At 59.8% G+C, this 57,671-nt stretch carries 47 protein-coding genes and 4 pseudogenes (1 of these 51 running past the window's edge); 21 read left to right on the top strand and 30 right to left on the bottom strand.

The annotated features are described in order from the left end of the window. From ABY44_RS40590 to ABY44_RS40575, 4 genes are all read right to left on the bottom strand, one after another. Positions 1-378: part of an FAD-dependent oxidoreductase coding region (locus ABY44_RS40590; protein ID WP_431643557.1), annotated on the bottom strand (this coding region is incomplete at its 3' end). 623 nt of the annotated region lie to the left of the window's left edge; the window shows 378 of its 1,001 annotated nt. Positions 379-652: 274 nt separating this feature from the next. Further along, positions 653-1,987, bottom strand: a complete 1,335-nt coding sequence (gene aceF, locus ABY44_RS40585) for a dihydrolipoyllysine-residue acetyltransferase (RefSeq protein ID WP_431643645.1) — start codon at positions 1,985-1,987, stop codon at positions 653-655. A 160-nt stretch (positions 1,988-2,147) separates the two neighbouring features. Then, entirely contained in the window at positions 2,148-4,862 is a 2,715-nt protein-coding gene (gene mdeB / locus ABY44_RS40580; RefSeq protein ID WP_431643644.1) for an alpha-ketoglutarate dehydrogenase, read from the bottom strand. Between the two features lie 215 nt (positions 4,863-5,077). Then, entirely contained in the window at positions 5,078-6,055 is a 978-nt protein-coding gene (locus tag ABY44_RS40575; protein ID WP_011548540.1) for an AraC family transcriptional regulator, read from the bottom strand. Positions 6,056-6,758: 703 nt separating this feature from the next. On the opposite strand from ABY44_RS40575, the gene ABY44_RS40570 reads away from it, so the two are divergent. Together ABY44_RS40570 and ABY44_RS40565 are read left to right on the top strand one after the other, a co-directional pair. Continuing rightward, the gene (locus ABY44_RS40570; RefSeq protein WP_011694456.1) at positions 6,759-8,108 is read left to right on the top strand and encodes an MFS transporter; all 1,350 of its coding nucleotides are present in this window, start codon (positions 6,759-6,761) and stop codon (positions 8,106-8,108) included. A 74-nt stretch (positions 8,109-8,182) separates the two neighbouring features. Continuing rightward, a complete protein-coding gene (locus tag ABY44_RS40565; protein WP_011548543.1) occupies positions 8,183-9,355 on the top strand; it encodes a porin in 1,173 nt (390 codons plus the stop codon). Positions 9,356-9,430: 75 nt separating this feature from the next. Here the strand turns inward: ABY44_RS40565 and ABY44_RS40560 are convergent, their stop codons facing one another. Further along, positions 9,431-9,721 (bottom strand): DUF4148 domain-containing protein, encoded by a 291-nt coding sequence (locus ABY44_RS40560; protein ID WP_011548544.1) that lies wholly within the window; start codon positions 9,719-9,721, stop codon positions 9,431-9,433. Between the two features lie 376 nt (positions 9,722-10,097). Continuing rightward, positions 10,098-10,277 (bottom strand): hypothetical protein, encoded by a 180-nt coding sequence (locus ABY44_RS40555; protein WP_124675975.1) that lies wholly within the window; start codon positions 10,275-10,277, stop codon positions 10,098-10,100. 239 nt (positions 10,278-10,516) lie between these two features. Between ABY44_RS40555 and ABY44_RS40550 the strand changes: the two genes are divergently transcribed. The 3 genes from ABY44_RS40550 (at position 10,517) to ABY44_RS40540 (ending at position 12,329) form a co-directional block, all read left to right on the top strand. Beyond that, positions 10,517-10,744, top strand: a complete 228-nt coding sequence (locus tag ABY44_RS40550; protein WP_011548546.1) for a DUF2945 domain-containing protein — start codon at positions 10,517-10,519, stop codon at positions 10,742-10,744. Next, positions 10,741-11,316, top strand: a complete 576-nt coding sequence (locus ABY44_RS40545; RefSeq protein ID WP_011548547.1) for a DUF488 domain-containing protein — start codon at positions 10,741-10,743, stop codon at positions 11,314-11,316. The genes ABY44_RS40550 and ABY44_RS40545 overlap by 4 nt, the downstream gene beginning before the upstream one ends. Positions 11,317-11,591: 275 nt before the next feature. Then, a complete protein-coding gene (locus tag ABY44_RS40540) occupies positions 11,592-12,329 on the top strand; it encodes a sulfite exporter TauE/SafE family protein (protein ID WP_011548548.1) in 738 nt (245 codons plus the stop codon). Between the two features lie 206 nt (positions 12,330-12,535). Here the strand turns inward: ABY44_RS40540 and ABY44_RS40535 are convergent. Beyond that, positions 12,536-12,634: pseudogene (locus ABY44_RS40535) on the bottom strand (NnrU family protein); the annotation flags it as partial. A gap of 65 nt (positions 12,635-12,699) precedes the next feature. Here ABY44_RS40535 and ABY44_RS40530 point away from each other — a divergent pair. Next, positions 12,700-13,867 (top strand): annotated as a pseudogene (locus tag ABY44_RS40530) (IS3 family transposase). Next, positions 13,864-14,025: a helix-turn-helix domain-containing protein gene (locus ABY44_RS40525; RefSeq protein WP_200094992.1), complete on the top strand. Its 162-nt coding sequence runs from the start codon at positions 13,864-13,866 to the stop codon at positions 14,023-14,025. Before ABY44_RS40530 ends, ABY44_RS40525 begins: the two are co-directional and overlap by 4 nt. A gap of 231 nt (positions 14,026-14,256) precedes the next feature. Here ABY44_RS40525 and ABY44_RS40520 read toward each other — a convergent pair whose 3' ends face one another. The 3 genes from ABY44_RS40520 to ABY44_RS40510 form a co-directional block, all read right to left on the bottom strand. Then, positions 14,257-15,330: a porin gene (locus ABY44_RS40520; protein ID WP_011548551.1), complete on the bottom strand. Its 1,074-nt coding sequence runs from the start codon at positions 15,328-15,330 to the stop codon at positions 14,257-14,259. Between the two features lie 190 nt (positions 15,331-15,520). Continuing rightward, entirely contained in the window at positions 15,521-16,963 is a 1,443-nt protein-coding gene (locus tag ABY44_RS40515; protein ID WP_011548552.1) for an MFS transporter, read from the bottom strand. 236 nt (positions 16,964-17,199) lie between these two features. Continuing rightward, positions 17,200-18,123 carry a dihydrodipicolinate synthase family protein gene (locus ABY44_RS40510; RefSeq protein WP_011548553.1) on the bottom strand — a complete coding sequence of 308 codons (924 nt, stop codon included), beginning with the start codon at positions 18,121-18,123 and terminating at the stop codon, positions 17,200-17,202. Between the two features lie 181 nt (positions 18,124-18,304). Here ABY44_RS40510 and ABY44_RS40505 point away from each other — a divergent pair, with 181 nt between their 5' ends. Both ABY44_RS40505 and ABY44_RS40500 read left to right on the top strand, forming a co-directional pair. Beyond that, complete coding sequence (locus ABY44_RS40505) at positions 18,305-19,249, top strand: LysR family transcriptional regulator (RefSeq protein ID WP_011548554.1); 945 nt, start codon at positions 18,305-18,307, stop codon at positions 19,247-19,249. Positions 19,250-19,386: 137 nt separating this feature from the next. Continuing rightward, a complete protein-coding gene (locus ABY44_RS40500; protein WP_011548555.1) occupies positions 19,387-19,644 on the top strand; it encodes a DUF4148 domain-containing protein in 258 nt (85 codons plus the stop codon). A 367-nt stretch (positions 19,645-20,011) separates the two neighbouring features. Here the strand turns inward: ABY44_RS40500 and ABY44_RS40495 are convergent, their stop codons facing one another. Both ABY44_RS40495 and ABY44_RS40490 read right to left on the bottom strand, forming a co-directional pair. Then, on the bottom strand, positions 20,012-20,719 hold the full coding sequence (locus ABY44_RS40495) for a pirin family protein (protein ID WP_011548556.1): 708 nt from the start codon (positions 20,717-20,719) through the stop codon (positions 20,012-20,014). Between the two features lie 83 nt (positions 20,720-20,802). Beyond that, entirely contained in the window at positions 20,803-21,567 is a 765-nt protein-coding gene (locus ABY44_RS40490) for an SDR family NAD(P)-dependent oxidoreductase (RefSeq protein WP_011548557.1), read from the bottom strand. Between the two features lie 137 nt (positions 21,568-21,704). Here ABY44_RS40490 and ABY44_RS40485 point away from each other — a divergent pair, with 137 nt between their 5' ends. The 3 genes from ABY44_RS40485 (at position 21,705) to ABY44_RS40475 (ending at position 24,188) form a co-directional block, all read left to right on the top strand. Further along, positions 21,705-22,622 (top strand): LysR family transcriptional regulator, encoded by a 918-nt coding sequence (locus tag ABY44_RS40485; protein ID WP_011548558.1) that lies wholly within the window; start codon positions 21,705-21,707, stop codon positions 22,620-22,622. 162 nt (positions 22,623-22,784) lie between these two features. Further along, positions 22,785-23,750 (top strand): alpha/beta hydrolase, encoded by a 966-nt coding sequence (locus tag ABY44_RS40480; protein WP_011548559.1) that lies wholly within the window; start codon positions 22,785-22,787, stop codon positions 23,748-23,750. Positions 23,751-23,783: 33 nt separating this feature from the next. Then, on the top strand, positions 23,784-24,188 hold the full coding sequence (locus tag ABY44_RS40475) for a nuclear transport factor 2 family protein (protein ID WP_011548560.1): 405 nt from the start codon (positions 23,784-23,786) through the stop codon (positions 24,186-24,188). Positions 24,189-24,471: 283 nt separating this feature from the next. Here the strand turns inward: ABY44_RS40475 and ABY44_RS40470 are convergent, their stop codons facing one another. Continuing rightward, positions 24,472-25,566: an AraC family transcriptional regulator gene (locus ABY44_RS40470; RefSeq protein WP_011548561.1), complete on the bottom strand. Its 1,095-nt coding sequence runs from the start codon at positions 25,564-25,566 to the stop codon at positions 24,472-24,474. Positions 25,567-25,698: 132 nt separating this feature from the next. Here ABY44_RS40470 and ABY44_RS40465 point away from each other — a divergent pair, with 132 nt between their 5' ends. The 4 genes from ABY44_RS40465 to ABY44_RS40450 all read left to right on the top strand — a co-directional run bounded on the left by ABY44_RS40465 (position 25,699) and on the right by ABY44_RS40450 (position 27,819). Further along, on the top strand, positions 25,699-25,908 hold the full coding sequence (locus ABY44_RS40465) for a hypothetical protein (protein WP_124920132.1): 210 nt from the start codon (positions 25,699-25,701) through the stop codon (positions 25,906-25,908). Beyond that, positions 25,905-26,711 carry an SDR family NAD(P)-dependent oxidoreductase gene (locus ABY44_RS40460; RefSeq protein ID WP_011548562.1) on the top strand — a complete coding sequence of 269 codons (807 nt, stop codon included), beginning with the start codon at positions 25,905-25,907 and terminating at the stop codon, positions 26,709-26,711. The genes ABY44_RS40465 and ABY44_RS40460 overlap by 4 nt, the downstream gene beginning before the upstream one ends. A gap of 79 nt (positions 26,712-26,790) precedes the next feature. Continuing rightward, positions 26,791-27,087 (top strand): YciI family protein, encoded by a 297-nt coding sequence (locus ABY44_RS40455; RefSeq protein WP_011548563.1) that lies wholly within the window; start codon positions 26,791-26,793, stop codon positions 27,085-27,087. Between the two features lie 24 nt (positions 27,088-27,111). Continuing rightward, positions 27,112-27,819: an SDR family oxidoreductase gene (locus ABY44_RS40450; RefSeq protein ID WP_011548564.1), complete on the top strand. Its 708-nt coding sequence runs from the start codon at positions 27,112-27,114 to the stop codon at positions 27,817-27,819. 143 nt (positions 27,820-27,962) lie between these two features. On the opposite strand, the gene ABY44_RS40445 is transcribed toward ABY44_RS40450, so the two are convergent. Together ABY44_RS40445 and ABY44_RS40440 are read right to left on the bottom strand one after the other, a co-directional pair. Beyond that, positions 27,963-29,249 (bottom strand): MFS transporter, encoded by a 1,287-nt coding sequence (locus ABY44_RS40445; RefSeq protein ID WP_041489432.1) that lies wholly within the window; start codon positions 29,247-29,249, stop codon positions 27,963-27,965. A gap of 118 nt (positions 29,250-29,367) precedes the next feature. Then, positions 29,368-30,513: a mandelate racemase/muconate lactonizing enzyme family protein gene (locus tag ABY44_RS40440; protein WP_011548566.1), complete on the bottom strand. Its 1,146-nt coding sequence runs from the start codon at positions 30,511-30,513 to the stop codon at positions 29,368-29,370. Positions 30,514-30,876: 363 nt separating this feature from the next. Between ABY44_RS40440 and ABY44_RS40435 the strand changes: the two are divergent. Then, positions 30,877-30,987, top strand: a pseudogene (locus ABY44_RS40435) (carboxymuconolactone decarboxylase family protein); the annotation flags it as partial. A gap of 70 nt (positions 30,988-31,057) precedes the next feature. Here the strand turns inward: ABY44_RS40435 and ABY44_RS40430 are convergent. Then, entirely contained in the window at positions 31,058-32,020 is a 963-nt protein-coding gene (locus ABY44_RS40430) for a 2-hydroxyacid dehydrogenase (RefSeq protein WP_011548567.1), read from the bottom strand. Between the two features lie 313 nt (positions 32,021-32,333). On the opposite strand from ABY44_RS40430, the gene ABY44_RS40425 reads away from it, so the two are divergent. From ABY44_RS40425 to ABY44_RS40410, 4 genes are all read left to right on the top strand, one after another. Beyond that, a complete protein-coding gene (locus ABY44_RS40425) occupies positions 32,334-33,092 on the top strand; it encodes an SDR family oxidoreductase (RefSeq protein ID WP_011548568.1) in 759 nt (252 codons plus the stop codon). A gap of 94 nt (positions 33,093-33,186) precedes the next feature. After that, a complete protein-coding gene (locus ABY44_RS40420; protein ID WP_011548569.1) occupies positions 33,187-34,473 on the top strand; it encodes an MFS transporter in 1,287 nt (428 codons plus the stop codon). Between the two features lie 47 nt (positions 34,474-34,520). Further along, the gene (locus ABY44_RS40415; RefSeq protein ID WP_011548570.1) at positions 34,521-34,913 is read left to right on the top strand and encodes a VOC family protein; all 393 of its coding nucleotides are present in this window, start codon (positions 34,521-34,523) and stop codon (positions 34,911-34,913) included. Positions 34,914-34,973: 60 nt separating this feature from the next. Then, the gene (locus ABY44_RS40410) at positions 34,974-36,221 is read left to right on the top strand and encodes a citrate synthase family protein (protein ID WP_011548571.1); all 1,248 of its coding nucleotides are present in this window, start codon (positions 34,974-34,976) and stop codon (positions 36,219-36,221) included. 573 nt (positions 36,222-36,794) lie between these two features. Here the strand turns inward: ABY44_RS40410 and ABY44_RS40405 are convergent. The 14 genes and pseudogenes from ABY44_RS40405 to ABY44_RS40340 all read right to left on the bottom strand — a co-directional run bounded on the left by ABY44_RS40405 (position 36,795) and on the right by ABY44_RS40340 (position 57,329). Beyond that, positions 36,795-38,045: a patatin-like phospholipase family protein gene (locus ABY44_RS40405; RefSeq protein WP_080982014.1), complete on the bottom strand. Its 1,251-nt coding sequence runs from the start codon at positions 38,043-38,045 to the stop codon at positions 36,795-36,797. A gap of 394 nt (positions 38,046-38,439) precedes the next feature. Next, a complete protein-coding gene (locus ABY44_RS40400; RefSeq protein ID WP_175804056.1) occupies positions 38,440-39,840 on the bottom strand; it encodes a hypothetical protein in 1,401 nt (466 codons plus the stop codon). 4 nt (positions 39,841-39,844) lie between these two features. Next, a complete protein-coding gene (locus ABY44_RS40395; protein ID WP_054928399.1) occupies positions 39,845-40,333 on the bottom strand; it encodes a Mov34/MPN/PAD-1 family protein in 489 nt (162 codons plus the stop codon). A gap of 186 nt (positions 40,334-40,519) precedes the next feature. Next, a pseudogene (locus ABY44_RS40390) lies at positions 40,520-40,834 on the bottom strand (hypothetical protein); the annotation flags it as partial. Continuing rightward, a complete protein-coding gene (locus ABY44_RS40385) occupies positions 40,831-41,463 on the bottom strand; it encodes a hypothetical protein (protein WP_054928400.1) in 633 nt (210 codons plus the stop codon). The pseudogene ABY44_RS40390 and the gene ABY44_RS40385, both read right to left, overlap by 4 nt. Positions 41,464-41,652: 189 nt before the next feature. Continuing rightward, positions 41,653-43,065, bottom strand: a complete 1,413-nt coding sequence (locus ABY44_RS40380) for an alpha/beta hydrolase family protein (RefSeq protein WP_124919383.1) — start codon at positions 43,063-43,065, stop codon at positions 41,653-41,655. Positions 43,066-43,067: 2 nt separating this feature from the next. Beyond that, the gene (locus ABY44_RS40375; RefSeq protein WP_226129878.1) at positions 43,068-44,522 is read right to left on the bottom strand and encodes a TolC family protein; all 1,455 of its coding nucleotides are present in this window, start codon (positions 44,520-44,522) and stop codon (positions 43,068-43,070) included. Beyond that, positions 44,512-45,930: an HlyD family type I secretion periplasmic adaptor subunit gene (locus tag ABY44_RS40370; protein WP_124919392.1), complete on the bottom strand. Its 1,419-nt coding sequence runs from the start codon at positions 45,928-45,930 to the stop codon at positions 44,512-44,514. Before ABY44_RS40370 ends, ABY44_RS40375 begins: the two co-directional genes overlap by 11 nt. A 5-nt stretch (positions 45,931-45,935) precedes the next feature. Then, positions 45,936-48,074: a type I secretion system permease/ATPase gene (locus ABY44_RS40365; RefSeq protein ID WP_279607991.1), complete on the bottom strand. Its 2,139-nt coding sequence runs from the start codon at positions 48,072-48,074 to the stop codon at positions 45,936-45,938. 35 nt (positions 48,075-48,109) lie between these two features. After that, the gene (gene cysC / locus ABY44_RS40360; protein WP_200094990.1) at positions 48,110-48,724 is read right to left on the bottom strand and encodes an adenylyl-sulfate kinase; all 615 of its coding nucleotides are present in this window, start codon (positions 48,722-48,724) and stop codon (positions 48,110-48,112) included. Between the two features lie 29 nt (positions 48,725-48,753). Further along, positions 48,754-49,569, bottom strand: coding sequence for a sulfotransferase family protein (locus tag ABY44_RS40355; RefSeq protein ID WP_124919381.1), 816 nt, complete (start codon positions 49,567-49,569; stop codon positions 48,754-48,756). An 87-nt stretch (positions 49,570-49,656) separates the two neighbouring features. Further along, complete coding sequence (locus ABY44_RS40350; RefSeq protein ID WP_124919380.1) at positions 49,657-52,584, bottom strand: matrixin family metalloprotease; 2,928 nt, start codon at positions 52,582-52,584, stop codon at positions 49,657-49,659. Positions 52,585-52,595: 11 nt separating this feature from the next. Further along, on the bottom strand, positions 52,596-53,201 hold the full coding sequence (locus ABY44_RS40345; protein ID WP_124919379.1) for a hypothetical protein: 606 nt from the start codon (positions 53,199-53,201) through the stop codon (positions 52,596-52,598). A gap of 1,839 nt (positions 53,202-55,040) precedes the next feature. Next, positions 55,041-57,329, bottom strand: a complete 2,289-nt coding sequence (locus ABY44_RS40340; protein ID WP_431643643.1) for a hypothetical protein — start codon at positions 57,327-57,329, stop codon at positions 55,041-55,043. Between the last annotated feature and the right edge of the window lie 342 nt (positions 57,330-57,671).

Below are 57,671 nucleotides of genomic sequence, written 5' to 3'. Positions count from 1 at the left end.
GATGTCGGCTGAGCCGCCGTAGCTGCCGGCTTGCGGCGCCGGAGCGGCAGCGGCTGCGGCCTGTGCCGGAGCCGCTGCCGGTGCCGCGGCCGCGACGGGCTTGGCGGGCTCTGGTGCTTTCGCCGGTGCGGTGGCGTTTGCGGACGCTTCGACGAGTGCGATCACGGTGCCTTGGGAGACTTTGTCGCCGGCTTTGACTTTGATTTCCTTGATGGTGCCTGCGATGTGGCTGGGCACTTCCATGGATGCCTTATCGGATTCGAGCGTGAGGAGCGTTTGCTCTTTTTCGATCACATCGCCGGGTTTGATGTTGACTTCGATGACATCGATGCCGTTGAAATCGCCGATATCTGGAACTTTGACTTCGATGAGACTCATGTACGTCCCCTTCTTGTTGGCTACGGAGAGAGGGAATGGAAACTCGCACGATGAACCGGCCACGGCCTGACAAGAGAACGCGAACCTGGGCAGAACCACCTTTGCTGTCCGCCCAAGGACGCGCCTTTCTTTTGGTTACTTTTCTTTGGAAGACAAAGAAAAGTAACCGCCGCCCCGCGCAGGGGCGACGCTAGCAGACCGTATGCAAAACAGGTTCAACGACAGTACGGGGCGCACCGACAAAAACGCACGCCCCCGCGAGCCCCTCTTCTCATCAAAGAATGATGCGACGGAAATCCGCGAGCAACGCGCCAAGATAAGCATTGAACCGCGCGGCTTCGGCGCCATCGATCACGCGATGATCGAACGCCAGGGAAAGCGGCATCGTCAACCGCGGCACGAACTGCTTGCCGTCCCACACCGGCTTCATCTGCCCGCGCGACAACCCGAGGATCGCCACTTCCGGCGCGTTGATGATCGGCGTGAAGTGCGTGCCGCCGATCCCGCCGAGCGACGAGATCGAGAAGCAGCCACCCTGCATCTGATCGGGCTTGAGCTTGCCGTCGCGCGCGGCCTTCGACAGCTCGGCCATTTCCTTCGCGATGTCGACGAGGCCCTTCTTGTCCGCATCGCGGATCACCGGCACGACCAGACCGTTCGGCGTGTCGGCCGCGAACCCGATGTGGTAGTACTGCTTGAACACCAGGTTGTCGCCGTCGAGGCTCGCGTTGAAGGTCGGGAATTTCTTCAGCGCGGCCACCACCGCCTTGATCACGAACGCGAGCATCGTGAACTTCACGCCCGCCTTTTCGTGCTCCTTGTTCAGCTGCACGCGCAGCGCTTCGAGCTCGGTGATGTCCGCTTCGTCGTTGTTCGTGACGTGCGGGATCATCACCCAGTTGCGATGCAGGTTCGCGCCCGAGATCTTCTTGATGCGCGACAGCGGCTTCGGCTCGAACGGGCCGAACTTCGCGAAGTCGACCTTCGGCCACGGCAGCAGGTTCAGCTCGCCGCCGCCTGCCGGCGCGGCTGCCGCGCCCGGCGCCGCGCGCTGGCCCGACATCACGCCCTTCACGAAGCCCGTGATGTCGTCCTTGGTGATGCGGCCCTTCGGGCCGCTGCCCGACACGCGCGCGACGTCGACGCCGAGCTCGCGCGCGAACTTGCGCACCGACGGCGATGCGTGGCTGGCGCGAGACGGCTCGCCTTCGCGCGCCGGCGCGCGATGCAATGGCGCGGATGCGGAGTTCAGTTCGGGCGCCGGCGCAAGCGCCGGCACCAGCCCTGTCGCGACATTCGCCGACGGACACGCGAGATCGCGCGCAGCCGAGGCGGCCGCAGGCACAGGCGCCGCGTCGTCCTGCCGCTCGCCGTCGCTGTCGAGCAGCGCGATCAACGTGCCTTGCGACACCGTCTCGCCGACGGCGACCTTCATCTCCTTGATCACGCCAGCGGTGGGACTGGGCACATCCATCGTCGCCTTGTCCGACTCGAGCACGACGAGCGACTGCTCCCGTTCGACGCGTTGTCCGACTCCCACCAGAACTTCGGTCACGGGGATGTTCTTGTAATCGCCGATATCCGGCACTTCTATTCGTGTCACCCGCACATTCGTCTCCAACAGCAAGCATTTCAACAGTCAACGCCCCCTCTTCATCAGGTCGGACGCACTTGATTCGATCGGATTTCCCGCGATGGACCGATGGACGCGCAAGGCCTTCGAGCAGCCACTTCGCGCGCCGCTCGCACGACGCTCACCGGTCAACGGGCTAGACCAGCCAGGGTTCGGTCAGCCCGGTTCCGCTTCGCCCGTATCGGTCGATCGCCTGACGCACGACGTCAGGGTCCTGCCGGCCCTCGTCGACGAGTGCTTTCAGCGCGGCGATAACGATCGACGCACGGTCCACTTCGAAGAACGCACGCAACGCCGCACGTGTATCGCTGCGCCCGAAGCCGTCGGTGCCGAGCACGACGTAGCGGGACGGTACATACGCGCGGATCAGCTCGGGCACGGCGCGCACATAGTCGGTCGCGGCGATCACCGGTCCACGTGCGGCGCCCAGGGCGGCCGTCACGTAGGCCACCGCAGGCTCGCCGTGATCCAGTAGCCGCTGCGCACGCTCCGCGGACACGCCGTCGCGATGCAATTCGGTAAAGCTCGTCACGCTCCAGACGGCCGCGTCGATATTCCAGTCGTCTTTCAACATCCGTGCCGCGGCCTGGACCTCACCGAGAATCGCGCCCGAGCCGAGCAACTGCACCTGCGCGATCTCGATCTGTGCGGGCTCCAGCACGTACATCCCCTTGAGCACGCCGCTACGGACGCGATCGAGATCCGCTTCAGTCAACGAACGTTGTGCGTAGTTTTCGTTGGTGACCGTCATGTAGTAAAAGACGTCGCGCTGACGCGCGATCATCTCCTGCATGCCCTCGTCGACGATCATCGCCACTTCGTACGCGAAGGCCGGATCGTACGCGCGGCAGTTCGGTATCGTCGAGGCCGCGAGGTGGCTCGTGCCGTCTTGATGCTGCAGACCTTCACCGCCGAGCGTCGTCTTGCCGGCCGTCGCGCCGATCAGGAAACCGCGCGCGCGCTGATCGGCAGCCGCCCAGATCAGGTCGCCGATGCGCTGGAAACCGAACATCGAGTAGTAGATATAGAACGGCAGCATCGTCAGATCGTGCACGCTGTATGACGTCGCCGCGGCAATCCACGACGACACCGCGCCCGCCTCGGAGATGCCCTCTTCCAGAATCTGGCCGCCGGTATCCTCACGGTAATAAAGCATCGAACCCATGTCTTCCGGCTCGTACAGTTGACCGAGCGGAGAATAGATGCCGATTTGCCGGAACAGATTCGCCATGCCGAAGGTGCGCGCCTCGTCGGCGACGACGGGCACCACACGCGGCCCCAGCTCGGCGTCCTTCAACAGGTTGCCGAGCATGCGCACGAACGCCATCGTGGTCGACATTTCCTTGTCGTTGGTATCGAGCGCGAATCGTCCCCACGACGACATCGCGGGCACGGCCGGCGCGTGCGACGCCGCTGTGCGCCTGCGCGGAAGGTAGCCGCCCAGCGCCGCACGGCGCGCGTGCAGATACTGCATGACGGCACTGCTTTCGTCCGGCTTGTAGAACTTGAGTTGTTCGACATCGTCGTCGGAGAGCGGCAGGCGAAAGCGGTCGCGAAACGCCTTCAACTGTTCGATGTCGAGCTTCTTCTGCTGATGTGTGGTCATGCGCCCCTGGCCGATCGAGCCCATGCCGAAGCCCTTCATCGTCTTCGCGAGAATCACCGTAGGTTGCCCGCTGTGTTTCGACGCCTTGTCGTAGGCAGCGTGCAATTTGCGCACATCGTGGCCGCCGCGCCGCAGGCGGTCGATATCGTCGTTGCTCAGATGCGCGGCGAGTGCGGCCAGTTCGGCGTTCTGACCGAAAAAGCGGTCACGATTGTAGGCACCGTCGTTGGCGGAAAAAGTCTGGAACTGGCCGTCCACGGTGTGCGCGAACGCGCGCAACAGCGCCCCACTGCGATCGCGTGCGAACAGGGGATCCCAGTCCGAACCCCACAACACCTTGATGACGTTCCAGCCCGCCCCCGTAAACTGCGCCTCGAGTTCGTCGATGATGCGGCCATTGCTGCGCACCGGTCCGTCGAGCCGCTGCAAATTGCAGTTGATCACGAACACGAGATTGTCGAGCCGCTCGCGCGCGGCCAGCGACAGCGCGCCGATCGCCTCGGGTTCGTCCATTTCGCCATCGCCGAAATAGCCCCACACCTTGCGGCCTTCCGTGCGTTGCAGTCCGCGGTTCTGCAGATAGCGCATGAAGCGCGCCTGGTAGATCGAGTTGATCGGCCCAATGCCCATCGAGCCGGTCGGGAACTGCCAGAAGTCCGGCATCAGCCACGGATGCGGGTAGGAACACAGGCCCGCACCGGTGATTTCCTGTCGGTAATGCTCGAGATGCGCTTCGTCGAGAAAACCTTCGAGGTAAGCCCGCGCGTAAACGCCCGGCGCGGAATGGGGTTGAAAATAGACGAGATCGCCACCGTTGGCATCGTTCGCGCCGCGAAAGAAATGATTGAAGCCCACTTCGAACAGGTCGGCCGCCGACGCATAGCTGGCAATATGCCCGCCGAGTTCACCGTAGGCGCGATTGGCCCGCACGACCATGGCCAGCGCATTCCAGCGCAGCGCGGCGGCAAGCTTTTCTTCGATATCGAAGTCTCCCGGATACGGCGGCTGCTGAGCGACGGCGATCGTATTCACGTAGGGCGTGACATTGAGGCGCGCCGTTGCGATACCGTTGGACGACGCGTGGGCCGCGAGCCGATCGAACAGGTACTGAGCCCGTTCGGCACCGGCATGCCGAACCACGCCATCGAGCGCATCGAGCCATTCGGCGGTTTCGAGTGGGTCGTCGTCGACTTTCGTCTGGCCCAGGGAAAGGATCGAGGGTGTCCCCGTCGATAAGTCGGTCATCTTGCAACTCCGTAAAAGCAATGCGAGTTCAGTGGCGAGTGCGCAAAGATTACGGGGGATGCCGCAGAATGTGTGGTCGTATTGAAGGCCGCCAAAGCGGTATCGGCTGCAGTGTCTTCTGCGGAATGCGCGATCTACAGCATTTCTATTCGATGCGCGCGGTCTCGCATGGAGAACCCGGCGTCACGGGCGGGAAAATGGGCGAAGGCGCGGCTTCATGCATCGCCCACAACGTCCGCTGCGCCATCCGCTCGGTCGTCCATCTCGGTCGCAGCCGCCGGCGCGAGCCCGGCCTCCGATTGCGTGCGAGCCAGCGCGGCGAAATAGCGGCCTGGCGAATGCCCGAGCGCTTTCTTGAACATGGTGATGAAGGCGGTTACCGACTCATAGCCGAGCTCGTCCGACACGCGTTGCACGGAAGCGCCGCCGGCAAGCTCGCGCACCGCAACGAGCAGTTGCAACTGCTGCCGCCAGCGGCCGAAGGTCAGTCCCGTTTCACTGACGACGAGTCTTGCCAGCGAACGCTCGCTCATGGCGAGACGCTTCGCCCATTGCGCGACGGTGCTGCGATCGCCGGGATTGGCGTTCAATGCGTCCGCCATCTGCCGGATGCGCGGATGATCCGTAACCGGCAGATAGAGGCGCTCGACCGGCATCAACGTCAGCTCATGCAACAGCACGCGCGCAAGCCGGTCGGTATGGCCGCCCTGCTCGTAGTCGAGCGGCGCACCGGCCAGATGCAGAATCATTTCGCGCAGCATCGGCGAAATGGACAGCGTGCAGCACTCCGTCGGCAAGTCGACGACACCGGGCTCGGCGAACAGATAGCAAAGCCGGGCATTGGGTGTCGCATGGTTACTGTGCGGCATCTCGCCGGGAATCCAGACGCCGCATTGCGGCGGGACGATCCAGAACGCGCCCGCGACCCGGCAGGTCACGGCGCCGTGCAACGCCAGCACCAGCTGCCCCTTCTGATGCTTGTGAACCGGAATTTCGGCAGCATGCTCGTCGACGTGCATGCACATCGCTACCGCCGGCCGATCGATCGCGTCCGGATCCGCAAAATCAGGAAGGCTAACGTAACGGTTCATATCGGGCATTCTAGCGACATGTTGAAATTGTGGCGAACGATGCGAAGCATAAGCAGGCACAGCCGCATCACGTGCCACGCTGGAATGGCGCCACGACTTCATTGCGCGAGACCGCCCCTTCCCGGACGCCCGACGTCCGGGCTCGCGCGTGAGCGGTTCGACGGTGTCGATGCCCATGCAGTCCGGTTCGGCCCCGATTGTGCTTCGTACATGGGCTGTGGCGCGTCACGTGCACGCTCGACGAGCCGGGCGAACCCCACGATGGCGTCGAGCAGATCGGCGTGGACGGCACCGCGAAGTTCAGCGGGCCACCGACCGCGAATTACGCTTCGATCGACCGCTCTCACCGCACAATCTGCCGAACGGAGCACCGCCGCGGCAACACAAGAATAATAAATACTGCCTGGACTGCGGCAATATTTCTCCGTGCAATCAAGATGACTTCACGATCCCGGCGCCCCGGATTTCTTCAAACGCAATGAAATACGGAGCGACGGAATAATAAATCAAGCGAGACAGTTTTTTCACACCAATACCGAACGGACGATGGCGCCGCACCATTGTGCATGGCGCTCGCCCCGTTCGGGACGGGACGGCACGGTCGTCGATCGAATCCGCCGGGCCGCCGCATTTGCATCAACAATCAGCTTCGTAAATTTATCAAGTATTCGTCGCATTAATCGTCGATTCTTCAATCCCATTTTAATGGCACCGAATGCTCGCCCATTCGCGCCACCACCTTTAACCCGGCAAGAAAATGCAATACCCGAAGTAAAACCTTTTCTTTTAACGCGAGGAGAACGATGTGGAAATACGGAAAATCAACGTCTACGACATCATCGACAGTCGCAGAATCGGCAGGAGGCAGTATTTCATCGTCGCCTTCTGCGCGCTGCTGATGCTTTTCGACGGCTTCGACACCCAGGTCATCAGCTTCATCGTGCCCGTTCTCGCGAAAGAATGGCAACTGCCCAAGGCGGTATTCGGCGCGATTTTTTCAGCGGTGTTCTTCGGGTTGCTGATCGGCAATTTCGGCATTCCGTTCGCGACCCGACGCTTCAGCACGAAGAAGATCGCTTTCGTGGCAACCGCTGCTTTCGGCCTGTTCACCGTCCTGACCGTCTTTGCCACCAGCGTGCCGCAGCTGATCGCCTTGAGGTTCCTCACCGGCATCGGGCTCGGAGCGGCCACGCCTTGCGCGGTGGGCCTCGTTTCGGAATTCAGCCCGAAGAGAACCCGCGCGACTTTCGTCATTCTCGTCTACATGGGATATGCGCTGGGGTTCATCTTCGCGGGCATCTGCAGCAGCGCGTTGATCCCGCGGTTCGGCTGGGAAGGCCCACTGTGGCTGGGCGGGCTCGCGGCAGTCGGCTTGACGGTGTTGCTCGTCCCGCTGCTGCCGGAATCCGTGGCCTACCTGTCGGCGAACGCGCAGCCCGGTGAATTGCTTCGTGCAACCAAGCGCCTCTTTCCCGATTTCACGCTGCAAGCGGACAGCGAACTGGTCACTCACGAAGAGAAGCCGGCAGACGCAAGTGTGCTCGGGTTGTTCTCCGCACAATTCCGCGTGGGGACATTCCTGCTGTGGGCCGTATTCGCCATCAACCTGGCCGCGTTCTATTTTCTGCAGAGCTGGCTGCCGACCGTTCTCGCGTCCATCTCGTTCCCACCCGCGCTCGTGGTCTGGGCGACCATCACCGTGATCATCGGCGGCATGGTGGCCAGTCTGCTGATGGGACCCATCATGGATCGCACGAGCCCTTACAGAATTCTGTCCGCGGTCTACGTCGGCGGCGCCGTGTCGATGTACGCAATCTCCATCGCGATCGGCTCATCGCATCTCGCTTTACTCACGACGATCTTCTTTTGCGGCTTTTGCATCAGCGGCGGACAAACCTGCGCGATCGCGTTGTGCACGCTGTTCTATAGCCCGGAATTGCGCGCCCCGGGCGTCGCGTGGGCCTACGGATTCGGTCGGCTCGGCGCCGCGGGCGGCACTTACCTCGCGGGCGTCCTGTACGCGAACAACTGGAGCGTCGACGCGATGTTTCGCGTGGCAGCCGCGCCAATCCTCATTGCAGCGGCTTGCGTGGCGCTGATGGGCGCTTGCTATGGCCTGACGAAGAACGGCCTGAAGAAATCCTTTTCGGCCTGACCGGTACCGCTCGCTGAATCGATGAACGTCAAGTGAACCGTTCTTTTGTATGGCCTTTTGATTGCGGAGATCTCATGAAAACCAAAAAAATCGAAATCATTGTCGGCTCGCTCGTGGGGCTGGCCAGTTCCGTCGCGCATAGCCAGAGCAGCGTCACACTCTATGGCGAGATCGACAACGGCATTCATTACCAGACCAACGTAGGCGGCGGCAAAGCCGTCTACATGGACTCGCTGGACGGCATCGACGGCAGCCGCTGGGGGCTGACCGGCAAGGAAGACCTGGGTGGCGGTCTCAAGGCGATTTTTACGCTCGAGTCCGGCATCAACGTGAACAACGGACAGTTTGCCCAGGGCGGCACGGCGTTCGGCCGGCAGGCTTTCGTCGGACTGAGCAGCGACACTTACGGCTCTCTCACCGCCGGCCGTCAATACGACATGGTGTGGTATTTCCCCGAGTTTCTTGCCGGATCCGCGGCGGTTGGCGACCTGCCGAGCGCGCATCCGGGAGATTTCGACAACACCAGCAACAGCGTGCGATTCAACAACTCCGTGCGCTACATGAGCCCGGACTTCCGCGGCTTCTCCTTTGGCGTCGAATATAGCCTTGGCGGCGTACCCGGCGACTTCACGTCGATGTCGGGCTATTCGCTTGGAGTCGGTTACACACACGGTCCGCTTCAGATCGGCGCGGCGTTCGATTACTTCAAACACCCGACCTCGACGCCAGGCAACGGATGGTTCACCAACTATGCAAGCGGCTTCAATCTGCTGGCCTCCTCTCTGAACTCGGCCTATCAGGTCGCGCAGGCCTATCAGGACGCCGTCATCGCGGCGGCCTACACGATCGGAAACGCGACGATCAGCGCATCGTATTCGAACGTTCAATACGCCAATCTCGGTGCGGGGTTCATGAACGGTACCGCCGTCTTCAACAACTACGACATCGGGTTGAACTACCGTGTCACGCCGGTCTTTTTCGTCGGCGTCGCGTACGACTACATGAACGCGCGGAGCGTCACGACGGCACAAGGCAATGCCGTCGGCAACCAGCACTACAATCAGGTGGCGTTCACGCTGGATTATCTGCTGTCGAAGCGTACCGACGTGTACTTCTCCGGCGGCTGGCAGCGCGCTTCGGGCACATCGTCGACGGGCGCGCCAGCCGTCGCCAACATCGGCGGCTCCGGAGATTCGTCGAATAACCACCAGATGGTTTATCGGCTCGCTATACGACATAAGTTCTGAGCGTGGCTCGCCCTGGAGCCTACATGACGATGCAGCGATATTGCAGCGCCAGCATGCGGACGCCAGGGTCATTGTTCAAGGCTGCTGGTTCGACGCCTGCAAGGATGGCGTCGCCACCGCGCCTGCATCGCGGACATCCCGATTCCGGCGAGCCTGCGCCATATCGGGCGGATAGGTCCGCTGCCTGGGCGAGTGAGTCGAAATCCAGCCGTCGCGTTCTGCCTGAACGAGTTCGGCCCGCACTTCGGCGCGCGTCTTTCCGCTCGTGACCACGGCCGCGGCGCAGCCCGCATCGACTACACCGGCGCTCGCGGCAAACGGGATGCACGTGACGAACCAGAGTATCGCTGCAATTGTCGTGCGCATGAGAATCTCCTTCCTTGTGAGGCCGTGGCGCCGCGCTCAGACGAAGCCATACATGGTGAACAACATGACGTACGGGATCTGCTGTCCCGCCGAATTGCAGACCATGACGTCGGCCCTCTGAATGGCGCACGCGGACACGATTGCCTTTGCGACTTTCGAAATGACAAGTTTCATGATGATTAACTCCCCAATCTGACCCGACCTTACGGTCGATCTCTCGGCAATCCGTCGATGGTGCTGAGCAGCGCTCGAAGCGCTGCATCATGGGTTCATGACGCATCGCGGCCATCGACATCGCACAACGCTTGTTCACTACCGGGTCGAAGCACGGGAACCCGGCACGTCGGTGCTTTGAAGCGTCTGCGTGATGCGTACTTTATCGACATCCAGCCAGCATGAATTTGTGGAAGATGACAACGCATCTGCAAAAACTGCCAGAGTTTTGCTGATGCACGATGTCCTGTCGGCGGTCCATTGCCGAACCGCGCGCCGATTCGAGGCGGTCGTTCGGAGACAGCGCCAAATGCCGGACGATCGGATCGGGATCGACTTTCATCTGCTTCGCCTGATCGTCGTCGAGCCGTCGGCCAAAGCAAAGTCGTCAACGTTCGCGAAGTAAAAATGTCACTTCAGACGTCGATACGGGGCATGCAGATTGCATGGACGAGCCTGACCGAGGCCCCACACGATGCACCTCGCACGCGCGAAAGCGCGGCGACGTGCATACTGGCGTGGCTCGCTCCACCCGCCGCTTGCGGCCGTATCGCAAGAGCATCACCACGAGGAGGCTCACGCATGACGACGCCGTTCGAACCGGGCGACCATGTCCGCTGGAATTCCGAAGCCGGTTACGTGACCGGCACGATCATCGCGGTGCACACGCAGGATTTCGACTACAAGGGCCATCGTCATCGCGCGTCGCCCGACGATCCCCAATACGAAATCAAAAGCGATCGCACCGACCACATCGCCGCGCATCGCGGCCGCGTGCTCGAACGCGTCGCCGGCAAGGAGCGCACGTGACGCTCCCGTTCTACACGATCGGCCATTCGAACCGCACGCTCGACGAACTCGTCGCGATGCTGCGGGCCGTCGACATCACGCTGCTCGTCGATATCCGCAAGATGACGCGCTCGCGCACCAACCCGCAGTTCAACGAGGCAACGCTGCCCGACGCGCTGGCCGCTGCCGACATCGGCTACGAGCACATCGCCGAGCTCGGCGGGCTGCGCGGCAAGTCGCGCGACGTGCCCGACGCACTCAACGGCTTCTGGACGAACCGCAGCTTCCATCGGTACGCCGACTACGCGCTGTCGCCGGAATTCCGCGCCGGCCTCGCGCGGCTGATCGCGCTCGGGGAGCAGCAGCGCTGCGCGCTCATGTGTTCGGAGGCCGTCTGGTGGCGCTGTCACCGGCGTATCGTGTCCGACTACCTGCTCGCGCGCGGCGAGACGGTGCTGCACATCATGGGCCTGAATCGTGTGGAGCCGGCGCGCATCACGGCCGGCGCGACGGTCCGCGATGACGGTGCGATCGTCTATCCGGACGCCGACGGCGATACGCAGGAAGATGCCGCGGCGCAATCGAACGAATGACCGGGCGTCGGCGCTGCCCGCGCCGGCTGGTTGACGCCGTTGGTTGACGCCGTTGGGTGACGCCGTTGGGTGACGCGGTTGGTTGATGCGACGGGTTGACACGACCGGTTGACGCAGCCGGCCGATGCGCCGCCGCACGGCGGCCGCCCGTGCGCGTCTGAAACGGAGCGCACGCACCGCCTTTGCGCGGACGCGATCCTGCATTACCATCGGGCCACCTTCGCGCTCGCGCTCGCCGCCGGCGCGCCCTGCCACGCTACCCTTCCTGCGCACCGATGCTCGTCCTCATCATCCTCGCCGGCCTGTGGGCCGGTCTCCAGAATGCCCTCGCGGGTGGCGGTTCATTCGTCACGCTACCGGCGCTGATCGTATCGGGGATGTCGCCGCTCGCGGCCAACATCACGTCGACGGTCGCGCTGTTTCCCGGCCAGGTCACGACCGGCTGGGCAAGCCGCAAGATGGTCCGCGGCGCAGGCACGCTGTCGTTTCGCGCGCTGTTCGTGATCAGCGTGATCGGCGGCGCGCTCGGCGGGCTGCTGCTGCTCAAAACGCCGTCGTCGATCTTCTCGCAGCTGGTGCCGTGGCTCGTGCTGTTCGCAACCGTCGTGTTCGCATGGGGCAGCTTCTTCCGCAAGCCGACCGAGGCCGCGCAGCATCTCGGCCCGATGGCGGCCGGGATCTCGCAGTTCCTGATCGCGATCTACGGCGGCTATTTCGGCGGCGGCATCGGCTTCCTGATGATGGCCGCGCTCACGATGGCCGGCCTGTCGCCGCGTCACGCGATGTCGACCAAGAACGCTCTCGCGGGCGTGATGAACGCGTCGGCGGTCCTGCTGTTCGTCACCTCGCCGCAATTGCACTGGGGCGCGGCGCTTGCGCTCGGCAGCGGCGCGATCGTCGGCGGCCTGCTCGGCGCATGGGCGCTGCACCGCGTGAACGAGCGCGTGCTGCGGATCGCGATCGTCTGTATCGGCGCGGCACTGACGGTCGGGCTGTTCGTCAGGCCGATCTGACGCGCGCGCCGCGAGCGTCGTCGCTATGCGCTCGCGTCGATGCGCGGGCGAACTCGCCAGCCGCCGCGCGATCGTGCCCGCCGTCGGTCAATGCTGCCGCCGATCTGCAATGCGTCGGCCGGTAGGCCGGGCGATGCCTGCCGCTCGCGCGCCGGGCCGCGGCCGATCAGCGTGACGCGGTCGCCGAGCCTGCGTACGCGGAACGTTCAACCGAACGGCCGCACGCCGATCAACGGGTCGTGCAGGAACAGCGCAAACACCGCCCACCCGACGACGCCGGCCGCGATCGCCGACACATCGCCCGACTGTAGTGGTCTAATGAATCCGGACACTGATTTAGGCGAGAATGGTCGCCATGAAGAGGTGTCTGATGAGCAAGCAACGACGTACGTTTTCCCCGGAGTTCAAACAGCAAGCCGCCTGTCTGGTGCTCGACCAGGGTTATAGCCATATGGAAGCAAGCCGCTCGGTCGGCGTCGGCGAGACGGTGCTGCGCCGCTGGGTGCAGCAACTTCAGATGGAACGCCAGGGCGTCACGCCGCAGGGCAAGGCAATCACGCCGGATCAACAGCGTATTCAGGAACTCGAGGCGCGTATCGAACGCCTCGAGCGTGAGAAGGCCATTTTAAAAAAGGCTACCGCGCTCTTGATGTCGGAAGGCATCGAACGTACGAAGTAATTGATCAGATTGGCGCAAGCGAATCGGTCGAGCTGATCTGCGCGGTATTCGACGTGTCGCGGTCCTGCCTGTATGCACACCGAGGGCGAGCCCGACGCGTTGATACCGAGCGCATGGTACTGCGTAGCCGGGTACACGAGCTGTTCATCGAGAGTCGAAGCTCTGCTGGCAGTCGCAGCATCATGGGCATGATGCGCGAGGAAGGTACGGCGATTGGACGCTTCAAGGTCAGCCGCTTGATGGAAGAACTCGGGTTGATCTGCAAGCAGCCGGGTCGCCATGCCTACAAGCAGGCCACGGTCGAGCGGATCGATATCCCGAACCATCTCAATCGCGAATTCGAGGTTGGTACGCCGAATCAGGTGTGGTGTGGTGTGGTGACATCACGTATGTCTGGGCGCAGGGACGTTGGCATTATCTGGCCGTAGTACTCGACCTGTTCACGCGTCGGGTTGTTGGCTGGGCGTTCTCGACACGCCCTGATGCCGATCTGGTCGTGCAGGCGTTGGAGATGGCCTATGAGCAACGTGGTCGACCGCAAGGCTTGCTGTTTCACTCGGATCAAGGCGGCCAATATGCAAGCCGGAAATTCCGTCAGCGCCTCTGGCGCTATCGGATACAGCAGAGCATGAGCCGTCGAGGAAATTGTTGGGATAACTCCCCGATGGAGAGGCTGTTCCGCAGCTTCAAGACCGAATGGCTACCGTCAGTGGGCTACATGTCGGCGCAGGAGGCACACCGGGACATCAGCCACTACCTGATGCACCGGTACAACTGGATACGGCCGCATCAGTTCAATGACGGACTGGCGCCGGCGGTTGCGGAAGAAAAACTTAACGCAGTGTCCGGGATTAGTTGACCACTACACACTACCTCGTCAATTCATCAATGTCCGGCGCAGAAATTTCCTTCCTGCTGGGTTTCGAAGATCCCAACTCCTTCGCGCGGGCATTTCAGGCATGGACCGGAAAAACCCCGCAAGCGGTGCGCTCGGCGCTCAGGCAAGACGGCCCCTGAATCCCTTCGCATGAGGTGCCTGGGTTCTGGCACTTGTCGCTGCTGGCGTCCACGTCGCTGTCACGGACTACCGAGCGGATGTCAGCGTTTCCCCTCTCGAATCAGCAGCTTAGCACCAGACTCGGCGGAATTTGCGAATCCCGAACGCCCCTCGTATATGACCGGCCCGTAACCGACCTCGCCGCCGAGCTTTTCAGAGACAGGAAGTGACGACAAAAGGGTGAACGCTTTCTAGAACGTGTGCCGAATGCCGACGGCAAAGGTGTTGCCGATGGGATGATCGCTCAGCTTGTCGATAGAGTAAATTGCGTAAATGTCCGTCCGCTTGGACAGCAGATGGTCGTAACCGAGTGCGGCAGTATTGCGAAGGCTGTTGGTCGTATGCGTAGGACCGGACCGTTGCGTACGCGCCCACTCAGCAAGCAGGAAATCGGCCGGTGTGAACGGGATCGAAAAACCCGCCTCGTACGTGTGGCTGCCTGTCGGCGTACTCACGTCACTTGTCATCGCCCACGCGCCATAAAGTGTCACGAGCTTGAAGTCATAGGCCGCGCCCGCGAGGTAGGCGTATTGTGCGCCCACTGGCCCCGCTGCGGTGTAGCGTACGCGCTGGCCGGACACCACTGCCGTGAGACCGTGACCTTGATAATTCAAATGCGCGCCGAGATTGCCGACGCCGGGCGACCCCGCAACGCCACCCAGGCCATATATCACGGTTGCGCCGAAACCTTTGAAGTCCGGTGTTGTGTACTTGGCGGTGTTGTTCCACACCGTATCGCCAATGATCGTGCCACCATAGTTGGTCACGAACGTCTGGAGGACGAGAGGCGAAAAGACAGTCGACGAACTGAACGGGTTGATGAGGGATTCGGCCGTATAGGTCGGATTTCTTTGGCGCCCGAAGGTCAACTGACCGAAGTCGCCTTGAAAGCCCACGTACGCATTGCGTGAAAAGAACGGGTCTGTGGCATTGCGGCCCTGCGCGCCGTTTTGAGGCTGGAAGAAGCTCTCCAGAGCGAAGATGGCGCTGACACCGCCGCCCAGATCTTCCTTGCCGCGGATTCCCCAGAATGATGTGGTCAATCCGCCGCTGCCTATGAGTACCGTGGATTGAGGCGTATCGCTACGTTTGACACTGCCGACATAGGTGCCGACGATCCCATACAGCTGGACTTGCGAACCACTATCTGCGCGGGCGCCGACAGAGGTCAATGCGAGGCCGGCGCTGAGCATCGCTGCTACGCCAAGTGTGCCAGCGACTTTCCGCATCGAAGCGCGGGCCATGACCCGTTGTGCCTTTTTCATTTCCGTTGTCTCCATTCGTTTTGTTATATGCGATCTTTGCCGCACGACATCCGATAAGGACTACAAACAGAGTCGTGGAACGTTGTCGCTATCTGTGAACCTGTCGCGCTGAAATTATCGGTGTTTCGAACCAGGACGCTCCTTCCCCTTGACTCACATCAGGAGAAGGAGCGGCAAGGGATGCGAGCGGTTACGGGGAGATCTCTTCGAGAGCGCGATTGGTGGTCTCCACCATTCGCGAAGCTACAAAGAAACCCACAGCGCTGACCACCGCAAAAAGGATGAATACCGCCGCGATGCCCTTCCCTGTCAATACGACGCCCACGATCGCAGGCGCGGCAGCAGAAGCGGCCCGCAGCCAGGACGTCGCGAGGCCAGTACCAATCGCGCGCATCCGGGTCGGATAGATTTCAGGTGTGTACAGGTACAGCAGTACGGTTGTGGTTGCCATCACTGCGTATGCGGAAGATCCCAAGAACATCACTGACCAGGCACTACCTGCTCCATGAATACCCAGAGCGGCGAGCAGGATCCCGCTGATGATGAAGCAGGCCATTGCCCAGCGGCGGCGCCCGACACGATCGATCAGCAACGCGCAGGCAAGCACCCCGCACGTACTCAGGACGTTCGAGATGGACGCCATGTGAAGCGACTCTTGCAGCGGCAGATGGTAGACCGTCTTGTAGAGGCTGGGCAGCCAGTTGTTGATGCCGTTCGCGACAAAATATGAGGTCGCCCAAAGTAACCACACTACGATGGTGCGCCCGCGGTAGAACGGCGAAAAAAGTTCCTTCCACGATCCCGTCTGCTTCGACTGCAGGCCGTTCAGCAGGCCGACCACGCGCTCATCAACTTCGGCCTTCTGCGTTTTCGTATCAAGGTTTCGCTTGGGCGTGCTGGCCTCCAGTCGCTCGATGATTCCTTCCGCCTTATCGAAGCGCCCCTTTGAAATGAGCCAGCGCGGCGATTCCGGGAGTCGTGCGATCAGGAAGGCGACAATTATGCCCGGGATGCCCCCCACGAGGAACATGTACTCCCAACCGAAGCGGGGGACGATGAACGCCCCCAGTTGCGCGGCTGCGAGCAAACCCAGCGGGAAAATGAGTTCGTACAAAATAAAGAAACGTCCCCGGCCGTGCGCTTGCGACAGCTCGTTGATGTACGTGGCCGCGACGGGCACTTCTCCTCCCACGCCGATGCCTTGCAGAAAGCGCATTAGGAACAGCATATGGAAGCTGCCGGTGAATGCGCAGACGATGCTCATGGCCGACATCACGCCCACAGTCACCGTCGCACTCGGTACGCGACCGATGCGCTCAGCGAGCCAGCCGAACACCAACGCGCCTACGACCTGGCCGAGATAGCCGGCGGCGATCAGCACGCCGATCTGGCCGGCCGAGAGATGCCAGAGGCCAATCAATACGGGCAGTACGAAGGCAAGCGATAGGGCGTCGAATGCGTCAAAGAGGGTCGCGCTGCCCATGATGATACGGGCCTTGGTGTGCCACCGGCAGAACGGTACGTTCTCGATTCGGAACAGCAGGTTCGCCGCACGCAACTGCTCGCTCGTGGTGCGCGTTGCGCTCTCGGATTGACCAACACCGACGCTGTAGGCGGTCAAAGGGGTGTTCATGCTGTCTCCTGAAAAGCTGCATTTTATGGGCCCTCGGACTTCGTCTTTTTTAAGCACCGTCGCGCTTCTGTCTTGTAGTGTCGCGATGTTGGAGCTTGTTTGGTCGTTTCCCGATCCTGTTATGGGCGACGTGCGAAACGAGCGTTCGTGCGTCGCCGTGACGGCTTAACGCGGATAGCGAAGCGGGGGCAGCGCTTCGCTATCGTCATAACGGCTATGAATGCGCCGCTTCCGCGTCAGTCGACGAGGCCTGCCGAACGCAGTGCGTCGGCGATTTCAACGTCCGCGCCTTCCGCGAGCGGCAGCAGCGGCGAGCGCACCGTCGCGTGCTCGAGAATCCCGCGAGCCACGAGGCCGTGCTTGAGTGCCACGGTGCCTTCCATGTGCGAGCCACGGTGGTACACATTGCGCGTGACGGGCAGCAGACGATCGTGGATCGCGCGTGCGGCCGCGTAGTCTTTCGCCTTACCGGCCTTGATCAGCTCGATGAGCGGCTCGGGGGCCAGGCCGCCGTAGCCGACCAGTGCACCGTCAACGTCGAACATCGTGTGCAGCAGATACTCGTCGTGGCAGGTCAGGATTTGCAGTTCCGGACGCTCGCGACGGATGATGGGGATTTCAACATCCCAGCGACGCATGTTGCGCACGCCGTTTTTCATCGCGAACACGCCCGGCTGTGCGGCGATTTCGAGTTGCGTTTCGAGGTTGTACGTCGCCTTGGTGGCATCCGGGTACTGGAACAGGATCAGCGGCAGGCCGCTGCCTTCGTAGATGGCGCGGTAGCGGTCCTGCGGCGCACCCTTCTGGTAGCCGAAGCGCAACCAGCCGTGCGACGGATACACCAGACCAGCCGACGCGCCGGCCTCGACCGCGCGCTTCGCTTCGTCGACGGCGACTTGCGTACCTTCGAGCGTGATACCGGCGATGACCGGAATCTTGCCGTCGACGGACTTAACGAAGCTTTCGATGACCTGAGCCTGTTCTTTCTGCGTCATGAACGTGCCTTCGCCAGCGTGGCCGAGCACCGTCAGACCTTTCACGCCTTCAATGCTGCCGAGCCAGGAGCCCAGACGTTGAATTGCTGCATGGTCCACCGCGCCGTCGCGGGTGAAAGGGGTAACGGGTGCCGGGACCAGACCGCGCAGATCGATTGCTTTCATGACGTCTCCAAATGTGAGCTTTTCCGCTCCTCTTTCGTAGAGGAGAGCCCGCTGCTCGTTTCGCTTCAAGCTGGAACAACGGTGCATGCGTTGCAGTGTAGGGATGGACGCCTCATGCGAGAACTGCCTAGCAGCACATTTCAGATATACTGATTTGACATATCTGATTGGAGGCCGGAAAGTGGACTACGCGGCTTGGAAGCTTTTCATCGACGCGGCGGAACTCGGGAGCTTGAGCAAGGCGGCCGTTGCCTACGGAACCAGCCAGCCACATATCAGCCGCCAGATCGTTGAACTGGAGCAATACTGCGGCGGCCGCCTGTTCCAACGGACGGGGCGCGGCGTGGTATTGACCGATTTGGGGGCGCGGATTGCCCCGCGCGTCAGGACATGGCTGGCCAGCACGGAACAGTTATCCAACGACATTCGCAGTTCGGCCGGAGAGCCGATCGGCGTGGTCCGACTCGGAATCTTGCCCTCCACCGCTCATCCGCTGGTCAGCACGCTCTACCATCGCCTTCGAGAACGTTATCCCCTAGTGCAGTTACAGGTGCGCGAGGGTCAGGGGGCTTTGTTGGATACGTGGTTGGAAAACGGCAGTGTTGACCTCGCCATCCTCTTTCGAAATAGCCCGACGCCGAAAGACGGTGACGAGTATTTGGTTGAGGCGGCGACTTACCTGGTCGGCGCGGAAGGCGACCCTTTGACCAAGCACCCTACTATTGCTTTTTCAAAGCTCGACGGGATTCCGCTGGTCTTTTTCTGCCGCCCCAATAGCTGGCGCGACCGGCTCGAACAAATTGCCGGTGAACATCAGGTCTCCCTGAATTTTGCGGCAGAAGCCGACTCGTTGAGTCTGCAGGGCCACATCGTGGCCGATGGCGGCATCTATGGGTTGCTCGGACCTTACGCGATTGCCACTCTTGAAAAAGAATGCCGGTTGCAGGCGTCAATGGTGGTTGAGCCGTCCGTGCCGCGCTTCATTGCGCTGGCCATGTCGCCCCACGGCGAACTGACGCTGGCGTGCCGCACGGTGAAGCAGCTCACCAAGGAGATCGCGCGGTCGCGCGCCCTCTCCTCGGACCTGCGACTGGGCGTGTCCGCTGCCTTTCTGCGGTCCATCTGAAAGCTGTACGCGCGCAACAGTGTGCTTTTCGCAATGTAGTATTGTCAGAATAAGGGTAAATACCTAGCTTTAGGCGCATATACTTCGAGACTTCTAGCAGTACTTCAGTTGAACCGACGCCCAAAATTACGTATGTGATGAAACAGATTATCGTGACGGCTGGCCTCGCCCTGCTCGCCTCGGCTCCCCTTACGTCGTTCGCCCAGAGCGACATGCCGCTCTCGCGCGCACAAGTACGCGCCGAACTTGCGAACCTCGAACAAGCCGGCTACAACCCGCTTTCCGTTGATGTGGACTACCCGGCGGGGCTCCAAAAGGCTGAAGCGCGATTGCAGGCTGAGCAAACGTCATCGCAGCGTCAGGCCGCGATTCAATCCGGCGCACAGCAGCACTGATTTTTGCCGTTCTTTGGACGAAGAGCCGGCACGCCTCGTTTCGGCTGGCCGAATTCGGCCAGGGGCAGAATCATGATCTCTCGCACGGGGTGTCGGCCACAGATGCAGCGACGCTTCCCGGAGACGAACCGTCGTTCGAACGTCACGATGCCGGCGGCCGCGAGCGTCCCTTCCTGGCCGAACGCGGCCGGCCACCGCCCTACAACGCGCGACCGGCGCAGATCGACCCATCTCCGCCATAGGCAGCGTCAGTATCACAGTCTGCAGTTCGCTCCCCAAACAGCCACCCAACTCTCACGGACGCGTTTTCTCGAAGTCGGAAACAGCAATGAATGGGGCTGCGGCACGCCCTAATGGAGCCCTTGTCCTAGCGCAAGAGCTCAACAATCACGACATCAGTGTCGTCTCGCGCCCTCAATACGAGCCGCGCTTCATCTCGAACGGCAATGCCATCGCGTCGCGTCAGCCTGATCGGCCCTATGTCCAGTCGCCCATGATCCGCAACCAAATAAGCCGAACCGGGCATCGGCAAAACGTGCTGCATTGCCGCGCCTTCGCGCAGCGTCGCGATACGCACCCGCGCGTCGGCATGGAGGGGCAAAGCACCCGTGCGGACATCCTCCGGATCGCCGCTCGCCAGTGTGACGAATCGGCCCTCTCGACATCCTGGCGAACAGACCCGCGTCGAGCAGCGCGGCGTACCGGCCGGTGTGCGCGGACGGAGCCAGATCTGAAACTGCCGCGCGGGTATGTTTTCCTCGTTGCGCTCGGCATGATGGATCGCCGTGCCGGCACTCATCACGTGGACGCAGTTGGCAACCAGGCGCGCGCGATTGCCCGCATCGTCTTCGTGGGTGATGGCCCCCGAACGTACCCACGTGACGATCTCGACGTCGCGGTGAACACGAAGCCCGAGGCCCGCGTGCTGCGCGAATTCGATGTCGTTCCACATATGGAGCGGACCGAGCGGCGCATGGTCGGCGTGCCCGACGTCGCCCGCGCGGAAATGTTGGCGGACATCAACGCCGTCGCGCCGGATTGCGTCAAGCGAAGGAAAAGGCCGATGTTCAATCATGACGATGCTCGATTCGAGTGCGCCGGGCGTGGATCGCGATCGTCGAAGACCGCGTCCACCACACCCCGCGTGCTCAACCTGGCTCAGATCTGTTGCTGGCCGCCGTCGACGAACAATTCGATACCGTTCACGAAGCTCGCGTCGTCCGAGGCCAGGAACAGCGCCGCGCCGGCGATCTCTTCCGGTTCACCGAGGCGCCCCATCGGAATCAGGGAAGCCAGGTAATCGGCAAGCCCTTGCCGTTGCGTGGCGTCGTCACCGGCGAGGTCGAGCAGGCCCGGCGTGCGAGTCGCGCCCGGGCTGATCGTGTTCACGCGGACGCGGCGCTCCTTGAGGTCGAGAATCCAGCTGCGTGCAAAGGCACGCACCGCCGCTTTCGAAGCCGAATACACGCTGAACGCCGCGGTGCCTGCGCTACCTGCCGTCGAGCCGGTGAGAATCACCGATGCGCCCTCGGCAAGCAGCGGCAGCGCTTTTTGCACCGTGAACAGCACGCCCTTCACGTTGCGGTCGAAGGTGTCGTCGTAGTGCGCTTCGGTGATGTTGCCAAGCGGCAGCATCGAGCCGCCGCCGGCGTTCACGAACAGGACGTCGAGGCGCCCCTGTTCTTCCTTGATTTGCGCATACAGCGCGTCGAGTTCATCGAGCTGGGTGGAATCCGAACGGACGCCGGTCGCGTTGCCGCCGGCTTCGCGAATGCCTTTCACGGCGGCATCGAGTTCTACCTGTCGGCGGCCCGTGAGATAGACGTGCGCGCCTTCCGCCGCGAAACGTTGCGCGGTGGCGAGACCGATGCCGCTGGTTGCGCCGGTGACGAGTGCGATCTTGTTGTCGAGTTTGCGTGCCATGGTATTGCTCCTTTCGATGGTCGGTGGATGTTTGCGTCGCAGCGGCTTGCTGCGATGTGAGGAGAATATCGACGGCCTTATCTTTTCGAAATAGAATTGATCGCAATTTAACGTTGCATAAATGAAAAGATAAGGACATGGCTCAACTACCCGATTTCGAGGGGCTCGCGATGTTCGCGAAGGTGGCCGAGCACGGATCATTTGCAGCCGCAGCGCGCGCGACCGGCGTGTCGGTCGCCACGGTCTCGCGCGGCGTGGCCCGCCTGGAGGACCGGCTGGGTGCGCGGCTTTTCAATCGCACGTCGCGCCAGCTCTCGCTCACCGAGTTCGGCCGGACGATCAGCGAGAAAGCCGGCGAGATCTATCACCAGGCCGAGGAAGCGGAAAGCTCGGCGCGCGAAATGTCGGTGCAGCCACGCGGGCTGGTGCGGCTGGCCGTGCCGATGTCATATGGGCTGCGTTGGGTTGCGCCGCTGCTACCCGGCTTCTTTCGCGCGTATCCGGAGGTGTCAATCGACCTGCATCTATCGGATGCGTCGGTCGATCTGGTCGCCGATGGGTTCGACGCCGCCCTGCGTATCGCCGCGCTTCCGGATTCATCCCTGGTCGCGCGGCGGCTGTGCGCGGTGACGCAATTCGTGGTGGCGTCGCCAGAATATCTGAGACGTGAAGGACGACCCACGCATCCGCGCGAGCTGGTGGATCGCCCCTGTCTCTCATATGCGTACCGTGCGCGTAGCGCTGTATGGCGCTTCACGAACGACGCAGGCGAGGAGGAGCCGGTGATGCCGACGGGCCCGCTGCGCGTGACGAACTCCGATGCGCTGTTGCCCACGCTGCTCGATGGCCTTGCAATCGCCGAGCTGCCTGAATTCATCGCGGGCGAGTATTTGGCCGATGGCCGTCTTGAAGCGATCCTCACCGACTGGTCGCTGACGAAGGGTGGTCTTTACTTCGTTACGCCGTCGGCGCGCGCGCGGCCCGCGAAAGTCGCGGCGCTGTCGGATTACTTTGCCGAGCACCTTTCCGAGCCAACATGGCGGTGGCCGAAATGATCCATCGGCGCAGTTGATCAGCCGGCGTCCATCGTTGCATTCATGCAATGATGGATTTCAAACGATTCTATTTCGCAAATATTGTCCGATCCGTATTCTCCTTTCCACCGGCTGCACGACATCACGTCGCAAGCCACTGGACCAAGCAAAAGGAGAATCACGATGAATACGCAAGCCACACCGAACACGCCCGATACCGCGACGGTTACCTTCCTCGATGCGCTGAACAGTGCCACCGGCCCAGCAATCGAGACGCTCACGCCCGCCGAAGCGCGCGAAGTCTTGGCAGGCGCCCAGCGCAGCGTGCCGGTCGACGTCTCGGGCATTGACGTCACGCGCCGCACGGTCGAGCAGGACGGCCTGGTCGTGTCGCTTGTCGTCGTCAAGCCGCAGGATTCGCGCGGTGTGCTGCCCGTGTTCATGTTCTTCCACGGCGGTGGCTGGATTCTCGGCGACTACCCGACGCATGAGCGTCTCGTGCGGGATCTTGTTGTCCAGTCGGGCTCGGCGGCGGTGTTCGTCGAATACACGCCTTCGCCCGAAGCGCGCTATCCGGTCGCGATCAACGAAGCCTACGCCGCGACGAAGTGGGTTGCCGCACATGGCGCGGAGATCGGCGTCGATGGTGCGCGGCTGGCCGTCGTGGGCAACAGCGTGGGCGGCAACATGGCCGCGGTCGTCAGCCAGATGGCGAAGGACCGTCAAGGCCCGGCAATCCGCTTCCAGGGCCTCATGTGGCCGGTGGCCGACCACGCGTTCGACAATGCCTCGTACGACGCCTTTGCAAATGGCTACTTCCTGAGCCGCGACATGATGAAGTGGTTCTGGAATGCCTACACGATCGACGAAGGTGAGCGCAACGAACGCTACGCGTCGCCGCTGCGCGCGTCACTCGACGAATTGAAGGGCTTGCCGCCCGCGCTCATCCAGACGGCGCAGTTCGACGTGCTGCGCGACGAAGGCGAAGCATATGGATATCGGCTCGACCAGGCGGGCAACGACGTGACGACGATCCAGTACAAAGGCACGATCCACGACTTCGGCCTACTCAACGTGCTTGCTGCGGACGCACCGACGCGCGCAGCGATGCAGCAGATGGCGACTGCGTTGAAGACGCATCTGCAATGAATCGCATCCTTTAACGCCTTTATCGAGCCGATCATGAACGACGCTAAACAACTGCTTTCCGCTTATCTCGAATCGATTCGTGACCCACGTGCGGCCGCTGCACTGTTTGCCGACGATGGCGTGCTGGAGCTCCCTTATCTGAAGTCGCTTGGCATTGACGGGCGAGCACAGGGGCCAAAAGCGATCGAAGGCTTCATCGCCTCGCTGCTCGCGAAAGTACCGGATTTTTCGTTCAGAAATGTGCGGCTGCTGATCGAAACGCCTGAGCAGGTATTCGCCGAATATGAAGTCGAAGCGCTCGTGCCATCGACGGGGAAAATCTATCGACAGATGTACGCAGGGCGGCTGGTGGCGAACAACGGCAAAATCCTGCTCTTGCGCGAAGCACTGGATACAATGGCTGCGGCACGCGCATTCTCGACGGCGCAGGCCATTTGAAGAGATGACGATGAAAGGCCGCTTGATCAATCGAAGCGGCCTGCCGCTGTTTCATCCCGACTGGTCGCTTCTGGCCGGTTTCCGCCCAACACGGTCGGCTGTAGCCGACCCTGAAGCGACAGTCGCCGGTCCAGAGAGCGGTCATTCAACGTGCGCATCGATGAACGGGCGGATGCTTCGAACGCCTTCTTCGGCGAGGCAAGCCGATGTATCCCGGCGCATCGTCGCGCGCACAAATTTCGCCCGAGATCGAAATCCCGATGAGTCAGTTGGCGCTTAGCTACTACACCCCGGCTGTATCCGCATTCGACTCGCTATTGCTAACACCAATCTCCGTTCGTACCTTGTGCGGCGTTTTGCCAGTCCATGAGTGGAACGCGCGAGCAAAGGAATTGGAATCGTCGAATCCCAGTAGAAAGGAGATCTCGGCGCTAGACATCGTAGTGTTGCCAAGATAGTGATAGGCCAACGATTCACGCAAAGTGTCCAGCGTTTGCTGGAACGAGGTTCCCTCATCTTGAAGCCTGCGCTGCAACGTGCGGACGCTGACCGCAAGTTTTCGACTGATCACTTGCATGGACACCTCTCCTGCCGGGAGCGTCTCCAGCAGGGTACTGCGCACTCTTTCCGCCATACTGGCCGTCCTATCCAAATCCGCTAGTCTCTGACGTAGCGATGGCTCGAAGAACTGCCACATTTTGTGGTTTTCGGTCAGGAATGGCCGCTCGATATCCTCAGCAGCGAATACAACGGTGGCTAAGGGCGCATCTGTCACTGGCACGCCGAAATATGCTTGGTAGGCGGCCACGCTGTCATTCGATTCGCCCGTCGCCAACGGCCAACTCACTCGTAATGGGCGTACCGGACTTCGTGTCGCCAAGCGTGCTAGTTGCACGAAAAAGACCAGCTTGAAAGTGAGAAATACATCGGGTGGCGGCAGGGTGTGATCCAAGAAGTCGATGGAAACTGTGGTGTGCTCGATCGCTCGATCGATCCGAATGATCATGGGCGCTATCAGTCTGACGTACTTCGCGATTCGGTCGAGTGCTCCGCCCATATTTGAACTACATAGCGCGGCGAAAAGCTCGGGATCGAACCAGTCCGACGACATCACCTTTGCGATTTGCAGCGCTGCCGGTACGTCCGCGTTGATTGTCGCTGCCTCGGCCTCAATGGCCTTCCACAACATGAAGAAACTGGTCGGATCGAGGCGAACGTTCTGACGCGAAAACAGATCCCCCGGTAGCTGCGCACGGCGCAAAACCGGCGAAGCTGCAATGCCTGCATCCTGCATCAACAAGCGCCATCCGGGCCAAATGGCATAGTCCGTCGGATGGCCATGCCGACCGCTCGGGGGATAGTTACTTTTCGTATTCATCGCATGAGTCTATCCCGCAGATCGCGCCATCACAATAGCAAAACCCGCCACTTGGGACCGCGTAAATATTGGCGTGTTCGGCGAGTCTGTTGGCGTGATCGGCTAGTGTCCATGGCGCGATCGGCAGGCAGAATGGCAGCAACCGTCGAGGATCGTCAGAATTGGTTTGCACCTCGAATCGCGCGTCATGCCGTTGCCGAGCCAGCATGGCCATCCACTCTAGCCAGCCTCGCCGAGTCGTTCTTGAAGGAGGCCGGCAATGACGAACTCGGATCCATCTACATCAACAATTTTTCGCAAGCCTTCATAGGCCATTTCGAATACCGGGAGCTGGAGAGATGAAGAAGACAATTTTGATTACTGGGGCATCGTCGGGCTTTGGTTTGATGCTGGCGAACAAACTCCACAAGGACGGCTTCAACGTGATCGGCACCAGTCGTCAGCCGGAAAAATACGCGCGGAACGTGCCCTTCAAGTTGCTGCGCCTTGATATCGACGACGACACTTCTATCGAGTCGTTCACGCATGAGCTTTTCACCTATACGAAGCAACTTGACGTTCTCGTCAACAATGCGGGCTACATGGTGACGGGTATCGCTGAAGAGACACCGCTTGAAGTCGGGCGGCAGCAGTTCGAAACGAACTTCTGGGGAACGGTCAAGGTCACGAACGCCTTGCTCCCCTTCTTTCGCAAGCAAAAGAGCGGGCAGATCATCACCGTCAGTTCCATCGTTGGCTTGATCGGCCCGCCGAATCTGTCCTATTACTCGGCTTCGAAGCATGCGGTCGAAGGTTATTTCAAAGCCCTGCGTTTCGAGCTGAACCAGTTCAACATCAAAGTCAGCGTGGTCGAGCCGGTGTGGTTCAAAACCAACCTTGGACAAAATTCGGTTTCGTCTACAGGTGGCAATATCCCCGACTACGACGCTTACCGCAAACAGGTTCGTGCCGCCACGCAAAAAGGTATCGATGAGGCCGAGGCGCCTGATGCGGTTGTGCACACCATCACGAAAATGATCGGCACGAAAGAACCGAAGTTCAGCAATCCGGTTGGCAAGATGACGGGGATGATTCTTTTCCTGCAAAGCTATGCGCCCAAGATGTTCGAAAGCTCGATTCTCAAGAGCGTCAGGACCGCCGGATAAGCACGCCGGAGGCGAGTAGAACGAACCGAACCGTCAAGCTAGAACGGTTATGGTTCAGAATATTCAATAAGGAGTATTGATGAAATATTACCTGTGCAAGTTCATTCCTCCGCGACCCGACTTTCTCGCGACAATGTCGGACGACGAGTTGAAGTTGATGAAGCGACATGGCGCCTTTCTCGATGAGTTGTTCGCGCAAGGCGTGATCGTGGCACACGGTCCTGTGATTGATGACACTGGTGGCTATGGTGTCTCCCTCTACCAAATTCCGGACGAGGATGACATTGCCGCTTTCACCTCACAAGATCCCATCGTGCAAAACGGCGTCGGTCACTACGAGCACTACGTCATGCTGCGTTTGACATCGCACAACTGACCCACTCTCTGTAAGGAAGTCTTCATGAAAATCCAAGGTTCTGTCGCGCTCGTTACGGGTGCCAATCGCGGACTGGGTGCAGCCTTCACCCGCGCCTTGCTTACCGCTGGCGCGGCCAAGGTCTATGCAGCAGCGCGCGAAGCGTCCACCGTCACCGCATCTGGCGTGGTGCCCGTACGGCTCGACGTGACTCGCGCCGATCAGGTCGAAGCGCTCGCCCGCGAATTGGGCGACGTCAGCTTGCTGGTGAACAACGCCGGCATCGGAGGCTCCGGCGCAGTGCTTGCACCATCATCGATCGATATGCTGCGACAGCAGTTCGAGACAAATGCCGTGGGGCCGTTACGGATGGCGCAAGCGTTCGCGCCGATCCTGGCGGCGTCTGGCAGTAGTGCCATGATCAATGTCATTTCCGCGCTCAGTTGGGCGACTCTGCCAGGCATTACCGGCAGTTACAGCGCATCGAAGGCCGCCGCTTGGGCCTTGAGTAACGCGATGCGGCAGGAATTAAGTGCCCAAGGCACAGAAGTTCTTTCGCTGCATGTCGCCTTCATGGATACCGACATGGCGCGGGGCGTACCCGGCCCCAAGGCTTCCCCAGACGAGGTTGCGCGTATGGCTCTCGCCGCATTAGAGGCCGGTCACTCAGAACTCTTGGCGGATGAGGTTACCCGCAGCGTACATGCTGGCCTGACGGCAGTGCCACCGATGTATCTAGGAATGCTTGGATGACGCCCGGTCCGAGGCGCGCCCCGAGCCACGGGAATGAGCTGCACCGGCTATCCTCTCTCTTGGGACGATGTTCGTTGTGTCCGGTGGAGGAGGCAAGTACGGTCACACTTACTCCAGCGTAGCCAATTCAACGGATTACTTCATCAGGCGGCCCGGCGCATCTGCGAAACGGCCCGCGCGCGCACCGCGAACGTCAGGATAACCGCACCGGCGAGCGCCGACGCGCCCGCAAGCACGAACGCACTTGCATACCCACCACCATACTGGACGAGCCAGCCGGTCAAGCTTGGCGACAGGATGCCTGCGAGATTCGCGAGCAGATGAACGAACCCGCCGGCCGAGCCGACGCGTTCGCGAGGCACGATTTCCTGCAGCAACGACCAGCAAGCCTGCGGTGCCATGAACGCGAAAAGGCTTGCGATCGCGATCAACGTGACGGCCGCGCCGAGCGAACTCACCCGTGACGCCAGCAGCACGCACGCCGCCGCCACCGCCAGCCCGACGACGATCACGATCTTGCGCGCGAACAGCACGTCGCCGGTGCGCCGGTAGATGCGGTCCGACACGGTGCCGCCGGCCACGAAACCGACGGTCGCGCCGAGCCAGGGCAGAATCCCGACGACGCTCATCTGCTTGATGTTTAGATGCTGGTAGTCGGTGAGATAGCTGGGCAACCATGACAGGAAGAAATAGAGCACGTAGTTGAAGCTGAAGAACGCGAGCGCGACGCCGAGCACCGGCCGCGACAGCAGATCGCGCAGCAGCGGACGCGCGGCGCGCTCGTCCGCATGCGCATCCAGTGAGACGCCGACCGTCCGGTCGGATGCGATCTCGCGCACCTCTTCCGGCGACACGCGCGGGTGGCTCGCCGGATCGTCGCGGAACAACGCCCACCACGCGGCCAGCCACACGAAGCCGAGCGTGGCGATCACGACGAACGAAACGCGCCAGCCAAACTGCAGCGCAACCAGGCCGACGATCGGCGCCGCGATCGCCGCACCGAGCGGCTGCCCGGCGTTGGTCCAGCCGACCGCGCGCCCCGCTTCGCGGCGCGGGAACCAGTTCGAGATCGCCTTGTTGGTGGTCGTCCCCATCGGCCCTTCGCCGATCCCGAACGCGACGCGCACGATCAGTAGGTGCGCGAACGACCCGGCGAGCGCGGTCGCGCCGCAGAACAGAGACCACACGCCCGCCGCGCACGCGAACACGCGACGCGGCCCGAACCGGTCCGCGGCCCAGCCGCCGACGAAGCAAAACACGCAGTAGCCGATGAAGAAGCTGCTGAACAGGATGCCCATCTGCGCGTCGTCGATGCCGAGTTCGCGCTTGATGATCGGCGCGACGACGGACAGCGCCGCGCGATCGAGATAGTTCAGCATGCCGGCGCCGAACAGCAGCGCGCCGATCCACCAGCGGTAACGCGTTTTCATGTTGTCTCCTGTCGAGCCGGGCACGTGCCTGCGCATCCGCCCGGCTTCCTGATTTCCGATTGCGCCGCCACACCGGCAACGGCTTCGCGTGCGTGCGCCGAGCGCACCGTTCCTGCGTTCAACCGATCGTCGCGTGCGCGATCGTGTTGCGTGCCAGCACTGCTTCGTCCGGCAAGAAGCCAAGCCCGGGCACATCGGGCAAGCGCAGCCGCGCCCCGGGCCGCTGCCCGTCATGCAGCCGCTCGGGCCAGTCGAGATAGGGAATTTCGAGCGCTACATCGTCCGGTAGCGTCGCGACCACGTGCGCGGTCGCCAGCAGCCCCGCTCCGTAATAGAAACAGTGCGGCACAACCCGCACGCCGTGCTCCGCCGCAAGCGCGATCACTTCCGCGATGCCGGTCGGTCCACCGATCTTCGCGATGCTTGGCTGCGCGACGTCGAGCGCGCCGCGTTCGAACAGGTCGCGAAAGCCCGCGACGCCCGACGCGTTCTCGCCCGCCGCGATCGGCACGCCGGCGCCGCGCACACGCGCGATGCCGTCCGCGTCGTCGCAAGGCCACACCGGTTCCTCGATCCAGCCGAGCCGCAGGTCGGCCAGCTCGCTCACATGCCGCAGCGCGTCGCTCGCCGTCCACGGGCAGTTCACGTCGACCATCAGTTCGCTGCCGGCCGGCAGTGCCGCACGCGCGGCCGCGATAGCCGCACGTTGCGTCTCGTGCAGCTTGATGCGCCGAAACCCTTCGTCCGACGCCCGCCGCACGTGGCGCGCGACTTCATCGGGGTCGTTGTCGTAGTTGACCAGGCTCGCATACACGTCGATCTCCCCGCGATGGCCGCCGAGCCAACGATATAGCGGCACACCGGCCGCCTGCGCGGCGAGGTCGTGCAGCGCCGTGTCGATCGCGGACAATGCGTACAGCACCGGTCCGGTGCGGCCGAACGCATGCAGCGCGCGATCGGCCGCGTCACGCAATGCGGCGATCCCGTGCCGCGTCGGCTCGAATTCGGCGCCCTTGAACCAACGGCCAACCGGGCCTTCGAGCGCGGCGAACGTGACGGGATTGATCAGATGACCGAATGCTTCGCCCCAGCCAACGCGCCCTGCGTCATCGGTGAGCCTGACCAGCAGCGACTCCATGCGACGCAGCGAGCGGTCTGCGGCGTTATACGTGTCGGCGACGGTCGGTTCAACAGCGGCGACGGGACGGCGGCCCGCATCGAATGCGAGCGAGATGCGAATGACTTCGATGGTGACGATTTTCACGAACGTATTCCCGGTGCGGCGAGTCGGGGGAAACTATGCGGCCGACGGCCGAAAGTGCGATGTGACGGACGACAGCACTCGTGCGAGATCGTTCGATTGGGCAACGTCGGCCTTCACATTGATCAGTCATCGTATAACTAAAGCCGTCTTTTCGCAAGCCATCTCTCAACACACATCTGCATACTCACTGGGATCTATCACATCCATCACATGTGACATCTTATGACTAATGGTGAACGGAAAAATGGAATCCGATGCTTCGCAAAACTAAGAGCGGCGGCATGGTTTGGCGCATCAGGCGAGACCAAGGCGGAAGCTCTATCGCAACTCGACATTAGGGCGTCCGTCGTCACTCCCCTGGACGTAATAAAAGCGACCCTGCTGCATGCGACCGCCTATTCGGGTATTCCGCATCGTCTCATCGCGTTCAAGGCCGCGCATGAGGTGCTGGTGGCGGAGGGGGTGTTGAAGTAACGACGCGGTTGAAGCCGGGGGTTCCGTCATCGGACACCCCGGCATGGGCGAGCGCTCGCGCCCGCCGTCATCACAGCGCGTTCGGCGCCCCCTTCCCGTCAAGCACCGCCGCGACGTTGTCGAGCGCGGTAAACCCCATCTGGTCGCGCGTCTCGACGGTTGCGCTCGCCATGTGCGGCGACAGAAACACATTGTCGAGCGCGGCAATGCGCGGATCGATGTTGGGTTCGTTCCGGTAAACGTCGAGCCCTGCGGCGAACAGCCGATGCGACGTCAACGCATCGTAAAGCGCATCCTCGTCGACGAGACTGCCGCGTGCCGCATTCACGAATACCGCACCGGCGCACAGCAAGCCGAATTCGCGGCGGGTCATCAACGGCGTGCCGCCGCCGGGCACGTGCAGCGTGAGGATGTCGCACTGCGGGAGCAGCGTGTCGAGATCCGCGCAATAGCGTGCACCGGCCTCGATCTCGGGCGGCGCGGGACGCCGGTCGGTATAGACGATCTTCATCCCGAAGCCGCGAGCGCGCTGCGCGACCGCACGGCCGATCCGCCCGAAACCGACGATTCCGAGCGTCTTGCCGTTCACGCGCGTGCCGAGCATGTCGGTCATGCCGAACGACTTTCCCCACCCCGCGCGCACGATACGCTCGTACTCCGATGCACGCCGGCACGCGGCCAGCACCAGCAGCATCGTGAAATCGGCCGTGCAGTCGGTCAGCGCATCGGGGGCGTTGCTGACCGCAATTCCGCGTGCGCGTGCGGCAGCGACATCCATGTGGTCGTACCCGGCGCTCGCGTTCGCGATGATCTTCACGCTCGGCGGCAATGCTGCGATGTGCTCGGCCTGCAGCCCCGATTTCTTGCCGATCAGCACCGCCGGCGTCTCGTAGCGGTTGCAGAACTCGACGACGGACGGCGCGTCCATGTCGGCGTCGGTTACATAGGCGTTGAATTCGGCCGCCGCACGCGCGGCCACCGCGGCGGGAACGCGTCGCGCAACCAGCAGCTGGGTGCGATTGTTGTCAGGCATGGTCTCGTCCTTGGTTCGGATAACGGAACACAGCCTACGAAGCGCAGTCGGCGCAGGTCAATATTGATTGGTTCGATCAACATGTCCGCGCGGCATTGAGCGACCGGATGATCGACCGATTCCGATCATGTCCTCTGCCATGCGCGATGCCGTGCCGGCGCGCGAACAGCGCAGCCGCGAACTCAGGAAAACCCTGACGCCAGCCTGTCTGGACGGGGCGGTTGATATTGATTGAAAGAATCAAGATTGCTGCGAAATCGTCGCCGCGCAATGCTTTTTGCATGTTCAACGGACTGAAGACGAGGGCGTGAAAATGCAGGCAGAGAAAAAAATCGCGGCGGTGACGGGTGCCGGCACCGGCATCGGACAGGCCGCTGCGGTAGCGCTCGCGCAAGCCGGCTTCAGCGTCGCGCTGCTCGGCCGGCGCATCGATCCGCTACTCGCGACGCAAGAGATCATCGAGCTGGCCGGGGGCGTCGCAGCGGCGATTCCAACCGACGTGTCCGACGAAACGTCGGTCGATGCGAGCTTCACGCGGATTGCGCATGACTTCGGCCGCCTCGACGTGCTGTTCAACAACGCGGGCCGCAACGCAGGCGCCGTGCCGCTCGACGATTATTCGCTTGAGTTCTGGAACGACGTGGTCGCCACCAACCTGACCGGCGTGTTCCTGTGCGCCCGCGCCGCGTGGCGCCAGATGAAGCGCCAGACGCCGCAAGGCGGCCGCATCATCAACAACGGTTCGATCTCCGCGCACACGCCGCGCCCGCACACGATCGCGTACACGGCCACGAAGCACGCGGTCCTCGGCATCACGCGTTCGCTTGCCCTCGACGGTCGACCGTTTAACATCGCCTGCGGCCAGATCGATATCGGCAACGCCGCGACCTCGCTCACGGAGCGCATGGACAGCGGCGTGCTGCAGGCCGACGGCCGCATCGCGCCCGAGCCGCGCGTCGACGTCGTGCATGTCGCGAGCGCGATCGTGCAGATGGCGAGCCTGCCGCTCGAAGCGAACATTCTGAACATGACGATCATGGCAAGCGCGATGCCCTTCGTCGGACGCGGCTGACCGGACGCGCGCCGGCACACGCGGCAGGTGCACCAGCACAACCATCACAAAACAGGAGACGACATTGAAAACCGCTGAAGAACAGGTTTCGGTCATGCGCGGGTTCGACGCGCACGCAGGCGCCGCCAGGCGATCGCGGGTGCGCTACGGCGTGCTGTCGATGCTGCTGGTGGCCACCGTCCTCAACTACGTCGATCGCTCGGCGCTCGGCATCGTCGCTCCGGCGTTGTCGAAGGATCTCGCGCTTACCCGCGTGCAGATGGGCGAGCTGTTCGCGGTGTTCGGCCTCGCATACTCTATCGCGCTGCTGCCGGCAGGCGTGCTCGCCGATATGCTGGGCTCGCGCGTCGCGTATGCGCTGTCGCTCGTCGGATGGTCGCTGGCGACGCTCACGCAAGGGCTCGCGCACGGCTATCACATGCTGCTCGGTTCGCGGCTAGCGATGGGCGCGCTCGAAGCGCCCGCGTTTCCGTCGAACGCGCGCGCCGTGACGATGTGGTTCCCGGTCCAGGAGCGTGGCTTCGCGACGAGCGTGTACGTGATGGGTCAGTACATCGGCACGCCGCTCTTCACCGGGCTGCTGCTGTGGATCTCATCCGCGTTCGGCTGGCGTACCGTGTTCTTCGCGACCGGCGCGTTCGGCATTCTGTTCAGCGTCGTCTGGTACCGGCTCTATCGCGATCCGTCGCGCCATCCACGCGTCAACGCGGCCGAGCTGCAGTACATCACCGAAGGGCAGCCGGTAGTGACCGCGCGCGACCGATTCGACTGGTGCATGGCGCTGCGCCTGCTGGGCTATCGGCAGATCCTCGCGATCTGTCTCGGCAAGTTCTGCAACAACACGCTGCTGGTGTTCTTCACGACCTGGTTCATGACCTACCTTGTCGAGGAACGGCACATGTCGATGATCAAGGTCGGTTTCTTCCAGGCGATGCCGTTCATCGGCGCGACGCTCGGTATCCTTATCGCGGGCTATTTGTCCGATCTCTGCATCCGGCGCGGCGTATCAATGTCGTCGTCGCGCAAGGCGCCCCTCGTGATCGGTACCTTCCTCGGCGCATCGATCGTGCTCGTCAATTTCGTGCAGTCGAACGCGCTGGTGATCGCGATCCTAACCGTCGCGTTCTTCGCACAGGGAATCGGCTCGATGTCGTGGGCGGCGGTGTCCGAGATCGCGCCGAAACGCTATGTCGGGCTCACCAGCAGCATCACGAGCCTCGCCGCGAATATCGCAGCCGTCACCACGCCGCTGATGATCGGCTACGTGACGCAGCACACCGGCAACTTTTTCTGGGCGCTGAACCTGATGGGTGCGATCTGCCTCCTCGGCACGCTGTCGTACTCGGTGCTGCTCGGCAAGCTGTCGCGTATCGAGCTCTGACCCGGTTCGCCCCCTTTTACGCTCCACTGCACGTACCGCACACGACCATGATCGAATTCAAATGGGATCACCTGCAACTCTGCTCGGCTGATGCCGAGGCCACCGCCGCGTGGTTCGCGCGCTGCCTGAACGCCGAAATTGTGCGGCGCCCCGGCCGCGTCGACCTGCGGATCGGGGCGATCAACCTCTTCATCACGGCGCTGCCGGACGCATGTCCGGCGATCGTGCCGGACGGCGCGCGCATGCAAGGGATCGACCACTTGGGCGTGCTTGTCGAGGATCTGGATGCGGCTTACGCGCATCTGGTCGACAACGGCGCGGAGATCGTCCAGCCCGTCACGCGGATCCGCGCCGGCGTGCGCGGCTGTTTCGTGCGCGCGCCCGGCGACATCCTCGTCGAGGTGCTGGAGCGGCGCCCGGCCGAGATGACATTCAACTGAACCCGGTCTATAGTCGGCGCAAGCGGCCGCGCACCGGCCGCATCCTCATCACGACTCCCCATGCAGAACTGGATCACCCTGACGGAAGCGGCGCGGCGGCTCGGCGTGCGGGCGCAGACCGTCTACGCGTACGCGAGCCGCGGCAGCATTGCCGTGATGCAGGATCCCGACGATCCGCGCAAGAGCCTGTATCGGGCCGAGGATGTGGTCGCGCTGTGCCGCAAGAAACAGGTCGGCCGCAAGCGAGCGGCGCTCGCGGCCAGCACGATCTTTGGCGCCGAGCCGTGCATCTACAGCGGCATCACCACGTTCTCGAAAGGACGCGCGTGGTATCGCGGGCGCGACAGCGTTCAGCTCGCAGACACCGCCACGCTCGAGGAGACGGCCGCGCTGCTCTGGCAGGCCACCACGCCCGTGTCGTTCGATCCGCCCGCGTTGGCACTACCGCCCGGCGAGCGAGACCGGCAATGCGCGTTCACCATGCTCGCGACGCTGGCCGCGCACGGGCACTCGACGCTCGGCCGTCTCGACAGCGCACTGCACATCGAGGCCGGGCAGCTCGTCGCGATCGTGTCGCGCGCGTTCGGCGCGCACGACGATGCCGGCGCAAGCCCGCTTCACACCCATCAGCGGCTCGCGGCCGGCTGGGGCCTCGACAGCCATGGCGCAGACCTGTTGCGCCGCGCGATGGTGCTGGTCGCCGATCACGAGATCACGAGTTCGGCATTTGCCGCGCGCATCACCGCATCGACCGGCGCGTCGCTGGCAGGCTGCCTGCTGACGGGGCTCGCGACGTTGTCGGGGCCGCTGCACGGCGACGCGTCGGGACGCGTACGTGCGGTGTTCGACGACGTGCAACGATTGGGTGCCGAGCGCGTCGTCGATCATCACCTGAAGTCCGCGATCCCGATTCCCGGTTTCGGCCATCATCTTTACCCCGACGGCGATCCGCGCGCGGACGCGCTGCTTGCGCGGCTCGATCCGCCGACGGAACTCGCGCACTTCGTCGACAAGGTCACGACGCTCACCGGCCAGCGGCCGACCATCGATGTCGCGCTGGCGATGCTGTCGGTGCAGCTTCAGTTGCCGCGCGATGCGGCGTTCGGGCTGTTCTCGATCGCGCGCAGCGTCGGACTGCTCGCACACTGCATCGAGCAGCTGCGCGTCGGCAAGGTGATCCGGCCGCGCAGCCGCTATACGGGGCCGACGCTCGACGATCGGCATCTGCGGCCCGCCGCTGACGACGACGGCAAACAGACGAAAGTCGGCGTGATCAACAAGAACCGCCTGTTCAAGGTGGTGGAGTAACCTGCCGGACAACCGTAAACCAGATTTAGATTATCTCCGTTTGCGAATAAAAGTTGTCACTGGCCGCGGCTGCGAAGACCGGTGTCAACTCCTCCGCGGCGCCGTCAGTGGCGGTCACGCGTTGTGCCAAACCTGAACTTGAACCGACAATCGTACCGTAGCGATAAGGTTCCCTATCCTGCTTGCGCATGCAGCCCAACGTCAGGAGCTGTACGAGACAGCGAATGGCCATTCTGGCGCGCCGCGAACGACTCTGAACGACCCTGAGCCGCCGTACTGGCTCAGATAACTGTAACGACCGCTTTCAAAGTGCAACTGCCACTGCTCCGCGGAGTGATGGGCGCTTCATCGGCCGGAGCGGTCACCCGCGTAGAGGAACTGACGAGACCGCGCTGGGCCAGTAACTGGGACGTTTGTTCTTAAATCCACTCAATCATCGGGACCGTAATGAACCACCAAATTGATCAATCTGGCTGAGCGCGATAGTGTGGGCTTCTATCACTGTGGGTAGTCGGGTCTTGATGGCTCACTTCAATGAGGGCCGTGAGGCTGAGTAGTTCCGTGCGCGTCGCCCTAATCGAGTAAGGACGCAAGTGATGGGGTTTTGACAATCCACCGAGCGTTCATCCACAGAGCAAGCAAGCCGGGACTCGGAGGGTGCTCTCCAATCGGGGGTAATGAAAGTGTCTCCAACAGATAGCCATCCAGAGCGGTTTCACTGCCCCTCTCGAAGCACGTCATCGCGATCTTCATCTCCACTCCACTTCGCCGACCAGTTTCAAACTCCGCGCGCAACAGTTTGGGTCGGAAGAAGCCGCCGACTAGCCCTGACTGCAATTTTTCTTTCGGCGCGATCACCAACACCGGATACCGCACACTTGCCCCAACGATTGAGGCGGCAGGGTTACTGCGACCTTCTTGCTGTTCGGCGCAGATATCGTGAAGGAAACGAAGAACCCTATAGTCAACATGATTCTCAGCGTCAAGTAGGCTCAGCGGTTTGGGGACTATGCAAATAATGCTGTTACCACCCGCTGTACCGTTTGACATGATGTACCCAGCCGGCAGGTTCGCCTCCAAGCCACCATCGAGCAACCGTCGGTCGCCAACTCGCAGCGATCTAAATAATCCCGGCAACGCAGCCGATGTCATCGCCGCGATACGTGCGTCCAAAGGGGGATGCTCGCCTTGCATCAGTTCTGCATGCCTGTTCCCTTTGGCGATCGAGAACGTAGCTAGTCTCCCCCAATCCCATGCCGGGGGTTGCTCGTTGACCGCCACATCCGCCATGCAGAAATAGCAATACCAGCTCGCACAGGTTTCGACACTTGGCAGCATCCGTGCTGCCCAGCGAATCGGGAAAACTCCAGGGATTCGGTCGATAAGGCGCAGCCGTGCGGTGAATCCCAAAATCGGTAGCAGCAGGAGAAGACACAAAAGCAGATGAAAATACCAGCGTCCAGCAACCGCGATCCAACCAGGGAACGCTAGCCAGCGGCTTGCTACAAGCGCAGCCGCCGTAAGAAACACCCCCCCCAAAAAGCAACTCGCGACAAGCGCAATTCGACGGGCGAACGCCAGCCAGTGGCTCAGCATGTGCGCCGCCACCTTGTCCGTGGGCGCAGTAGATGCCCATAGTGCATTAATCGCACCCGCACTGGTGCCGAACATCGCAGTAGGTTTAATCGCTCCGGACTCGATAAGCTCGGCGAGGACCCCCGCTTCCCAAGCCCCTTTCGCCCCTCCTCCCTGGATACAGATGCAGGACTGCCAGCGGTCTCCATTTATCGCCCCACGTGCCTCATGCTTCCAAAAATCACTCACTTTCTCGCACCCCGATTATTCTTTGTTGCGCAGCAAGCTACGACAGCTCTGCTGAAGCAAAGGGCAGATTGCCCGACGGTCCGGGAATTTTACATATTGCGGACGGACGTTGGCCGAAGACGCACCGGCCACCATCATGGTCGAAATGGCTGGTTGCGGGGCACAGCCGCCGGCCGAACGTCCACGCAGCCGTCCGATCAAACGTCGCTTCCTGGCCGAACGCGGCCGGCCGCCGCCCTGTGACGCACGACCGGCGCAGATCGACCCACAAGCGACCTTCGGACTTCTCCAAAGCAGCCTTTCGACGTCGCTATATGCATGCGTCCGACAAGATGCTGTGTCTCGGCCACGAAGCTTCCTTTGATAAATTCAGTCTGGCTGATCTCCGAGGATCTCAGGAACAAGCGAGTTGCTGGCAACGAATGCCGCTCACGGGATCTGCCTGCCCGGACCGTAGCGATGCGGTCAGGGAGCGGTCAGAGAGCGCGCATACCCTAAACCTCGCGTCATAGAAGGCAGGGCCAGCGTTAAGCGTGCGCAGCATCTCCGATAGAACAAAAGCAGATGACACAGCGCCGACGAACGGAACCGCGACTGACTTGCCTGCGACCAGAACGCGACCGCATTCGTCCGGCGCAAGCGCGCCGTAGCCCTGGTTCGCCTCCGCCCGGCGACGCGCCCGTTCTTCCCTTTCCCGGCGCGCCTGCGCGCTCTCAAGTGGCCACAAGTCAGCCGCAGGCCGCCGGTTCGGCCACGTATGCACAGCTACGGAATCGAAAGTTCCGACTTCGCCGCCCAAGCCCGAATCGAAGATCAACGGAAAGCCCGCTTGGGTTAACCACTGACGCGCCTCGTTGTCGTCGAATCCCGACAGCGCAATCACGGGCTCACGATCACTTCGACGATAATTCCCATCTACGAACCGCTCAATCAGCCGGGTATCGAATCCGCGCTTCATAAGCCATTCCGACACCACACGGGTCTTGGGGTGTCCGAGCGTGTCGCCATTCAATAGAGCGCCCGTTTCCAGATTCGGCGATTCGACCAGGTCGTCGTCGCATAGATAGATTCTTGAGCCTTTGGTGGTAGAAAGCGGCAGACATGCGAGTGCCCAAAGGTAGGCTTGTCCAAGGTGGCCCAACCCGAAGCAGGAAAGCTCCACCGGGGCTTCGTCAATGGCGCCCCCAATCGAGTCGGACGAATCATCCGGCAAGTCCGGTCGCCACAACGAAAATCCGATGGCGCGGCGTGCAGCCGCTACGCTAATACGCGCGAACGAAGCAAACACCTCGCCCACCGCCACGGCTGCAGCGGCAAGCGGTGCCAGCGCACACCATGGACGCTCAGGAAGCCGCGCGACCTGCGCCGCAGGCCCGACACTCACTTTCCAGCCATCAAAGGTAATGCGTAGGGAAAGCCTTCGCGGGTTCGCATCACCCAGCAGGATGTGAACCCGGTCGGGATCGACGCCTTCAAGGTGACGCTGCCCACCGAGTTCCTCCAGCGCGTTCCCCAGCGTCGACTGCAAGCTGACGCGCACGAGTGTCCGTGCCGCCCATACGCTGTCCGGCGCGATCACCTGCACCGGAGCAGCAAAGCACTTTACGGCGAGATTTACCACCGTAAGGAGCGCCACCTGCTTTGCATGGGAATTTGCAACGTCGGCGCCGACTACGATTTGCAATCGGCGAGCCGCACGTGCGATCCGGGATTCTTTCGGTGCGGTCCCGTCACGGTCAAGCCAGATTTTGTCGATACGGGACAAATTGCCTGGAAGCTCCGATATTTCGATCATTGCATCACCACAAGGAGAGACGCACGGGGGCATTCGCATTCCCTGCGTCGAAAGACTGCCACTGGCGCTTCCCGAGAAAGCGGTGAATGCCCACCCTCGAAAGCGACCACAACGACGTGTCGCCGAAGCTCGGCAGGATCAAGGCGACGTGCCCGGCGATCGGGATCATCGGGTTGGCTTTGTCTACCGAGCTCTGCCGGACATCCGGCGTCGGGTGCGTATGCACGTCAGCTAGCACATGCAGCCCGCGCCTGTTGCAGACTTCCCACAAAGAGGAGAAGCCCGTCCGATGGAACTCGACGATCCCGTGACTCAGCGCCTTGGGGTCCAGATCGTCATAGCAAATGAAATCGACGACCTGGCGCTTGGGGGCATTCTGCCGACCGAGGAGAAACGCTCCGGATTCCCGTCGGCCGCGGCTACGTGAAGCGAGCTGGCGCACCAGCCGACGCCACAGCATGAGCGGGATTTCGATCTGGTCGCTATTGGCCAAGATAGTCCTCGCAGTTGAGCCAACGATAGATGAGCGTGATGAAATCAGTCAGCTTCACGGTCGGATTCCATGCATCCTTCGTCCAGGGGTGTCCCGGAATCGCGAGCCGGTCGTAATGGTGATAGAAACCACGACCAGGCGCGGCCCATCCGGCGACCTTGAACACTGACGCAACGGTAGAACCGGATCGCCGTTCAGTTTCACCGGACTCAAGCGGACGTAATCGGCAACGCGTGAGTGCAAGATCAGCGCGCGAAAGCCACAGAGGCGCCCGTCTGGATGTGCTGTGAGTGCGCGCTCGAGCAGGCGATAAAGTTGTCGTCGCTTGACGCCCGTGCTCTGCTCGATCTCCTTGATCGGCGCGCCGCGCGCATACTGCTCGATCGCTGTCGTACGCGCCCGGATCGATTCCCGTTCGGCAGCATCGAACTCGGTCCACGCGACGGTCGGCCAGGTCGACGGATCCAGCGTTTGAAATTCCGCCTTGCGACGTGCCATCATGTCGCCTCGGTTGCGGCGAAGCGCGTCAGCAACGACAGCGGCTCGGTACGCAGGTCGACCGCGTCGACGTGCCCTGCATGCAAGAGCCCGAAAACCGCCGCACGGACCAGCGCCGGATCGCCGACCGAGAACTCGCGCTCGATCTCGAGCAAGGTATGCGGTATCGTCACGAAAATTTCGACTGCGCGTAGGAGCGAAGACGAGACCAACCCGCGCGCCGCGACCAGACAGGGCAGCATGTGCCGCCAATTATCGATCCAGGCGCGTGCGGCCGCGAGGTCGGTTGATGTCACCAAACGGATGGGTATGCCCTTGAGTTCGTCATCAGGGCGCGCAGCTGGTTGCGGCTTTTCCGCTAGCGAATCGGACAGGATGACCAACTCTTCGCGGTTGGCATAGCGGACCCAAAAATCGGCGAGGTAGCGCTGTCCGCTGAGCTGCGCGTAACCCGGCCGCTCGCAAAACGATTGGACCGCCGGATCCGCTTCGATCAGCAGCCACAGTTCAGGCGCGCCGCGTTGGAACAGCGTCAGTCGGCGATTGAGTTTGAGGCTGAAGGCGTCCAGCCGGGGTGCACCGCGCGGGCGCGGCGTCGTAACCGGCCGCATCGCGTGCCGGGAATCGTCCATAAGATCAGAGCCTTACGGTCGGGCTTCGAAGTCCATGACGGGAGTTGACAAATTTAATCCGGACATATGCGAATTGACGACATTATTTTGGTGAGACTGTCAATAAAGTCGTCAACTCAGGTGCCAGATGCCTTGAACCGTGGGGATTCTGGAGTGACAGAATTAATTTGCTCTACGGCAATCTAGCAACTATTTCGTTCCCTGCCACACGACTGAACTATCGACCGCATAAATCTTGCATCCCTGATGGTGTTGACCACAATGGTCTAGCGAGTACTTAACCGGATCCGGGCCGAGAGCCGAAAAGTCCCAGCCTCCATCGGGTGCGATGGTGAACACACGAGGTCGAGGAAGTTGAAGGAATTTTTGATATCCGGCTCTCCCGCTATCACTCACGTACGGAATCGCTGACGCATCGTCCAGCTTGGCAAAGTTGCTGGGCGGAGGAACTGGTGTCGGTCTAGTCCAAACTACAGTGTTGTCCACTGCATAGATGCGACAGCCAGGGCCACGTTGATTGCACAAGTTCATTGCATGCGCAATCGGATCGAATCCGCCATTCGTCGACGCTGCTCCATGCTGGCCGATCGCAAATGCCCGGGGCAACGGCCTTTCGAGAAACTTCTTGTAGTACGCTTGTCCAGCGATGCCGATGTACGGCAAGGCTCCCACATCGTAAATGGCAGCATAACCACTCGCTGGCGGAGTGGGGGTCGGCATGTACTCAGGGTTGACCTCCATATGAGGCATGCCTATCCGTGCGAGAAACGCATCGAGTTTCGGCACCCAGAGCGGAAGCGCTTTAGCCGACCCGAGCATGTTGTGCGCATCCTCGCCGAAAGCACCATACGCCACCAGCTCAGCAGATCCTCCCGCTGATACATAGCGCTCATACTCGGCATGCCACGTGTCTCTCGAAAACACCTTATCGTTGTCCCCGAAAAACCAGATCGACGGAAGTTTGCTATGCGCCCCGAGTTCTCCCGCTGCCTTGATCAACGATTGACTGGAGAAGAGACAATCCGATTCGTTCATGCCGCCAGCAAAGCTGACTAGCCCTCGCACGCCGGGCACATCCATCGTCCCGACCGCAAGCGTATTCCATCCCCCAAAGCTCTGCCCTGCGACGACGATCCTGGATCCGTCAATCGTCGGTTGAGTTTTCATGTAGTCGATAACTGCCTTGATATCTTGGGCATCCTCGATACCGGTTGCTGCATAATCGCAGCCGTGATGCACAAGATGCCCCTGAGAACCAGCGTAGCCCCGCATCATCGGCAGAACGACGGCATACCCTCTCGACAAGAAATAGTACGCAGAAAATGTCAGGTGATATCGAGGCTGATCCGGCGGCGGCACACTTCCATTTGCTCCGTGGTTCATCACGACCAACGGAAACGGACCGGGACCATCGGGTATGTCAAGCGTCGCTTGAAGCATGACTGAGTTACCGTCCGCACTTGGGATCTCGATCACTTTTTCATGGCTCAGCACCGCTTCAGGTGCCTTCAGGCTGTCCGCATCTTCTGCATGCGCCAGAGGCACATACGCGTACAGATAAGCGATTGCGATGAGCAAACACAATTTCCAGGTCTTGAACATTTTCAAGGTGCACCGAGGGGAGAGATAGACGACAGATCCAAACGTCCAAGCTTGGAGGCCAGATCGATCCGAGCGTTGTCCCAGTCTGTCAACGTTTGAATCCGACGCTCCTTCGCATTGGCGAGCATCGTCTGTGTATTGAGCAATTCGAGGATGTTACCAACGCCAACGTTGTAGCGGTGTTCGGCCGCGGTATAGGCTTGTTGAGCGATCGTCAACAAGGAACTGCTATGCGAAGCGCTTTCCGATGCCGCTTCCAGGGCGTAGTAGCTGTCCCAGACGTCCACCGCAACCTTGTTCCGAGTTTCTTCGAGAGCGTCTTGTTGCCGCTCGGCTTCTGCCCGGGCTTGGTCGATCTGATAGTTCCTTCCGAAGCCTTCGAATATCGGAATGGTTACCTGTATGCCGATATAGGCGTCGTGACCAGTCGATGGATAGGTCGGCAATCCAAGCCCCAAACTTTGTGGTTGGTTGTCTCGATTGTATTTCCCGACGAGATTGAGACTCGGCAGTCCTTGTGCTCGGGTTTGAACGATCTTCGCCATAGCCGCATCGTACTGCGCCTGTGCGGCCACGACACTGGGATGTGTACGCTTCACCTCGGCAATCAACCGTGCGAGAGTCTCGGTAAAAGTCTTGCCGGGGATCGCGGTATCCGTGACGGCGGGCACGTCCGTTACGGCGGACGGATCGTAGCCCATGTCTACAGCTAACGCGCCAATCGTCGACTGAGCGTCACTGCGCGCCTTGGCGAGATTCAGCAACGCCTGCTCATGCTGCGATTGCGCCTGTAATGCATCAGTAATGGGCGCCACCCCTTTGTCGACTTTGGCCTGCGCTACTGCAGCGCTTTGCCTCGTCATTACCTCGATTTCTCGAGCTGTATCGAGAGCCGCATGTGCTGCTTGCGCTGCGTAGTAATCCTTGGCGACCGTAGCAAACGTCGATTGCAACGTGGCGTTTTGTGTTGCTTGCGCGGCCTCCAGCAACGACGAGGCATTCTTCAGCGCCGCCTCTCGCCCTCCGAAGTCGTATAGGAGCCAATTGAGAGACACACCTTCAGAGCGAACGGTTGCCGAGTAATTTGAGCTGAGCGCCGGATGGTCGGTGATGTCGGTGACGGAACTGTCCCGAACACCTTGCCAGTTTACGGTGAGGGTCGGCAGGTACGCCGCTCTCGCTACGCCGACCACCGCCGCCTGAGCCTTGACGTCCGCCCACGCCTCTCGGGTTTTAGGATTGCGGCACAGAGCGCGTTCGACCGCATCCTCCAGTGCCAAAGGGTGGCTCAATGGACCGAATTCGCAGGTGCCGTTGGCCGGAACCATGTCGTCGGCCGCGCTGACAGGAATCGTTTGTTCAGCCCGTAACGGATCGAAGGCATGGACCGTAGGCGAGATGATGGATATCACGGCGGTTGCGGCGATCACCATCCACGTCGATGACTTAACGCTCATGCATGCTCTCCTGAGCGCCTTCGACAAGCGGGCCAAGCAGATATTGAGCGACGGTTTGCCTGCCCGTCTTGATCTCCGCCTTCACGGTCATGCCAGGCGTCAATGCGATCCACCGGTCGTCGATGCGCATGCGGTCCGATTTGAGGCGAATACGCACCGTGAAGGCGAGTCCCAGCTTCTTGTCCTGGACAGCATCGTTTGACAAATCGACCACCGTCCCTTCAAGCATGCCGTAGCGACTGTAGGGAAACGCATCGAGCTTGACCGCTGCCCGCTGCCCGACTTTCAGGAAACCCACGTCTTTGTTTTCGACAGTAGCCTCGACTTCAACTGCATCATCAGGAACGATTTCCATCAACGCCTGAGCGGTTGTGACGACGCCGCCCAGCGTGTGCGTAGCGAGTTGCTGAACCGTGCCGCTGACCGGGGAAGTCAAGCTGAGCAGAGCTTGACGAGTGTGGGCCTTGGTTTCGTCATTGGTGCTCTGCCTCAACTGTTCGGTAGCCTTCTCCAAATCATCGAGTTGTTCTCGGCGAAATTGAGAGACCGTCTGCGCAATGTCCGCTCGCTGCTCTGCTATGCCAGCCGTCAGTTCGTGTGCATGGCTGCGCTGTGCCGCTAGTTCGTGCTCCTGGTTCAATGCAGTCTGCTCCTTGTCGAGGTAGTCGTTCTTTGCGACATACTTGTCGGCAGACAGCGACCTATAGTCGTTCGCTTGTGAACGTGCCAGCGGTGCGGTAGCCGTCAGCTTGGCAATTTCCTGCCTGGTGCCGTCGAGTTCGGCTTCACGCTTCGTCAGTTCGCTTCGAGCTGCATTCAGCTTGTCTTCATATTCACGATATGAGCCATCAACAAGATGTTGTGCCTCTTCCTGACGTTCAGGAGCGGCACCGTCGATCTTGGCGACCTCCGGCTCTCTACCCACTTGCAGGGCCGTCAACAGCGCTTGCGATCGAGCGGCAGCGAACGCCGCATCCAGCTTGGACGATTTCGCCTTATCTTCATCTGCTGCCGCTTGTGTCGTGTCGAGCTTCACGAGGAGATCTCCGGCCTTGATTCGCTGACCATCCTGAACAGCTATCTCCCTGACCACGCCCGTAATCGCCGGCTGAATGATTTTCACCTTTGCGTTTGGAACGAGCTTCCCGCTCGCCGTTGCGACAATGTCGAGTTTTGCAAAGCAGGCAATCAAAACAACCGCTGCAGCAAGCAGCATGATCAATCGGGCAGTCCAGCGAGGCGCTGGGTGCACGGGTGTTTCGACCAGCTCAAGATGAGCGGGCTGGAAGGCAAGCTCATATTCAAGCTTGGCAGGACCATCGAGCTGATGGCGGATTTTCCATGCCGCCGCCCAAACGGATCGATATCGGCGCAAGAGATCAAGAAATGCATGTAAACGAATCGACATTGTCATCACCCTGCCTGAAGAGACAGCAAGTTGGCGTAGTAACCACCAGTCGACTGCAATATCTCGTGCGTGCCGCGTTCGACGATGTGTCCTTTGTCCATCGCAACGATCTGGTCAGCAAGTCGAACCGTGCTAAGGCGGTGGGCAATAATGATCACCGTGCGCCCCGCACAAATTGCTCGCATGTTGTTCTGGATGACCCGCTCAGTCTCGAAATCGAGCGCACTGGTCGCCTCGTCGAAAATAAGGATGCGAGGATTGGTCAACAGTGCACGGGCGATGGCGATGCGCTGTCGTTGCCCACCGGACAGGTTGTTGCCGTGTTCTTCCACGAGCGTGTCGTAGGCTTGCGGGAGTTCGCAAATGAACTCGTGAGCCCCTGCCAATTTGGCAGCGTGCATGATGGCTGCCATCGGCGCACCGGGGTCCGCCAAAGCGATGTTGTCTCGGAGCGATCGGTTGAACAGATAATTTTCCTGGAGCACGACACCGATGTGCCGGCGAAGCCACGCAGGATCAGCGAGCGCCAGGTCGACGCCATCGATACGCACGGTCCCGTGTTCGGGCACGTAGAGACGTTGTAGAAGCTTGGTTAGTGTGCTTTTGCCGGATCCCGATCGGCCGACGATGCCTATGACCTGACCCGCTCGTATGTCCAGCGACACATCGTCCAAGACTGGCTGACCGTCCGGACGGTACCGGAAACGCACGCGCTCGAATCGGATATCGCCCTTGATCGCAGGCATCGATTGACTGCTCTGGCGTAACTCGGTGCGGGTATTTAGGATGTCTCCCAAACGGCTCATGGAAATTCCGACTTGCTGGAAATCCTGCCAGAGCTGAGCGAGTCGCAAGACAGGTGCAGCAACACGCTGCGACATCATGTTGAACGCAATCAGTTCGCCGATCGTCAGCTTGCCGTCGATCACGAGCTTGGCGCCCAACAGGAGCGTTCCCAACGAGACGAGTTTGCCGATGTACTGAATCAGTTGTTGGCCAACGTTGCCGAGCTGCGTCACACGAAATCCGGATGCGACATATGCGGCCAATTGCATTTCCCATTTCTTGGCGAACTGGGGCTCGACAGACATCGACTTGACTGTTTCGACACCCGATACGGTTTCGACGAGGAACGATTGATTGTCAGCACCTCGTGCGAATTTTTCGTTAAGTCGGCGACGCAAGACCGGAACGATGGAAGCGGACACGCCAGCGTAGATCGGCAGGGAGAGCACGACCACAATTGTGAGCCATACACTGTAGAAGCACATGACGGCGATGAACACGATCGAGAAGAACAGATCAATGACGGCTGTCAGTGCCTGGCCCGTCATGAAGTTTCGGATACTTTCGAGCTCACGAACACGGGCGATCGTGTCTCCAACACGGCGTACACCGAAGTACGCCAGAGGCAAAGCGATCAGGTGTTTGAAGAGTCGTGCGCCGAGCTCGACATCGATCCGGTTCGTGGTATGCGAGAAGATGTAGTTTCTCAGACCGGTCAACGCGACTTCGAACGTTGAACTGAGAAACAGTGTGATCCCGACGACGGCCAGCGTATTGTAGGTGTGATTGACGAGTACCTTGTCCATGATCACCTGGAACATCAATGGTGTCACGAGACCGAATATCTGCAAGACAAAGGAGATCGCCAGCACCTCCAGCAGCAATCTTCGGTACTTAACGACAGCCGGGATGAACCATGAGAAATCGAACTTCGCCAGTTCGCCCGTGAGGGACGCTCGGGAGGTGAAAAGGAGCATGCTTCCCGTCGAGCGATGGGTTATCTCCTCCAACGAATGGAGCGTAGGTTGGGTTGCATTAGCTTCGAACGTAAGCACTGACAGTCCGTCACGACGTGCAATGATGAAGTGCTGGCCGTCTTTGTCGAGGCATAGCGCCGGCAGTGGCGACTTATCTAGTCGATCGATCCGTAGCGGCACAAGGCGAGCCTTCAAACCGATCGAGCGAGCACACAAGATCAATGTGTCGGCATCGAACGGTTGGTCGCCTTGAGCCGCAGCGTGGCGAAGTTGAGCGACATCTGTAGCGATACCGTGGAATCGTGCAATGGTGACCAGGCAACTCAATGCCGAGTCAATCGGAGCGTGTGAAAATTCTTCGTTTTTTTCGGGGGCGTTCACTTGCCGTGCCTCTATCAATTGCTGCAATGTCGCTTCTACGACGCCCTGATCGGATCCGGTCGAGAACCCGTATCGAACTTCGACTGGCGTACCCGGCGATGTTCGAAATGACTCAACAGAATGCCCAAGCTCTCCGCAACCGTATATACGCTTGTAGGAATGTGCAAGGTTGGAGAGACGGGTTTCTCATACGGCGCTGTCACGCCCGTGAAGTCCGGAAGCAAACCAGATAGAGCGCGTTGATACAAACCCTTGGGATCTCGCTTCATACATGTCTCTATCGGTGCATCGACAAACACTTCTAGAAATCGATCGACGCCGATAATTTGTCGAGCCATTTCTCTATCTTCTTGATATGGCGATACAAGTGCAACTATCGCAGTAAAGTCGGCCTCGATTAGAATTTTTGAAATATCGGCGGCTCTGCGTATATTTTCGGCTCGATCTTCACGACTGTATGTGAGATCACAATTCAAACCGGCTCGCAATTCGTCGCCGTCCAGCACGAGTGCCGAAATCTGCATTGATCTTAGAGATTGTGAAAAATCTCGAGCGAGCGTAGTTTTTCCCGCTCCCGGCAGTCCGGTAAGCCAATAGCAAACAGAGTTGGCAGTGTACTTATCCGCATTAGAGGCAAGATCTAATGGCATTGCATCCAATCGTTCACTTCGATACTCAGTCATAACAATGTGACTTGTCGCGTATTGAGTTCTGGTTTTTCCCAGAAGCTCGTTCCAGCATATTTTACGAAAAGATCTGGCGGGATACATGGCTTCCGAGATTGGTACTCGACCTTGCTCCTCACTTTGTGTAACCCGGGCATGCCAAGATGAGCATCGTAGTCCGGCTCGTCATAGACTACATTTTCGAAGTCGTGATCGAACCAAGGCTCGCCAATTTCACGATAGATCGATCTCAGGATTTTCTCGGGTTCCCGAACCAATCGATCGTAAGAAACGAGAATAAGGCGCTTTGCCTCTACGCCAAACCATGCCTCACGGAGCGTACTCCAGGGATACCCGATCAAGCCGCGTTCCGTCTCCATCAAGGATTCTGCACGCGCATACACGGAACTACCTGGCTGAAAATTAAACATCCTCGATAGTTGGAGTGGATTTTTGGCCAACATTGCTTCCACACTATCGATAATCCATCCGATTTCCCGGACACAGCAGATAATGCGCGCCTGAGGATACAAGGCGGCGAGCAACGATGCTCGGCCAGTCCATGTTCGATTGGTATCAAAAACAACCTGGTCGCCGGTGACGCTGGGATAGTAAGAGTCGAATATTCCTCGCAGAATATTCGTTCGTCTGTCGTCGTCGAAAAATGTACTGAACTCTCCACCGCACATCTTACCGTGAACCGCTCCACAAAGCATGGCGACGGGACTTGTCATAGCAGCGGAAAAGAGGGGATTCTGACGCAGTAAAGCGCAGAGCAACGTCGACCCCGAGCGCGGCAGCCCCGAAATTAAATGCAACTTTGTGATCATTGGATATCTTGTATTTTGGTTCTAGATATCAAGTTCCGCAGGCGACAGAACATCGTCGCCCGCAGACGTGAGGTAGCGGTACCCTGGCTAGTGAGCTCCGGCTAGCAATTGAACATGCTGCGATGTCTGTTCTGTTGAAGCGATCGAAGTGCTGGTCACCGAAGAGGAAGGAGCATGCCCCGCCATCGCTTGAATCAACGCTGCGGTTTGTGCCGAGGATCCGTACAGGGCCTGGACGGCGTTGATATCGGTCTGGTCGAGAGACCGGTTAGACGAAGTTAGGTCGTAGTTCATGATTGAGCTCGAATCTGCATTGTCTGCCAGTCCCAGTGCGTGGCCGATTTCGTGCAACGCGGTCTGATAGAAGGTTGCGTCCGTCCCTGTGTAGATTTGGTCGCTGACCGAACCATTGGCAAGCGCATCCTGCGTCGGGGATTCGAGTTCAATCTTTACCCCCGAGGCAATGACACCCTGAGACGCCTTAAATGTCGTATAGCCGACCTCGCCGGTACTGGCCGTGTTCAGGTCAGCCCAGTCGATCGAAATATCGGCCGAAGCGTTGCTCGACACCTCCTGGAACTTGAGTCCGGAGGCTGCTGCCCATGTCGCAAAGGCTTGCTCGACCTCTTTCTCGTACTGTCCGTCTTGCGAGCCATTGGCGCTGTCGAAGTTCCAGGTGATCGTGGTGGCGTCCCATCGAGCGCCTTCGAGCACGTTAGGACCGGAACCAGCAGAGGTGGCAGCGTCTCGAGACATTTCACCTGCTTGGGCGAACCCGCTCTTGGCAGCATTAGCGGCAGCGGCATTCCCTTGATTCTGGTCGTACTGTGCGATGGCGGTTACATCGCTGGCCAGCTTGCTTTGCACGGTACTTCGATCACCCGAAAAACCATAGCCGCCGAAGTAACCGCCGTAACCGCCGCCACTAAAAGGATCCGAGCTCGTTTGATCGACGTAGTCGACTCCACTCCAGCCGGCACCAGTATCGTCAGTGCCATCTACTATATCTCCAGTATCTGTTCCGGAGAAGTTAACAGTGTCATTATTGCCATCGACATGATCATATTGACCAGAAATGTCAATAGTACTTCCACCGCCAACATATGAAAGCGTGTCGTTACTTCCATTAACGATGGTAGTACTATTTTCCCCGTCCGTGACCGTGTCACCTGAACCGTTCACGGTAATGGAGTCGCTGTCTTTGCCGTAAATCGTGCTACCTGATCCATCGATAGCATCGCCTTGTCCTTGAACACTGACTGCACTACCACTTCCCAGAGAGGCCAACGTGTCGTTGCTGCCGTTAATAACCGTCGAGCTGTTCGCTCCGTCCGTGACCGTGTCACCTGAACCGTTCACGGTGATGGAGTCGCTGTCTTTGCCGTAAATCGTGCTACCTGATCCATCGATAGTATCGCCTTGTCCTTGAACACTGACTGCACTACCACTTCCCAGAGAGGCCAACGTATCGTTGCTGCCGTTAATAACCGTCGAGCTGTTCGCTCCGTCCGTGACCGTGTCACCTGAACCGTTCACGGTAATGGAGTCGCTGTCTTTGCCGTAAATCGTGCTACCTGATCCGTCGATAGCATCGCCTTGTCCTTGAACACTGACTGCACTACCACTTCCCAGAGAGGCCAACGTATCGTTGCTGCCGTTAATAACCGTCGAGCTGTTCGTTCCATTCGCAATAAAATCATTCGATCCGTTCACCGTGAACGTATCGTTGCCCTGACCGTTAATCGCAGCGTTCGAGCCGTTGACTGTGCCCCCTGAATTTGCCTCGAACGTCACTGTCGATGCAGCGCCGGTTGCCGACAAGTTCACGCTGTAACCGACGCCGGTAAGCTGGAAAGTATCGCCAGCTTGGGCGTTGATTACGTGGCCGCCATTGAGGATCGTCGTGTCGTAGTCTGCTCCGTTCACGTCGATCGTATTGGCGTTGGTGGTTAAAGTGACACCAGATGCGCTCACATCAACTGGAGTGCTGACGTTCGTAACAGTTTCGACCTCTGAGCCGTTACTTGAGAACTGCTGCGTTGATACTACAGCGCCGGTGCCATCCGTCATCGTTGCCGAATAGCTGCCATCCGAATTATGTACGTAAGAAATGTTCGATATGACATTCCCGTTCTCGTCCTTGTATAGTGCCGAACTAACTTGACTCCCAGCGAAAGTCATTATTTCAGAATTGCCCGAAGCAAATGAAATTGTGGCCGAAGACAAATTTCCATTCGAATAATTAACCACCAATCCATTGTCTGGATCGGGGGGATTGGTTTTGATTCCATCAAGACTGGCGCGGCCGTATTCATCCTGGAGGGCACCAGGACTTGCTTGGTAAAACTCAGGATAACTCTGTCCACTGACGGCCGGGAAAGTCCCCATCACACTGGAAGCCGCCTGAGTCAGCGCAGAAAAAGCGTCTGCCGAGGAAGCATTTTGTAAGTTTTGACTACTCCAAGCACTATCAAGTGCTTGCTGAATTCGACCGTTTGCGTATCCAGACCCATCGCCATCAATAGTAAAAGCACTTCCGGTCGCCGCCTTGATTTGTTGCTGGACTTGATAACTATAAGCAGCCGACATATTTTCAGTTGCCATACCTACAACTGCGGCTGCATTTCCATAATTTTGATCACCTGGATTTAAGTTCGCAATAGAATTATATAAGCTTTGACCAGTAGTGAAATTTGCATACTTCCCCATTTCCCAGGTAAGAGCGGAGACGTAGTCGGCCGGGCTGGTATCTTGCGGATTAGAAATCTTCAATCCAAGAAGAATTTGCACCTGATTGTTAGGATTAACAATCGTTTCCTTTCCATTGGAAAATGGATTATTCAAATAATTCGCCGGCAAATATGCTCCGATCGGCGCAACGGTTCCTGCCGCAATGTCCGAATCATATTTATTAATCGATCCCACCAGTATCGAACTACTATTTATCATGTTCAAAACGGCCTGAGAGGGAGGATTTCCACCCCAAATCGCCTCAGTTCCATTGATTTGACTCATTTGCAAACCCCTTAAAAATTTTGCTGAAAAAGTATCGTTTCAGTGCACTTTGATGCCATGTTATTCAGGGAGGACAGGAACCAGACATTTACTCCACCCTTTCCGAGATAGCGATATGCAAATCCCGATGGCACATATTCTGAGCTCTTGCTCGACGATTGGAAGTTTTGCACAATGTCTGACTGTGTAATGCAAATCTTCGTCGTATCAATGGAAATTTTTGCGGAAACCGCTTCAATCCGATTGTCATTGCCCAGTTTCTCAACATAGTTTGCAGAACAAGGCAGTCTCCCATTTTTACTCGAATCCAAAAACCATGGCACATCATGGTAAATAAATTGCCGAATAGTCACCGGTCGCTCTGGAGGCGATGCCACTCCACATCGTTCGAAAGAAAATGGAGCAATGATCACTTGCCCACTTTCCATCTTCATGCCGATAATTCGAGAAAAGAGAGATTGATTGGAAAGATCTGCTTGATCAGCCACCTCATGGATTCGAGACAGGGGCGATCTTTCGTCGGCTAAATTTTGACTTCGAGCATCTTGTTGAAACCCGAATATCACAAGCATCACCCCGAAGATTGAAAGGGAAATTTTTATTTGGCTGTATTTCATATTATTCAATAATTTCTGATGATCTTATATAAATTTTCGGAAATTAACGCTTTTAAGCAAGCATCTACACCAACCAAGAATTTAGCGACATTGATTCACGGGAGCGCAATCAGTTTCAATTGCAAAATGAGCCTAAAAATTTCCTCATCAGCTCCGCACTGAGCTCGGAGCCCGTGAATTCATTCTCAACTTCCGCAGGATTCGTCCCGCAGATCAATTTTCAACACCACACCAGAAACAATCACTACTACATTATTGCCAATCGAAGCATTATCAACGACACCAAATATCCTCAAGCGCTACACCATCCATTAATCGAAAGTGAGCGGAACGCCGAATTTTCTACTGATTGATCCGATCAATTTATCAGCAGGCGCCGCCAGCAGCAACGCCTCATACGAAACATCCCGTAACGTTTACGTTACATAATATTTCATTTTGCCTTTCGTTAGAAAAATAGGTGGTATTTGAAAGACATGGTCACGACGTTTAAACCGATTAATTCCTGGTAGTTTTCTATGTTTAAGAATTCGTGATTTTCGAGATACATCGGAATAGAAGGTTATTTGTAATTATTGGACTCGAAGGCAACCTTTGTAATTCAACGGCTCCGGAGGTTGCTGTAGGAGTTCACAATCAATGCTAGCCGTGCTCAACAGAGCGCTAGCAATGTTCACTAATACTGCTAGCGTAGTGTTTTGCTCAACCTAAGCGGTGGGCATCGATAACGTGATATCGCCCGCAGCGCGGCGTCGAAATTCGGAGCTCTGGCGAAAATCGATTGCGGAACAGTCTCGAGCAGGCTGTGGTGCACCCGACAGTAGTCGGCTGACGGATCGAGCCACTCCCTCTTCCACCGTGATGCAGTCTGCCCCCGGTCGCCCTACCCGGCTGCCTTGGCTCTAATGTGCTGGCGACCGGATCTGCGAGGAAACGTCGACGCAGGCGATATACGGTGGTGCAGTGAGCGCCTAATAGCTGTGCTGCTCGTTCAGCCTGCTGCCGGGAAAGCACGCCGTTGCCAAGCAGTCGAAGCACGGACGCAATCTTCGCTGCTCGAGCGGCCCGCTCTTCGATCGAAGCCATATGGATCCCTATCAATCCACGCGACACGTGCAACGTGCTAGCAACGTTAGTGAACATTGGCCAAGTTTCTGTTGCAGAAACGCAACGGCCAAGCAGCCGCCAGAAAGCTTCAAAAAGTCCCTGTTCGCCGAGGCTTCTTTGAGAATTTCCGCTAGCAACGTTTCTGAACACGGCTAGCGCTAATAATGAACGCCTACAGCAGGCGTCATTTGTACCGCCTCCGCGGCGCCGAGAAGCCAGCTAGCTCAAGCTTTCTCGCCGGAGCAGTATAAGGACCTTCCGGTCGAGCAGCGGCAAACCTACGTTGCTGGAGCACTCGATACCGTCCGCTTTTTCGCGCCAACCCCGGAGTTCAACGAACTCTACAACACCTGTCTGTCCGGTAGGACCGTTGCACAGGTGACATCGGTAGTCGACGCTCGCGCGAGCCATCCCGAGCCGATAGATCAAGGTCTTATGCCATTAATCGTGAATAACTCGCTTGCAGCGGATTGCAATCGCCGCGGATTCAAGCAATAGCCGCGGGCCGGTCGTCAGCGAGATTCCGCGACCGTCGACTGCCGCACGCGGACCGCGGCAAGCCCAGACTTGGCATCGAGGACGGCGACAGCGGCCGCGTGCCCTTACGGACGAATGCCCTACGGGTCGCCCAGCATTCAATTTGTGACACCCGAATGCTGGACTGCTCCGTACAGTGCGAACCGGGCCGGACTTTACTCCCGGTTCCCGCCTCTACCCTCCGCACGCAAACTTTCATTCAAAACGTATCGCTCGGTTTTGTTCCAGCCACTGCAGTCGTCTGTCGACTTCGAGCCGGGGAGATATCGCGACGAGCTTATCGAGTATCGTTGCCAATTCCGTTGAACGGCCGCTGGCCCCCGGACCCAGTAGGATCCAAAGGAACTGCAAACAGGCATGGGCTCCAGTGCCTTCCATCGAGGACTCCTCAAGCTGCGATACTGCGTAACCACCGCCATCCAGTGGCGTTAGAAAATGGCGGATACTCAAGAATGCTTCTTCGAACACCGCTCCGGTGCCGACGCACAGCGCGGCAAGGTCGCTCGAAACTGACGCTCGCTTAAACCGCGCCTCGCGTGGCCAGACCGCATGAAAGATCGGACCGACAAAAGCGCGCCAGGTGCGCTCCGGCGAGTGCCCAATCTGCGCAACATAGATTCGCATGCACTGCGCGGCGCCGGCGAGAACGGTATGCGACGCACTGTATAGGAGGCGGCGAACCTCTTCCGTGGAAATAGGCGGCTTCCCGGTGCCCGGACTCATCCGCCAGCTAACCAGAGGATGCAGAAACCTGGAAGCAACGTGCACGGCGGAATGTCCGGTGGTCGTACCTGCCTCGATCGCCGCCTTGAACAGCGGGCGCTTGTAGGCCCGCGTCGCGGCGAACGACAGCGGGGCGCCACCCAGCAGCACCGATCGTAGCGCAATACCCTCGCTGTCATCACGGGACAGTCGTTCCCTGAGCGGTCCCAACGCAAGCCTCCAATCCGTATGTAGGATAAAGCCCGCGTTGTATGCGCACGCACCACGTCCGAACCATCCGGCCGCTGTGTCGGACCCGATTACCACCGCGAGCCGTTGACGGTCATCCCCGGCAATTGCACCATTCGCGTTGCGGTGGTCGAACCTGAGTAGCAGAAGCTCCGCGAGTCGTCCTGACGCACGATTGATCAGCCGGTCGTAAAACCTACCGGCGTCGTCTTCCGCAAGGGGTTCCTCGTGTTGTTCGCAGAGTCTCCACAATCGGTCCCACCACTGGCCCGCGCAGTATCGTTCCGAAACCTTTGTATATGCCCTGAGCAAATAGCTCAGCGCGGACAACAGGGGAGCTACAAAGTCATCTTCAGCGGCGCAAAGGCGATCAAATGCCCGGCGAACAAGGCCCATTGTGTCCGGCTTCACCTCGGTTCTCACCACCGTTAGCGTCGTGAGCGCCTCCAAAAAATCGTTCCAGAGGTCGAGGTTCTCGTTCGAGAGTGCCGCTGCATTCAGGAGCTCAAACGCCGCGGCCGGTTGTGCTGCGCAGTACGTGGACCAACTCAATCTGGACGAAAAGTCGCGATCGTTACGTAACGTCCGCGCGACGCGAAGTCTGTCATCGGGCTCGGCGTCGATCAGCGGAGCCGGGTCACCCTGTACTGAATGCACTCCGGTTGAATAGCTTCCAAATAGATCGGCTTCCTCATAATCGCCGGTGATGAAAGGGTAACGTAACGCGATAGCGTCCAGTTCTGCGAGCCCCTCAGCTGGCAACGCGCCAGCAAGCCGGATCGCGGTTAGCATCAGCCAAACCCGGTAGTCTTTCGCCTGCGGACGCCAGTCGGCACCCTCGACCGGGTAGTCCTGATAAAGTGAGGGCGACTCCCTGAGAATACGCGAGACAATCTTCGCGACCGCCCCTTCTTGGGCTTCGCCGAGTCGTTCTCGCATTGCCAAAACCAGTTCCCGGTTGATATACCAGAAAGCCTTCTCCGGCAGTTCGAGAATCCCGGAAGCCGCTTCATCGGCAGTGAAAAGCGGTGTGAGCCTTAGCGCGTTGACCCACATTCGCAGACCTAGGAGGCCGGGCATACGCTTCCATGATTGCGCCAGCGAGCGAGCGTATTCCGGATCCACCGGTGTGAGTCTCGCGATGAGCGCCGAGAGTACGACGCACAAATGGACGCATCCGTCGTGATACTGGTTCTGGTCGTGCGCCTCGACGGCTGGCACATTCCCATCCAGTGCATCCCATTCGGAATTGACGATATCCAGCTCAACTGCGGCGGCGATAACATCTGACAGCGCGCCATTGCATAGCTCGGCTAGCCTGTGCTCGCGCCCCTTTACCTGAAGTACTGCGCTCACAACTCTGTCCATGTCGGACGGATCGTCGAGGGAAAGCGACACGGTAACAATATCGCGAAGCACCTTTGGCGCCTGCTGTAGAAGTTCACAATCAATGCTAGCCGCGCCCAAAGGAGTGCTAGCAATGTTCACTAATACTGCTAGCGCAATGTTTTGCTCAGCCTGAGCGGTGGGCATCGATAACGTGATATCGCCCGCAGCGCGGCGTCGAAATTCGGAGCTCTGGCAAAAATCGATTGTGGAACAGTCTCGAGCAGGCTGTGGTGCACCCGGCAGTAGTCGGCTGACGGATCGAGCCACTCCCTCTTCCACCGTGATGCAGTGACATCGGCGTCGTTCAGAACACTCAAGCACAAGATCAGTTGCAGGATACGCAAGGTGGTGCTAATTCAGGAGCCATTCGTGCTCGGCCTCGTCGCTGACGCGTTCGAAGGCGGCGTCCAGTCTGCCCCCGGTCGCCCTACCCGGCTGCCTTGGCTCTAATGTGCTGGCGACCGGATCTGCGAGGAAACGTCGACG

Origin of the sequence: Burkholderia sp. ZZQ-2, assembly GCF_050768715.1 — a bacterium.
GTDB classification, from domain to species: domain Bacteria; phylum Pseudomonadota; class Gammaproteobacteria; order Burkholderiales; family Burkholderiaceae; genus Burkholderia; species Burkholderia cepacia.
This window is presented reverse-complemented; position numbering and strand designations above follow the sequence as displayed.

Excerpts from the sequence above, each read along its gene's own strand:
- mdeB (WP_431643644.1), bottom strand. The coding sequence starts at position 4,862 with ATGACCGACTTATCGACGGGGACACCCTCGATCCTTTCCCTGGGCCAG.
- ABY44_RS40575 (WP_011548540.1), bottom strand. The coding sequence starts at position 6,055 with ATGAAGTCGTGGCGCCATTCCAGCGTGGCACGTGATGCGGCTGTGCCT.
- ABY44_RS40565 (WP_011548543.1), top strand. The coding sequence starts at position 8,183 with ATGAAAACCAAAAAAATCGAAATCATTGTCGGCTCGCTCGTGGGGCTG.
- ABY44_RS40560 (WP_011548544.1), bottom strand. The coding sequence starts at position 9,721 with ATGCGCACGACAATTGCAGCGATACTCTGGTTCGTCACGTGCATCCCG.
- ABY44_RS40555 (WP_124675975.1), bottom strand. The coding sequence starts at position 10,277 with ATGAAAGTCGATCCCGATCCGATCGTCCGGCATTTGGCGCTGTCTCCG.
- ABY44_RS40550 (WP_011548546.1), top strand. The coding sequence starts at position 10,517 with ATGACGACGCCGTTCGAACCGGGCGACCATGTCCGCTGGAATTCCGAA.
- ABY44_RS40540 (WP_011548548.1), top strand. The coding sequence starts at position 11,592 with ATGCTCGTCCTCATCATCCTCGCCGGCCTGTGGGCCGGTCTCCAGAAT.
- ABY44_RS40520 (WP_011548551.1), bottom strand. The coding sequence starts at position 15,330 with ATGAAAAAGGCACAACGGGTCATGGCCCGCGCTTCGATGCGGAAAGTC.
- ABY44_RS40515 (WP_011548552.1), bottom strand. The coding sequence starts at position 16,963 with ATGAACACCCCTTTGACCGCCTACAGCGTCGGTGTTGGTCAATCCGAG.
- ABY44_RS40510 (WP_011548553.1), bottom strand. The coding sequence starts at position 18,123 with ATGAAAGCAATCGATCTGCGCGGTCTGGTCCCGGCACCCGTTACCCCT.
- ABY44_RS40500 (WP_011548555.1), top strand. The coding sequence starts at position 19,387 with ATGAAACAGATTATCGTGACGGCTGGCCTCGCCCTGCTCGCCTCGGCT.
- ABY44_RS40495 (WP_011548556.1), bottom strand. The coding sequence starts at position 20,719 with ATGATTGAACATCGGCCTTTTCCTTCGCTTGACGCAATCCGGCGCGAC.
- ABY44_RS40490 (WP_011548557.1), bottom strand. The coding sequence starts at position 21,567 with ATGGCACGCAAACTCGACAACAAGATCGCACTCGTCACCGGCGCAACC.
- ABY44_RS40485 (WP_011548558.1), top strand. The coding sequence starts at position 21,705 with ATGGCTCAACTACCCGATTTCGAGGGGCTCGCGATGTTCGCGAAGGTG.
- ABY44_RS40480 (WP_011548559.1), top strand. The coding sequence starts at position 22,785 with ATGAATACGCAAGCCACACCGAACACGCCCGATACCGCGACGGTTACC.
- ABY44_RS40475 (WP_011548560.1), top strand. The coding sequence starts at position 23,784 with ATGAACGACGCTAAACAACTGCTTTCCGCTTATCTCGAATCGATTCGT.
- ABY44_RS40470 (WP_011548561.1), bottom strand. The coding sequence starts at position 25,566 with ATGAATACGAAAAGTAACTATCCCCCGAGCGGTCGGCATGGCCATCCG.
- ABY44_RS40465 (WP_124920132.1), top strand. The coding sequence starts at position 25,699 with ATGGCAGCAACCGTCGAGGATCGTCAGAATTGGTTTGCACCTCGAATC.
- ABY44_RS40460 (WP_011548562.1), top strand. The coding sequence starts at position 25,905 with ATGAAGAAGACAATTTTGATTACTGGGGCATCGTCGGGCTTTGGTTTG.
- ABY44_RS40455 (WP_011548563.1), top strand. The coding sequence starts at position 26,791 with ATGAAATATTACCTGTGCAAGTTCATTCCTCCGCGACCCGACTTTCTC.
- ABY44_RS40450 (WP_011548564.1), top strand. The coding sequence starts at position 27,112 with ATGAAAATCCAAGGTTCTGTCGCGCTCGTTACGGGTGCCAATCGCGGA.
- ABY44_RS40445 (WP_041489432.1), bottom strand. The coding sequence starts at position 29,249 with ATGAAAACGCGTTACCGCTGGTGGATCGGCGCGCTGCTGTTCGGCGCC.
- ABY44_RS40430 (WP_011548567.1), bottom strand. The coding sequence starts at position 32,020 with ATGCCTGACAACAATCGCACCCAGCTGCTGGTTGCGCGACGCGTTCCC.
- ABY44_RS40425 (WP_011548568.1), top strand. The coding sequence starts at position 32,334 with ATGCAGGCAGAGAAAAAAATCGCGGCGGTGACGGGTGCCGGCACCGGC.
- ABY44_RS40420 (WP_011548569.1), top strand. The coding sequence starts at position 33,187 with ATGCGCGGGTTCGACGCGCACGCAGGCGCCGCCAGGCGATCGCGGGTG.
- ABY44_RS40415 (WP_011548570.1), top strand. The coding sequence starts at position 34,521 with ATGATCGAATTCAAATGGGATCACCTGCAACTCTGCTCGGCTGATGCC.
- ABY44_RS40410 (WP_011548571.1), top strand. The coding sequence starts at position 34,974 with ATGCAGAACTGGATCACCCTGACGGAAGCGGCGCGGCGGCTCGGCGTG.
- ABY44_RS40400 (WP_175804056.1), bottom strand. The coding sequence starts at position 39,840 with ATGATCGAAATATCGGAGCTTCCAGGCAATTTGTCCCGTATCGACAAA.
- ABY44_RS40385 (WP_054928400.1), bottom strand. The coding sequence starts at position 41,463 with ATGGACGATTCCCGGCACGCGATGCGGCCGGTTACGACGCCGCGCCCG.
- ABY44_RS40380 (WP_124919383.1), bottom strand. The coding sequence starts at position 43,065 with ATGTTCAAGACCTGGAAATTGTGTTTGCTCATCGCAATCGCTTATCTG.
- ABY44_RS40375 (WP_226129878.1), bottom strand. The coding sequence starts at position 44,522 with ATGAGCGTTAAGTCATCGACGTGGATGGTGATCGCCGCAACCGCCGTG.
- ABY44_RS40370 (WP_124919392.1), bottom strand. The coding sequence starts at position 45,930 with ATGTCGATTCGTTTACATGCATTTCTTGATCTCTTGCGCCGATATCGA.
- cysC (WP_200094990.1), bottom strand. The coding sequence starts at position 48,724 with ATGCCATTAGATCTTGCCTCTAATGCGGATAAGTACACTGCCAACTCT.
- ABY44_RS40355 (WP_124919381.1), bottom strand. The coding sequence starts at position 49,569 with ATGATCACAAAGTTGCATTTAATTTCGGGGCTGCCGCGCTCGGGGTCG.
- ABY44_RS40350 (WP_124919380.1), bottom strand. The coding sequence starts at position 52,584 with ATGAGTCAAATCAATGGAACTGAGGCGATTTGGGGTGGAAATCCTCCC.
- ABY44_RS40345 (WP_124919379.1), bottom strand. The coding sequence starts at position 53,201 with ATGAAATACAGCCAAATAAAAATTTCCCTTTCAATCTTCGGGGTGATG.
- ABY44_RS40340 (WP_431643643.1), bottom strand. The coding sequence starts at position 57,329 with ATGCCCACCGCTCAGGCTGAGCAAAACATTGCGCTAGCAGTATTAGTG.